The following is a 46,351-nucleotide window of genomic DNA, read 5'->3' as shown; positions in this document are numbered from 1 at the left end:
AGGCTGTCGAAGTAGACCTTCGCCTTTTTTAAAACGTCATTCTCCAACTGAGCATCTTCGAGTTGCTTCTCAAGCTTGCGAATTTGGCGTTCTAAATCTGCGTATGATTTGTCAGGGCCTTGGTTCTTTAGTGGCTTTGCCGTTTTCTTTTTCGAGGTCATGTGACTTCTCCAACTTGATAGCATGTCAGGATGAATACCGTACTTATTAGCGACCATCTTAACTGTATCTGTGGTGTCTAACGACTCTTGAACGACTTTTATTTTAAATTCGAGGGAATATCTACGCTGTGACTTTACTTTCATGATTACTGACTCCAAAAAGGTGTCTACTTTTATGGAGTCAGATCATGAGAGTCGATAGATTTAACTCGTTAGTGGTTAGATAGAACGAGTAACGAAATGCGAGGTAGGAGGTGCTTTAGCGCCGAACAACAGCTTTCTAATCACAGCTTAAGATTACCCTACGATTTTCTTGTAGGCATGAAATTTATTTCGCGCGACTTTTTGCGAGTTGTAGGTCGTGCTTTAGCGCGTTTTCAAAAAAGTTCGCTTTGCTTACCATGAAATCTATTGTTCTAGTTAGTGCTTGAAACAGATTCACAATTAACAGTCGATTTTTTTGATGTTTTATCTAACTTCCGAGTTACTAAAAACTCCTCGTTTTCAACGGTTAAACTTACATTCTTGTACCAATCATCAAAACTGGCTTTAGTTGCACTAGCTGGTAATTCAAATCCAAACGCGGAATCAATCTGCTCTAAGCTTGTTGGAATTTCTTTCTTCAAACACCAGTATAAGCCACTCAAGGCGCCAAAAAGATCGTCAGGTTCTTCTGCGTATACGGAATGCCAAACTAAGCAAGAGACAATGAGATACACTAATTTTTTCATAATTCTGCACATTTACTTTAAATGAATTGCTATCACTAGATGTGTATAAAACACCGAAGCTTGTCAATTTTGAGCATGCATACTTTACAAAGCTATAACAGTTCTACTCATAGCTACCTGAAAACCAGTCTAAATGAGCCATAATGTTCTAAGCTGGTGAAACTTACTCTTTATTATCTAAAACCTCGACTACATAAGCTAGGCCCTGTTTCCTAGAGCCTAGCGCCTGTTAACTTTACTCTTTCTAACTTTCCCCTTGCTAACTTTTTTTACCCATGCGTAAAACAAAACACATTAAGTTTATTACCGTCTAGGTCTCTAAAGTATCCCGCATAAAAGCCGGGCATTTCGCGTGGGCCGGGGGCGCCTTCGTCTGTGCCACCTAGTTCTATGGCTTTTTTATAAAAGGCATCTACTTGGGCTGGGGTTTCAACAGCTAGAGCAATCATAGTGCCGTTACCTACTGTGGCTTTTTCATCGTTATAAGGTTTGGTAACCGCAAAACCGGGCTTATCTTGGCCTGTGCTCCATGCCACAAAGCGGTCAGTTTCTAAAAAGCGCTCGGCGTTTAGAGTAGCGAACAATTCATCGTAATACTTTACTGCTTTAGCTAGGTTGTTAGTGCCTAACATGATGTAACCTATCATTGTGTGCTCCTTACGTTTAAAAGTGTCTGTACTCAACATAAAAGGGAAATGACCATCTGTCTATTGATTTCTCCATTCATCGCAATGGACTATATTTCTGATGGTTGTTACTTTATAACAGGTTAACACGCCCTAATTTCTGCTCACTAACAAGGAAATAAAATGAAGTTTAAAACGTCTTTAGCACTGCTTGCAGCAGCCAGCTTTTACAGCCATGCAGGAGCTAGCAATACCTTTCAACTTGAAAATGTTTTTGATCTTGAATACGCCAACCAAATAGAAATGACAAAAAATGGCGATACAATTTACTTCGTGCGTAATCGCATGGATATCAAAAGCGACCGTAAAGTCAGCAATATTTGGTCAGTAAACCCAGATGGTAAAACCATGCTACCGCTAACGTCTGGCGTGCATATGGATTACTCTCCGGTATTGTCACCAGATGAAACTCGTTTAGCGTTTATTTCTACCCGAGATGGTAGCAGCCAAATCTATGTAAAATGGTTAAAAACCGGTAACGTAGCAAAAATTAGTAACCTAACGCAAAGCCCTGGCGGATTAACTTGGACGCCAGATGGCAAACAATTGGTGTTTAGCCAGTTTGTGCCAGCAAAATCAGCAAGCCCAGTGTCTTTACCGGGCAAGCCTGAAGGCGCTAAGTGGGCAGAGCCAGCTAAATATATTGACGATACCTATTACCGTGCCGATGGCGGTGGCTACTCTGAAAAAGGTTATCGTCACTTTTTTATCATCAGTGCAACGGGCGGCAATGCACGTCAATTAAGTTCTGGTGGTTTTGATCATGGTGGTGCTATTAGCTTTAACGAACAAGGCGATGCGTTTTATTTTTCGGCTAATCGCTATGAAGACAATGAATTACACCCAACTGAATCTGAAATCTATAAACTTAGCTTAGCGGATCGTTCAATTACCCAAATAACAGACCGTAAAGGCCCAGATTCACGCCCTAAAGTCTCGCCAAATGGTCGTTATCTAGCATACACAGGCTACGACGACAAAAAAACTAACTATGAAAATAACGACATTTATTTACTTGATTTAAAATCAGGTAAAACCTCAGTACTCACTGCTGATTTAGACCGTAGTGTCGAAAGCATTAAATGGGATGATAGCGGCAGAGGTCTTTATTTTAGCTACGATAGTGAAGGTAAAACTCATCTAGCTTATCAGCCGCGTAGTGGTAAACATAAGGTGATTACCTCACAGATTGGGAGTGTCGCCTTTGGTCGCCCATATTCAGGTGGTGACTTTGATGTGAGCGAAGATGGTGAAGTTGCATTCACACTTGCAGATACCCAACGTCCAGCAGATGTAGCATTAATTAAGCGTGGTAAAACGGCGCGTTTAACACAATTAAACGAAGATGCGCTGGGCGACAAAGAGCTGGCTAAGGTTGAAGAAATTTGGGTTAAATCAAGCCACGATGGCTTGGCTATTCAAGGTTGGATTGCTTACCCGCCGGGCTTTGATAAAAACAAAAAGTATCCACTTGTTTTAGAGATCCACGGCGGTCCTGTTGCAAACTACGGCCCTCACTTTAGCCCTGAAGTACAATTATACGCAGCCAAAGGGAATGTTGTGCTGTATATGAACCCACGCGGCAGTGACTCATACGGTAAAGAATTCGCGCAAACAATTCATCATAACTACCCAAGTAATGACTTTGATGACTTAATGACAGGTGTTGATGCTGTCATCAATAAGGGCTTTATTGATGAGAGTAAGTTGTTTGTCACCGGCGGTTCAGGTGGCGGTGTTTTAACTGCATGGATTGTGGGTCATACAGACCGCTTTGCAGCCGCTGTTGTTGCTAAACCTGTTATCAATTGGATCAGCTTTGTACTAACTGCTGATTTCTACCCTTTCTTTGCTGACTATTGGTTCCCAGGTAAACCATGGGACAACATTGAGCATTATATGAAGCGATCTCCAATTAGCTATGTGGGCAATGTAAAAACACCCACTATGCTGTTAACTGGTGAATCAGACTATCGCACGCCGATTTCTGAAACCGAGCAATTTTACCAAGCGTTAAAGCTACAAGGTGTTGATACAGCGATGGTGCGTATTCCTAATGCCTCACATGGTATTACCGCGCGCCCATCAAACCTGATGACCAAAGTCGCCTATATTCAATGGTGGTTTGATAAACATAGTAAGTAGTTACGGGTTGCGAGCAATGGTTTAGGCGCGGCTTTATGCCGCGCCATATATAAACCATAACGCGGGATAAACCCGCTGCTTTTTTCTAACTTTTGAATTTCAATCTGATAGCTGACAGCTCTCTTTTCTGTAAACCCCCTTTACAGTCACAATGTGAGTAACTCCTTACATACACTTCTCAAATATCGGACATTAATCCAAAAGCAGTTAGTAAAAAATCGGTTTATAGCCAAAATCAGTAACTTGAGTTAGTAAAAAACCGGTTTGCGCCGCTAGAAACCTAGCTTCAGTTAGTAAAATTTTGGTTTGTAAGGGTGTTGAGTTGGTAAAAAATCGGTTTATAGCTTGGGTGAGTTGATAAAAAATCGGTTTGTAAATCGCAAGATTCTACAAAACAACATTAAATTGCCGTTTATATGAGCCAATTTTAACCATTCTATAGGCTGTAATAAGGCAATAGGCCCTAAATTAAGGCTTATACGGCGGAGGTAGTTAAATTCTGATCTAAAATTCTTAGGCTGGTAAATGCGTGATCTGTATTTTTATAAAGCTAGTAAATGGTTGATCCAAGACTTGGTTAAAGAGTGATCCAAACTACGAGATACGAGATACGAGATACGAGGTGCGAGGTTCGAGATGCGAGATACGGGTTGCGAGATGCGAGGTGCGAGATGCGAGTCTGATGGCTGACGGCTGAAAGCTGATAGCTAAAAAGCGAAAAAGGGCCCGAAGGCCCCTAACAACATTATTGAATAGCTATAAAGGAAACTACATTACAACTTGGTTAGAACTGGTTCATGGTATTTGCTTCACCACCGGCTTTAAGCGCATTATCACCAGAAAAGTACTCTTTATGAGTATCACCAATGTTTGAACCTGCTAGGTCTTGGTGTTTCACTGATGCTTGCTCACGGCGGATTTCTTGACGTTGTACGTCGCGAACATACGCCAGCATTCCTAGGTCGCCGAAATAGCCTTCTGATAGAATATCAGTGCTTAGCGCCGCTGTATGGTAAGTTGGTAGCGTGATTAGGTGATGGAAGATACCCGCTTCACGTGCACCATCTTTTTGGAAGTTTTGTACAAGTACGTCTGCTGCCGCAGCAAGCTCTGTGTCATCCATTTCTGGCGCCATTAATGCCTTATTGTCATCAATGCTTGGGTAAGCAGATAGGTCTTTACCTTGTTCTTGCCATTCAGCATAAACTTGCTCACGGAATTTAAGTGTCCAGTTGAACGATGGTGAGTTGTTGTATACCAGCTTAGCATTGGGTACTTGCTCTTTAACGCGGTTAACAAGCTCAGCGATTTGTTTAACGTTTGGCTTTTCTGTTTCAATCCACAGTAAGTCTGCGCCAGATTGTAAGCTAGTTACACAATCAAGAACTACGCGGTCTTTCTCTGTACCTTCACGGAACTGGTATAAACCATTATCTAAACGTGTTGGTTTGCAAAGCTGACCATTCAGCTTCATTGCAGTGTCGCCTTCGTTTAAGTCATCCACACTGTTTACTGGTGTTGTTTCAAGGAACGACGTGTATTGGCTAGCAAGGTCGCCAGGAGTTTTAGATACTGGCACTTTTTGAGTAAGGCTTGCACCTAATGAGTCTGTGCGAGCAACGATAATACCGTTATCAATACCAAGCTCTAAGAATGCGTAACGAACAGCATTAATTTTTGCTAGGAAATCTTCATGCGGTACAGTTACTTTACCCGCTTGGTGACCACATTGTTTTGCGTCAGATACTTGGTTCTCGATTTGGATAGCACATGCACCCGCTTCAATCATCTTTTTAGCAAGTAGGTAAGTTGCTTCTTCGTTACCGAAACCCGCATCGATATCAGCAATAATTGGCACAACATGGCTTTCGAAGTTATCGATTTTATTTAGTACTGCTTGAACGTCACCGCCGTTTGCTTTCGCTTCGTCTAGGTCTTTGTAAAGGTGGTCAAGTTCACGTGCATCAGCTTGCTTTAAGAAAGTGTAGATTTCTTCGATTAGCGCTGGAACAGACGTTTTTTCATGCATACTTTGGTCAGGTAATGGACCAAACTCAGAGCGAAGTGCCGCAACCATCCAGCCACTTAGGTATACATAGCTGCGTTTAGTTGTTTTGTTATGACGTTTAATTGCCATCATCATTTGCTGTGCAGTAAAACCATGCCAACAGCCTAATGATTGTGTGTATTGGCTGTGGTCAGCATCGTAAGCTACCATGTCTGCACGCATAATGTCTGCAGTGTATTGAGCAATGTCTAGACCCGTACGAAAACGGTTTTGTAAGCGCATACGGCTAGCGTATTCTGGGTTGATTGACTGCCACGTTTTGCCTTGTGTTTGACATAAAGTAGCTAAGTTATCGGTTTCGCGTTGATATGTTGTCATAATAAAAATCCTTCGAACGGGTTATCTATTTTTTGTTAGTGAGAGTGGCTACTTGGCGTTTGCTTCGTAGCGCTTAATTCAACATTAGGCGGATTTTTGGGATTTAGTAAATTTATAGTTGTTATTGCCACTATATTTTTAGTGAATGGCAAATAACCTGCTTATTAGCCTTTTTTACGATATGGTTGAGCCATGAATGATCAATTTAAGCTCGTTTAAAGGACATTATTATGACCACTCTCTCACTTAACGGTTTAAGCGTTGATCAACAACTTGCACAGTTTGTTGAACAGCAACTTTTACCAGGAACAGGCATTAGCACAGACACTTTTTGGCAAGGTTTTGCTGATATCGTCAATGAACTAACGCCAATCAATCGTGCGCTTTTAGAAAAACGCGAACAACTACAAGCAAAGATTGATGACTACCATAAGCAGCAGCCGGTATGGGATGCTGCTAACTATCAAGCATTCCTTGAAGACATTGGCTACCTTGTTCCTGAGCCAGCTAGTTTCAGCATAGAAACAGAGCAAGTAGAGCCTGAAATCGCAAACACAGCTGGGCCACAGCTTGTTGTGCCAGTGAGTAATGCACGCTTTGCCTTAAACGCCGCAAATGCGCGCTGGGGCTCACTGTATGATGCGCTATACGGCACAGATGTATTAAGTGAAAACGACGGCGCTGAGAAAGGCTCTACATACAACCCTGTGCGTGGCTTTAAAGTCATGGCTTATGCCCGCCAGTTCCTTGATAAAGCACTGCCTTTAGCAAACGGCTCACACATCGAAAGCACCAGCTATGCAGTGGTTAATAATGAGCTTTTAATCACATTACGTGATAGTAGTCAGGTTCGCCTAGCAAACCCTGAACAACTGATTGGTTACCAAGGTGAAGCGCAAAATCCAAGCACTATCTTATTGAAAAATAATGGCTTACATATTGAGCTGCAAATAGACCATCATCACCCAATAGGCCAAGCAGATAAAGCAGGCCTTAAAGATGTACTACTAGAAGCAGCCCTTACAACGATTATGGACTGTGAAGATTCCGTTGCTGCCGTTGATGCCGAAGACAAAGTAAACGTCTATCAAAACTGGCTTGGTTTAATGCAAGGAAACCTTGTAGAAGCATTTAACAAAGAAGGTAAAACCATAGAGCGTCGTTTAGCACAAGATCGCCAATATCAAGGTGTAAATGGCGAAACAATCACGCTAAAAGGTCGTAGCCTGATGTTTGTGCGTAATGTTGGCCACTTAATGACTAATCCAGCTATCCAAGATAGTGAAGGCAATGACGTGTTTGAAGGCATTATGGATGCCATTATCACTAGCACCGCTGCACTTCATGACTTAAAAGGTACAGGTAGCCTTAAAAATTCAACGGCTAATAGTATTAATATTGTTAAGCCAAAAATGCATGGTCCAGAAGAAGTTGCCTTCACTAATACCCTGTTTACCCGCGTTGAGCAGCTGTTAGGCTTGCCTGCAAACACCATTAAAATGGGTATTATGGATGAAGAGCGTCGTACTTCAGCTAACTTAAAAGCCTGTATTTTCGAAGCTAAAAAGCGTGTTGTATTCATCAATACCGGCTTCTTAGACCGTACTGGTGACGAAATTCATACTTCAATGCAAGCAGGTGTAGTACTGCCAAAAGGCGCTATTAAACTTGAGCCTTGGATCAGTGCATACGAAGACCGCAACGTAGATATTGGTCTTGCAACAGGCCTTAGTGGTAAAGCACAAATTGGTAAAGGTATGTGGCCAATGCCAGATAAAATGGCGTTAATGATGGAACAAAAAAGTGGTCATCCGAAAAGTGGTGCAAATACCGCGTGGGTGCCCTCTCCTACTGCTGCAACCCTACATGCAATGCATTATCACGATATTGATGTATTTGCCTGCCAAAAAGCGCTTATGGACCGCAAAGAAGCAAGCCTTACTAGCTTACTCACTCCACCGCTTATGAAAGATGCCAGCAGCTTAAGCAAAGAAGATATTCAAGCCGAACTTGATAACAATGCACAGGGTATTTTAGGTTATGTTGTGCGTTGGATTGACCAAGGTATTGGTTGCTCAAAAGTACCAGACATCAACCATGTCGGTTTAATGGAAGACCGTGCCACACTGCGAATTTCAAGCCAGCACATGGCCAACTGGCTGTATCATGGCGTTTGCTCTGAAGAGCAAATTAGAAAAACCATGGCACGCATGGCGAAAGTTGTTGATGGTCAAAATGAAGGGGATCCGGCTTACAAAAATATGGCTGATTCAGCCGAAACCTTAGCACAAAGTGTTGCTTATCAAGCTGCATTAGCCCTTGTATTAGAGGGAGTTAAACAACCTAGTGGCTATACTGAACCATTATTGCATGCGTTCCGTATAAAGTATAAGTCGTTAAATTAGCCACTACACAACTCCCCTTCGAGTTTCATGTGTCGTTCATAGCAGCCTAAGGGCTGCTTTTTTTTTGACTAATATCAACTGATACCAATCCGCAATAATACTTAATTATTTTGAGGGATTAAACCTGTCGCTACCTGCGTTAAAAATTTCTGATTTACGACTGCATGGATGCAGAAGGTAGAGCAATGCAGGAGCAATTGCCGAGCACAACTAAATAACGAAATTTTTGCCTTGTTATCAACGAGGTTTTATTGCCTCAAAATAGACCACTAAATTAAGCGTATTGGTATAAACTCATAACGACAGTGAATAGCCACCATTCATGGCATAATGAAAATCTATTAAAAAAGGGGCATTTGTTACCAAATGCCCCTTTTTACGTACTAATACGTACTAATTTTTTAAAAATTAGTTTTTAACAATCGCATTGTGATAAACGTTTTGCACGTCATCACAGTCATCAAGCATCGAAATAAACTTTTCAAAGTTTGCGATATCATCTGGATCAGTGATGTCAGTATGAACTTGTGGAACAAACGTGATTTCGTCTACTTCAAAGTTAATACCTTCAAATGCTTCTTCAAGAGCTGTTTTTGCTTTGTAGTACTCAGTATGTGGAGCGAATACAGATACTTTGCCGTCTTCTACTTCTACATCTGTTACGTCTACATCAGCCATCATTAGCGCTTCAAGTACAACTTCGTCGTCATCACCTTCAAAGCCTAAAACAGCTAAGTGGTCGAACATATGCGCTACACAGCCCGGTGTACCAATTTTTGAATCTGTTTTAGTGAACGGTAAACGTACATCTTTAATAGTACGGTTAGGGTTATCAGTTAAACAGTCCACAATAACCATACAGTTACCCGGGCCATAGCCTTCGTAACGTGCTGGAGAGTAGTCTTCCCCTGCTCCACCGGCTGCTTTTTTAATCGCATTGTCGATTACGTGTGCTGGAACTTGGTCTTTTTTTGCACGCTCAATAATACGTTTTAGCGCTTGGTTTACTTCTGGATCTGGTTCGCCATTTTTAGCAACAACGTAGATTTCTTTACCGTACTTAGAATTTACTTTAGTTTTTGCATTGGCTGTTTTAGCCATGGCGTTTTTGCGGACTTCAAATGCTCTGCCCATCTTATGCCTCTATGAATACATTTGATAATTGCCGATATTTTAGCAACTCATGACCGCTTGGGCTAGTACTAGGGCATTTTGAAAAATAAAAAACTAACAATAAATCTCAGGAAAAATAAAAAACAAAGCTATTTAACATAACACTTTATTTTCTTGGAATGAGTCAACCAAAGTAGGTAGTTCTGAAAAATGATGCATTACATAATCGGCCTGATTTGCATACTCAGGAATTTCATCTGGCGCGTACAAGCAAGCACGCATGTTGGCATTATGAGCTGCTTGTATATCAAATAAATAATCGCCGACATAAAGTAACTCAGACTGATCAAGCTCCCATAATGTCGCAATCGCATTTAAAGCACTTGGATCAGGCTTAGCAGGCGCATCAGAGCGAGTCAACACGGTTTCTATTGGTAAGGGGTTATTCTTTAATTTAATGGCAGCTGCACGGTCGTAGTTGCGAGTCACAATCGCCATCGGGATGTTATTTTCTTTCAGCCTCGTAATTGCCTCAGCAACGCCTGGCAATAAATGCGCATGCTGCGCATCAATAAGTTCATGCTGATGAACAATATTCATCGCTTCTTCACGCATGTAAGGCGAAGGTAACGAAGCAATGTAAGCAAGTAAGTCATTATCAAGCGGACAGCCTACCTGTGCTTTGATCAGTGAAAAATCCAACTCCGATGAAACCAAAGTACCATCTAAGTCAAAGATTACGCCACGGATATTGTTGTCATGGATAGTCATATAAATCCCTGTATATGAGAAGTGGGAAAATGTTGATGCCCATTAATAAGATAGTTTACGAAATGGGTTTATTAAAGGATCAAAGGATTAAAAAAGTAACTTTTTTAATCCTTTAGGACTGCTATTACTCTGGATTGACCGGCTCAAATCTAGCCTCAAGCCAAGTATCATCTTGGCTAAAGGTCAGCGTTTTTACCTTACCTTTACCCTCAATATTTACCATATTCACTTGTGTTGGCCATAGGTCGCGAAGTGCTCCGTTGCTCATTCGAATACCATGAATTCCCTCAGGGATCATGACTTCTTGGTAAACCCAAAAGAATTTACCATCAACTTGCGCACCCACATCTTTAAGCTCAAGCGGCTTGCCATCTAAAGTTTGTAGAGCAATATGTGACTCAACATAATCAGCAAAACGCTTCTGATCTTCTTTATTTGATAAAATATCAGCATTGCCGTCAAACAAATATTCAACGGCGTGCTCTGTATCATGTAAATAAAAACGATGCATCAGCTCAATATTGTTGGTGCGTTTGTTAAATAACACGGTAGTCACAGACGCTTTTAACTGGTGCGCCATGGTTGGCGCACTCAGTAATAAAGCAATAATAATGGCTATAAAGCGCATTATTGTTGCTCCTGGGCATCATTTTCGTCGTCTTTTTTCAGCTCAGTTTTAATATCTTGCATGATATCGCGGCTGACTTTCGCTTTACTCTTCTCACGTTTGTACACTTCAATACGTGATGGAATAATACGACGCGGGTAGTTATTGTTTTCTACATCAACATCCGCTGTTTCCCAGCGAGGGTCCACTGTAACAGACACTAGGTTTTTACCTTTTTCTGTAACAATTAGCTTTTGTACATGCTTGTGGTTACGACGCCAGATTTCAGCCGGAATGTACTGCTCTTCTTTCGTACCATCTTCGTATGTAAGCTCTAATAAGATAGGCATGACTAAACCACCTAAGTTTGAGAACTCAAGTACGTAGTAGTTTTTATCTTCTTTGATTGCACGCTCAAACGTTTTACTCTCCCAAGGCTCTAATCCTTTAAGGAATTTGTTATACGCGTTACGCTCTTTGTTAGTTACTGTGAAACGGTCGTTTTCGTCGTAGAAGTCAGTTACATCTGGGTTTTCTTCAACCCACAGTTTTTTACCTTCTTCTTTATTACGTTTTACGAATAACGGCATTGGCTTGTCAGCTTCGATATCACGTAAACGATTAAAGTCGATATCAGGATTTTTGGTATCTAAACGAAGTTGGTAAACCTTGTCTAGCGAGATATCAACGTGATCTGTGGTGTAGAACCAACCACGCCAGAACCAATCAAGGTCAACACCTGACGCTTCTTCCATAGTGCGGAAGAAATCAGCAGGAGTAGGGCGCTTGTATTTCCAACGCTGTGCATATTCTTTGAATGCAAAGTCGAATAGCTCACGGCCAAGGATCACTTCACGTAAAATGTTAAGTGCAGCAGCAGGCTTAGTATAAGCATTTGGCCCTAAACGTAATACGCTGTCTGACTGCGTCATAACCGGAACTTGGTTTTCTGACTTCATGTACTCAACGATGTCGCGAGGTTCAACACCCCAAGGAATAGTGTGGTCCCATTCGCGACCAGCAACACCATCTAAGAAGCTGTTAAGGCCTTCATCCATCCATGTCCATTGACGTTCATCAGAATTGACGATCATAGGGAAGTAAATGTGGCCAATTTCATGGATAACCACACCGATTAAGAAGCGTTTTTCTGCTTGTGAGTAGGTACGAGTTCCATCTTCTTGTAGGTCAGTACGAGGTCCGTTGAAGGTGATCATTGGGTATTCCATACCACCTACAGGGCCATTTACAGACTGAGCCACAGGATAAGGGTAGTCAAACGAGAAGCGTGAATACACTTCCATTGTATGAACTACTGACTCAGTAGAGTACTTCTTCCAAAGGTCACCACCTTCTTTAGGGTAAAAAGACATCGCCATTACTAACGGCTGATCTTTACCGCCTTGATGGTAGCCTTTTGCATCCCACATAAACTTACGTGAAGAAGCCCACGCAAAGTCACGTACATTTTCAGCTTTAAAGTGCCATGTTTTCGTTTTGTTTGTGCCTTCTTTTTCGTTTTCTAACGCTTCTTCTTCAGTCACGATGAAAACAGGGCGCTTAGCATCTTCCGCTTGTTCAAGACGCTTACGCTGTGTGCTAGTCAGAACGCTGCTTGGGTTATCAAGCTTACCCGTTGCCGATACGATATGGTCAGCAGGTACTGTAATTTCTACATCGTAATCACCAAACTCAAGTGTGAACTCACCGCTGCCTAAGAAAGCTTTGTTAGTCCACGCTTCATAATCAGTGTATGCAGCAAGCCGAGGGAACCACTGCGCTAATAAGAAGATATCGTTACCATCTTCTTCAAAGTGTTCATAACCTGAACGTGCACCAACGGCGTCTTCTTCAACAATGTTAAAGGCGAAGTCCATGCTGAACTCAACGTCTTTTCCTGGTTTAAGCGGCTCGTTTAAGTCGATACGCATTAAGGTATCTACTACAGTAACTTTAAGCTCTTTTCCGTCTTCGTCTTTAACATTGGCGATTTGATAACCCAGCTCGTTGTCGGCCATAAATTGCTGACGACGTAACTGACCTAAGCTCAATTTAGTTGATTTTGGCTGAGGATCACCTTGCAATGTTTTACCATTGAAAGTAGATGTCATTTCAGCAATTGAGTCAGATTTAAAGATATTTTGGTCTAGCTGTAACCAAAGATACTTTAAGGTGTGCGGCGAGTTATTTTTGTATTCGATAGTTTGGCTTGCTGTTAAGCGACGTTTCTTTTCATCTAGCTTTACATCGATGTCGTAGTTTACTTGCTGTTGCCAGTAATTTTCCGCAGGCTCACCGGCCGCACTACGGTATACGTTTGGAGTTGGAAGTGCTTCATCTAGCTGACGGAACTTGTCAACGAATGAGCCTTTAGTTTGCTCAACAGATGACGCCATAACAGCTGAAGATACTGCTAAAGGCAATACCAAAGCACTCAATTTGAGAACTGCTTTTTTCATTGTTTATCCTGTAATTAGTTTGCAACCGTAACATCGCAAACTAAAAACAAAGTTGCAACATTATCACGATAAATTGCGGTATTTTTCAGGTAGTATTCATCGGTTATTACTAATCAAGATTAATTGTTACTTTTTTTAATTAATATCTTGTAAAGGGGGTTTACAAAAACTGATTAATTTTAATTCAGCACTAATTCATTCCAAAGCATTACAGTTAAAGAGAAGGTAATCTACTTAAATTCTAGTTAATGATGAAAGGGTGATTAGATGAAGTTTTATATTGTAAAAAAAGACTCTCGTTTAGCAGCCATTCCTGCGCAAGAATCAATCTTAAACGAGTACCAAGAACGTGGTTTTAAGTTTGTTGAGGTCATCAATGCATGTGATGAATCAGACGCCCTATCACGAACAAAACCAGAGATTAAAAGAGCTAACAAATGGCTAATTTGGTCATCTTCATTGGTTATTTTGACCCTATCCATAATTATTTTTTGCAATTAAGTAATTTTTGTAGCATTTGCTATTGAAATTTACTGCCATTTATATTTAAAATCGCCCACTTTTTTGATTTTGGGGTCTACGAAGCATGCATTTTAACCCCCAAAATGTTTGGTAATCAGCATAGAATTCGGTGAGCGTATGGATTTCTATATCCTAAAAAAACAACAAGAACTAATTGCAATTCCAGCGGACGAACAAAATTGTAAACAGTACCTAGATTCAGGGTATTTTTATATCGACAAAGTAGCGGCATGTAATGAAACCAATGCCCTTAAGATTTTACAAGCTAAACAAACTAAAGCGCTTAAAGTACCTATGATCATGGCATTGTTAGCCTTGCCAATGGTGGTTTTTGCTTGGTATAGCTTAAGTTAACAAACCAGGCTGGGCATCTTGGCTCAGCTTAGGTATATTGACGCTCTTAATAAATAATAAGAGCGTTTAATGAAAGTCCTTCATACATCTGATTGGCATTTAGGCCAACAATTCTACGAGCATTCCCGATTCGATGAGCATCAAGCATTTCTAGCTTGGTTAACCGATACGCTTGTGTCAGAACAGATCGACTTACTACTGGTTGCGGGTGACATTTATCATACGGCAACACCTCCTGCCAGCGCAGAAAACCAACTCTACCAATTTATTAAAACCACTAAGCAACATTGCCCTGACTTACACATAGTGATTATTGCTGGTAACCATGATTCAGCAAATCGTATTATGGCGGCAAAACCTTTATTGGCTCAGTTTGATACCCATGTTGTTGGCCGCTTTGATAGCAATGCTCCTCATGAAGTAGTACTGCCAATCAGCACAAAAAATGGCGATGCGAATGTTGTTGCTATGCCGTTTTTACGAAGTAGTGATTTAAGCAGTTATAACCGTCAACAAGAGCAACCGCTAACATACAATCAAGGCGTTGCCCTTGCCTACAAAGATGCATTACAAACAGCAAGCGAATTACCAAGCGCGCCATTAATTGCTATGGGCCACCTGCATGCAAAAGGTGGAGACATCTCATCTGATTCTGAACGTAACTTAGTGATTGGTGGTGAAGATGCGATATCGGCAAGCATATTTACTGATCAACCTGATTATGTCGCGCTAGGGCATCTTCATAAAGCTCAAACCGTCGCGAAGAAAGAGACCATTCGCTACAGTGGCACGCCAATGCCGATGTCATTTTCTGAAAGACGCTATCAGCATCAAGTTGTGATAGTTGAGCTTAGTGACTCAGGTACTACTGTAAACCCCCTTTACATTCCTAGCTTTTGTAAAGTCATGTTGCTGCCAGAAAAAGACTGTGTGCCACTAAACGAACTCTGTGAGCTTATAAAACAGCTCGATTTAACAGATGAAGATTTAGCGCCATATCTGCGGGTTAAATTGAGTGCCCATGACACTGACACCACTTTTAGAGAACAAATAGAACAAGCCCTTGAAGGTAAGCAGGTTAAGTTTTGTGGTATTGAAAGGGTGCGTCAACAGAGCAGCCAGCAAGACGATGAACAAACCCTATTTGAAGATGTCTCGCAAATTGAAGCGCTAAACCCACATTCACTTTTAGAGCAAGCATTTGCAAACAATAAAGATATGGCAGGGCAGGCGGTGCCAAAAGAATTAGAAAGCTTACTAAGCCAAGTGATCGATGAATTGAATGCAGAGGACCTACTATGAAAATTTTAGCGATTCGTGTTCACCAACTAGCCTCTATCTTAGACGCCGAAGTCGACTTTAGCGCTTCGCCTTTAAAAGAAGCAGGGTTGTTTGCCATCACCGGTGATACCGGCGCCGGTAAAAGCACATTACTCGATGCCATTTGCTTAGCACTTTATAACAAAACAGCAAGGTTACGCGGCGATACAGGCAATAAAATTGACTTTAACGGCGACAATATCAAACTCAATGACTCGCGAAACTTATTACGCCGCGGGGCAGGGCTGGGCTATGCAGAAGTCGACTTTATTGGCCAAGATAAACAACAGTACCGAGCAAGGTTAAGCTTTAGCCGAGCGCGTAATAAAGCCGATGGCAAGTTACAACCTGCACAACATAGCCTGCACTCTTTACCTGATGAAACCCTAATCGCCGATCGAAGCGCGGCAGGTAAAGAAATCGAGCGTATTATTGGTTTGAGCTTTGAGCAATTCTCAAGAGCAGTACTTCTTGCGCAACATGAATTTGCGGCATTTTTAAAAGCAACCGGAGATGAGCGTGCGCAACTACTTGAATGCTTAACAGGCACCGATAAATTTAGCCGTATTGGTCAGCGAATTTTTGAACGCCATCGTGAGCAGCTGCAAGCATTAGAGCAGTTAAAGTTAAGTTTAAGTAACTATCAGGTTTTAAGCCCTGAACAGGTCGAAACGAAACAAGCAGAACAAAAAGCGCTTGAAGCTAAACTTGCTGAGTTGCAAAAGCAAATAAAACAATTTGAACAGTACCAAGGGTGGTACAAGCAAGCATCTCAGCAGCAACAACAGCTAAACCAGGCAGAGCAAGCAAAGCAAGAATTACAGCAACAAATGCACGCGCTTGCTGAAAAAGCCACTGAAGCGAAACAAGCCCAGCAATGCCTAGAAATAAAAGATAACCGCGAGCGCGTTACTTCGATTGCTGCTCAACATGGGCAACTTATTAAAAACCGTGAGCAGCTTTTAAATGTTGATCATAAAACACTGATCAAAGACGCTGAGCAAACGCTTGAGAAGCAAACCGCGCAACTAAACCAAGCAAAGCAAGCACAAAAAGACGCGCAGCCTATTATTAGCCAGGCCCGAGAGTTAGATAAGCAACTTGCTGTATTAAACCAGCAAACAGCCGCGCAAAAAGTACAAGCAGAGAAAGCTAAACACCATCATCAAGAGCTGACTAATACACTAAATAGCCATAAAGCAGAGCAGCAAAAACAGCTCGATCAACAAGCGCAAATAAATAGCTATTTAGAAATACATGCACAATGGCAACCATTAGCAAAAGACTGGTCATTCTTTAAAAGTGAGTTAAGCCGCTTTAGCCTGCAACAGCACACAATTAGCCAATCACAGCAAAACGTAAAAGCTCTTCAACCTAAAATTGATGAGCAGCAAACAGCTGCGCAGCAGTGTAAAACTCAATACCAAGCCCTTGAGCAAGAAATTAAGCGCCTAAATGAGCAAGATACCGCCTTTAAATCGAGTTTAAATACTCAATCAATGGCCGATATCGACGCTAGGCTTGATGCGATTAAGCACCTGATTGAAAAGCGCCAAGTATGGCAAACTAATCAGCAGCAGTTAAAAAATTGGCAAACCCAGCTAAACACATTAAGCCAAACTGAGCAGCAACTACAAACAGCATTAAAAGATGCGCAGCAAGGGGCAGAGCAAGCACAGCAGCAGGTTTCGTTTTGTGAGCAAAACTTACAGCAAGTGCAGTTAAGAGCCAGTGAAGGGGTCAGCCAGTTACGTGCCACCTTAAAAGCTGGGGAGCCGTGTGCAGTATGTGGCTCAAAAGAACACCCGTTTATGCATGAAGAAATGGTAAACGAGCAATTTAGTCAACTTATTAACGACTTTACCAACCAACTAACTAACGCCAAACAGCACTTAAAAGCTCAGCAAGCATTACAGCAAGCTAAAAGTAATGAGCTGGCGGCATGCAGCCAACAGATAAGCTCGTTAACTGGGCAAATCTCAGAACTGAGCGCTCAACAACAGAGCCTCAAAGAAACCATGGCGGCTAATCGTACTGAGCTAAATGATTTAACCGAAGATCAGTTAAACGAGCGTCAGCAACAGCTAAGCTTGCAAAAACAGCAGTACTACAAAACCCTTGAACAGCAACAGCAGCTGCAAAACACGCTTTCGGCTAAGCAAGCTGAGTATAATCAGCAAGGGCAAGCGCTACATAGCAAAGAGCAGCAGTTAAACGAATTACTGCAACAGCTGAATAATCAGCAAACTCGTTTAAACGAGCTCAATGATGAGCATCAGCAGCTTTATACGACACTGAATCAACAGTTCACTAGTGCACCTTGGTGGCAGGCACTCAATACACAAAGCATTTCTTTAGAGAACATTGCAGAGCACGTTGAGGCTTATCAAGCTTCGCTGCAAACGGCAGATGAGCTTAAAACTAGCTTAAAAGCCATTGAGCAGCACCTTGCACATGTAACTCCGCAGCTAAACGAAGCACATACCTCCTTAACTCAGTGCAACGAGCAACTAAGCCAAACTCAAACCGAACTCACGCAGATAAAATCAAAGCGCGAGGGCTTATTTAGTAACGCAGCGATATCGGTAGATGAGTTTATAGCAGAGCTTGAAAAGGCGATAGATTCAGCGCAGCAGGCACTGCAACTTGCCCAGAAAAACCATAGTAATGCGGTGAAGGCGCGTGACGAACAAGCCATTCAAATCGCCAATATTGACGAGCGTGAAAAAGAGCTCACCGCAGAGCAAGCGGCGCTTAATGAGCGATTTAGCCTTTGGTTTAATGATTTTAAAGCGCAGCACCCAAGTTTGGATGAGCAAGCAGTTAGTCAGCTATTAACGATAAGTCCCGCTGAAATTAAACAAACTCTGGCAGATTACCATACCGCCGAGAGCAGCTTAAAAGACGCTGAGGCGCTTTTAAAACAGCGACAACAGGCGCTGGCTCAGCACCAAAAAGAAAAGCCAGTTCTCGGTGAAGATGAGCTGCAATTACAGCTTAATCAAGCCACAGAGCAACAAGTACAAGCGAATAACGCATTATTGCAAGTTGCGACTGAGCTTAAAACCCATCAACAAAATAGCCAAGCACTTGAAGATAAACAAAAGCTATTAGTTGAGCAGCAAAAAAGCTATGAGCACTGGCATTTACTCAATAAGGTCTTAGGGGATGCCAGCGGCAAAACCATGCGTAATTTAGCGCAAACGCAAACCTTAAAAATACTGCTGCACTACACGAATAGTCACTTACAGACACTAAATAAACGCTACAAATTAACAGCCATAGGGCAAACGCTCGATATCGCAATTATCGATAAAGACATGGCCGATGAGCAACGCTCTGTTAATACATTATCGGGCGGCGAGTCATTTTTGGTGTCGTTAGCACTGGCCCTAGGGCTTGCCTCGTTGTCGTCGAATAAAGTGCAAATAAACTCTTTGTTTATCGATGAAGGGTTTGGTACGTTGGACAGTGAAACGTTAAGCATCGCGATGGATGCTCTTGATTCACTACAAGCACAAGGCCGCAAAGTAGGGGTTATTTCGCACGTATCAGAAATGACCGAACGCGTTGCCACGCAAGTGCATGTGGCGAAAAAACCAGGTGGTTATTCGACCATCTCAGTTATTTAAAGGATTAGCATGCCTACTTTTAACCACGAAGAAGCAAATCATTACGACGAACGCATTTTGCGCCTAGTTCCAGGTTATGAGCTATTACATCAAGCAACCGCAGCCCAATTAGCAACCACGCTGAGCGATGATGCGTGCATTTTAGTGGTTGGTGCCGGAACTGGTAAAGAAGTCATCGAATTAGCGTCGTTAAAACCAAGCTGGCAGTTTATTGCTCAAGATATTTCACAAGACATGCTCGATATTGCCGAGCAACAGTTTGGCCAGCATAACATCAGCAATCGCGTGACAGTACACTGCGGTGATATCAACGACATCGACACTCAATGTGACGCCGCACTGTGTTTACTAGTCATGCACTTTGTTGAAGATAACGGCGATAAAAAAGCGTTATTAAAAGCGATTCACAGCAAACTTAAAAAATCGAGCAACTTATATATTGCCGATTTAATGCGCCCAGAAACCGCTTTTGAGCGCGAATCTCAACTACAGCTGTGTACGCAGTTAGGTTTAACCGAAGTCGGCGTAGAACGCATGCGCCACAACCTAGAGCACGAGTTTTACCCATTAGACCGAATTCGTTTTGCAGAGTTAATGAATGAAACCCGCTTCAGCACCCCAAAACAGTATTTTAAAGTGCTTGGTTTTGCTGGGTATGTGGTTGGGAGTTAGCTACGTTCTAGAGCTGTCAACTCGTAGGTTGGGTAGAGCGCAGCGAAACCCAACAAACTTAGGTAAAGTTAGCAAGTTACAAGGGGAAAGAGTAAGGCGCTTTAAGCTGTAAGTCGTTGATGCCTACTCGCTGCTGAGATGGATTAGTTACCGTAGGCGTGAAATTTATTTCGCGCGATGGTTCTAATATTACTCTTTGAACTTGATAACTTTACTTAATAGTTGAGCTTAATCTTGCCTTGAATATCAGCTTTGTGCCTTGAGTCAACAAACTCACTCCTAGGGAAAAACGTTTTAGGTCGTCTGTATTAGGTGAATTTTCTATAAGGCAACGCCGTGCTAAACCACACAAAATGCTTAGCTAAAATCAGCGAAGAAGGAGCGCAAGCCAAGCGTTTTTCATCCTTTAGAGCTCGTTGGGTAAGCGAAGCGGTGTTTTGATGGCGCTTGTTAGGCTTGTGGCCGAAAATAAAATTCATAGTGAGTAATCTCTGATGGATCTTCATTGATAGTTTCAATAGCTTCCATAGACGTTATTTGTCTTTCCCTACTGAATGATGCGTTGAATTCCATATGTGGTTGTCTAGTACCATCTGGGAAAACTGTAAAGGCGTCATACCCCAAGAAGTAAAAACCTTTTTCGTATAACAACTCAATCACTCTTAAAGCCTGTTCACGAGCGATTAGTACACCTGATCCGATGATGATATAAGGTAAACCCCAATCTTCATATAACTCAGAACTTTTCATTTGATACCAACCCCCCAATAAGCGGCAAGTTACGAGCGTAAGCCAAGTTTAAGACCCCCGTTTAAACGGCTTGTTATATGGCTACTTACTCTTTCTCTTTATTAAATAAACGATATATCGATAACTGAAAAGCAGAGCAAATACTATTAAACCAAATTTAAATGGAAACCACTCCAAGCCTGTTTCTGCAAGACCGACTAAAATACATAGCCTATAAAGAGGCTCCCAAACGATACAAACTAGAGAATAAGCAAAAGCATCTGGCGCAAGTAAAATAACAAATTTGAGTTTCTCTTTTAGTAAATTAAACATCAACTCTCAATATACATACAGCCCTGTTACTTGCTTATTTTAGTTAACTAAAATAAGCAAGTAACGAGCAAAAGCAAACTATTATTAATCTCTCTTGAATAGCTTATAGCATGCAAATCACCTCAACAGTTCGAGTACTTCTTCACCGTTAAAGTCAACACTTAGTTGATTACAACCTTCAGATATTATTTGAACATCGACAAATGAATCTTGAGCTGCACTATACATTTTTGCATCCCAATTTGCTGAAGTTAAACCAGACTTAAGGCCTTTTAAAACTACTAACCCGACTGCTTTAGCATTGTTATCATGAGAATGAACAGAGATTTCGCCTTTGCTTAAGTCGACTAGCAATTTTGCTGGCTTAGTTGAATGTTTCCAAATACCAGAGATATCGCAGTCAGCTTGAACCTCTGTGGAATAAATTGAGGTTACTAAAAGAGAACTTAAAACTAAGAATCTGAGCATGAATATCCTTTGCATGTAATACCCGATTTGCGGGTGAAAATATGGGCTAAAATTAGTGACAAACGAGCGCAAGCCAAACGTTCGTACCTATTTCAAGCTTCTTGTTAGGCGCTACTTTGAAAACAGACCTTTTAATAACTTACCATCAGTTAGATCTATTGTGCATGTATAGCCTGCAAAATTATTTACGACAACCTGATTACCGTTTAGATCTATACTTGTAAAGTTAACATAAGCATCTGAACTCTGAGTTGTGGGGTTTTCTGCTACCCATAAAACAGAGCCATCTAGATTTATACATTGGAAATTTCGTGCTACGGAATTTTGGGAAAACTCCATGTAGTCGAAAATAACTAAAATACTCGGGTCTAATTCCTTGGCTTCCAAAATTGAGTATGGCAATTCAACAACATTTCCATTTATCTCGATTCTATTTCTATTAACCTGAATCATAGAGTATGTCTACTCCCCCATAAAAGGAGAAGGTGCTGCGCAATAATTGCGAGGCAGCGCCGTGTTTTTGTCCGAGTGGCCGAAGGTAACGAATTCATACGTTTGTTATAAGTTACTTAATCCTGATCAGATTTCCATCATCAAACCCGACAGTAACAACAGGAACATGATTAAGAATGTTATCAGCGTTGTCAGCAATAATTTCAGAAATAGACTTTGAAACTAAATCTAATAAAGTTTCCCAACCAAGTTCGCTTGTACCGGGTAGCTCAAGATACCTATATTCTGGTACATAATCTTCACTACATGCCCAATCATCATCTTCTGGATCGTATTCAAAAGAACCGATCAAATATGCTTGATAAACACTTCCAGCTTGAAACAATCCTATGTTTATTGCCTTAACCTCGGGACGATCACTTATCTGCTTAATCCATGCTTCAATTTCAGACTTCACTGCGATTCCTATGTGACTTTAATAGCGCGCGCGTCGCAAATCTTTCTTCCGATATCACGCTCACATATTTAATAAACTTATTTTTAACAAATAACGTAATGCATTGCTAACTATAAATTTTTTATCGGTACTAAAGATATTCAGAAAAACGGCTTAACGCTGATTTTGATCTTATTTGCAGGGTAGGTGGTTGGGAGTTAGCGAACCATGAACCATCGCGTGAAATAAATTTCACGCCTACGCGATGTGAAATCGCTACTACATCAAAGCTCGCTAACTTTACTCTTGAAACTCGCTAGCTTGTTGGGTTTCGCTCCGCTCTACCCAACCTACAATAGCCTAATATCCCGCGGCTTGGCCGTCTTTACGGGTTTCTGATGCGCCGTAATAAACGCCGGTTTTTGGGTCTTTCAATATTGCTTGATAACCACCGTATGGGCCAACCGCGTCTTGTAAGGTGTGGCCTTTTTTCATTAACTCACGGCGGGTTTCCATCGAAAAACCTGACTCTAAGCTAACAAAACCACCGTCTTCCATGATCTCGCCGGTTGGCTGCGATGAACCTGTGTGCAGAATACGTGGTGCATCACCGGCTTCTTGTAGGTTCATGCCAAAATCAATCATGTTGATAAGTATTTGAGCGTGCATTTGTGGCTGTGTGGCACCGCCCATTACGCCATAACTCATATATGGCTTGCCATCTTTGGTGACAAACGCAGGAATGATTGTATGAAATGGTCGTTTGCCTGGCTCATATTGATTCATGTGGCCTTTTTTAAGGGCAAACATTTCGCCACGGTTTTGCAATACAAAGCCTAATTTTGCAGGTGTCATACCTGAGCCCATGCCACGATAATTACTTTGAATAAGCGAAACCATGTTGCCGTCTTTGTCGGCGGTCGTCATATAAATGGTATCGCCTTCTACTGGGCCTGCGTGGTCACGTTTTGCAGCTTTGTTAGGGTCTATCAGTTTACGCCTTTCATCAGCATATTGCTGCGAAATAAGTGTTTGTACGGGAATAGTGTTAAACGCAGGATCGGCGTAGTACTTTGCACGATCTGCAAACGCGAGTTTTTTCGATTCAACAAAGGTGTGTACGTATTCTGGGCTATCAAAACCCATTGCTTTGATATCGTAACCTTCAAGAATATTCAGAATTTGCTGTGCGGCAATACCTTGGCCATTTGGTGGTAACTCCCAAAGCGTATACCCTCTATAATCGGCTCTCACAGGCTTAACCCATTCACTATGGTGGGCAGCTAAATCTTCATACGATAAATAGCCGCCGTTTTCTTTCATGTAGCGACCTATTTCTTTAGCAATATCGCCTTTGTAAAAAGCATCGCGGCCGCCTTTGGCAATTTTACGATAGGTGTTTGCAAGGGCAGGGTTCTTAAAGATCTCTCCTTTTTCTGGCATTGCCCCATCAGGCATATATACATCTTTAAAGCCTGGGTATTTACCACGCGCAGCCACACTTTTTTGCATGTAATAGGCAATCAGTTCAGACACAGGGAAGCCATTTTCAGCGTAGTCGATAGCAGGCTGCAGTAAGGCTTTCATTGGTGTTTTGCCAAACTTTTTATGTAACTCAAACCAACCATCTACAGCACCAGGTACCGAGACAGGCAATGGCCCATAAGCAGGAATGTAGTCACCTTGTGCTTTTAAAGTTTCAAAAGACAAGCTTTGTGGTGAACGACCAGAGGCATTTAAACCGTAAAGTTGCTTGCTTTTGTTATCCCAAATAATGGCAAATAAATCGCCACCAATTCCACATCCTGTTGGTTCAACTAGGCCTAGCACTGCATTTGCCGCAATAGCCGCATCAATAGCATTACCGCCGTCTTTTAAAACTTGTAAGCCTACTTGCGTAGCTAACGGCTGTGATGTAGCAACCATCCCTGATTGTGCGATGACTTCAGAACGACTAGCAAAGTTATGGCCTGTGATACGATCGTAAGCTTGAGCAGCACCTACTGTGCCTAAGCATACTGCTAGCACTAAGCTTTTGAAGAGTGGAGTTGGTTTCATAATTTTTTGCCCTTTTTATTTGTCACTATAAAAAGCAATTTAAGATCAGGCAATGGCTTTGCGTTCGAGCGCGAAAAATCGCGATTGACTTCAAAAATAAGAAAAATAGCGGCTAAATTACCTAAAACCACTCCAATTTAATAAATGGCAGAGCCATTTAAGCACTGCTCTGATACTTTGGATGCTTCGCCGTGAGAGTGCCTATCCTCTTCGACAAACTGATCAACAAAAGGGTCAATCAGGTTTTCTTGCTTCATGGTATCGAGGGCGTGTTGCAGCTTAGTAACTACCTCCGGCGATGTGTTTTTGTTAAGTGCTAAATAATTACCCACTAAAGCAGGGTGCTTTAACTCAAATACCGGTGTGACTTGGTCTGGGCTCATACCTACATTCATCAACTGTGATGAAAGAGTGAGAGAGGAGCCAATCAGTAAATCATGCTTACCTTGCTTAAACATTTTTAGCTCTTCAAACTTTTTTGAGTAAGTTAAAAATTGCTGGCCTTCAGCAAGGTTAAAATCAGCAAGAACTGTTTGATAAACATCACCACGAGATACGCCAATGGTGTAGTTTTGCAACGACTGTGTACTCGTTACTTTAATGTCGTTTCGATCATTTAAGCGATAGAAACATGAATGCCCAGATACCAAAGGGCCAACCCAGTAAAATTGAGTTTCTCGCTTTGCGGTACGTGAAGTAGAATAAATTCCTGCATTCGGTTGGGCAAGGGTTAGTGACATTGCGCGCTTCCAAGGCAATACACTAAACGTACAGCTCAACTTGGCTCTTTCGCACAAAGATTCCATGATTTTGGTGTTAATACCAGTGAGCTGATTGTGCTCCACAAAATTATAGGGTGGGAACACTTCAGTATATAAAGTCAATTGTTCAGCACTCGCCATAACAGAGCTAGCTGTAAACAAACTCACTATTGGTAAATGCTTAAACATCGGTTTAGCTCCATTTTTCACACTTTAACAATTCGATCAGAGTTTTCATCTAAACTCCTATTAAGCTCTACAGTATTTAAAGCTTAGTTTGCTAACTCAATAACGCAATAAACCAGAAACTAAGAAAAAATATCTGCAACTAGCTGGCTAAGTCGTGCAATTTTAATATTACTTAACTGGCGATAGTCAAAATACGGACAAACAATCACTTTATCTGATTTACTAATAGCAAATTCATCATCAAGCCAAGTTAATTGGCAATGCAAAAGTCCGTCATTTATAAGCTGCTTAGCATGGGTTCGCCCTGCAATTATATGCAATTGCTCTGGTTTGCCTAATATCGGCGGACTAAACAGTAATGTAGTTTGGCTGTGTGCTTGCAGCAGTTGTTCATCGCGATAGCTCTGCCAATCAGATGCCTTTTTAGCGAAATTATAATTCTCACTTGGTAGTGCAAACAGCACTTTGCCATACACGTTAAAAACTTTGCGCCAACCATTTCCACATGCTTGGTTTATTTCGTTTATTTGGCCGGGTTGCATTGCATGCAAATGATCAAGCTGTTGCCAAGCAGGCATCGGCGGGCGCTTTTCTATATAAACAGCGACTTTAAACGCATCATCACCAAAACCTTGCAGTGGCGCACTATTAACGACACTCATAACTGTTTAGCTAGGATTCGATCAAGATTATTTGCAAAGTTTTGGCGGTCTGCTTGGCTTAACGGCGGTGGGCCACCGGCCATTTCAACGCCACTTGAGCGCATTGTTTCCATAAAATCACGAACGTTTAAACGTGAGCGAATATTTTCGGTCGTATATAATTCACCGCGCGGATTAAGCGCTTGTGCGCCTTTTTCGATGACTTCTGCAGCCAAAGGAATATCACCAGTGATCACCAAATCATTCGGCTCAATACGTTTAACGATTTCGTTGTCGGCAATATCAAAACCCGAAGATACCTGCAAACGGCTAATAAACTTTGAGGGTGGTACTCGCATCGCATGGTTCGCCACTAATGTGGTAAAGGTTTGTGTGCGCTCTGCGGCACGAAACAATATTTCTTTAATAACGACGGGGCAGGCGTCTGCATCAACCCAAATCTTCATGCTGTTCTCAATCTTTAATTTTAGACATTAATAGTTTACCGTAATTGAACTAAATTAGTGCTATTAACGTATTAATTTGTTTAATTTTTAAAGGGAGTAAAAACGTGCAAACATCATTAAAATTAATCGGGGTTTTATGTATCACAGTCATTTTATCTGCGTGTACAGGCGTGCCAGACAACATCAAACCCGTCGATAATTTTGAGTTAAACAGATACACAGGAACATGGTACGAAATTGCACGTTTAGATCATTCATTTGAACGCGGCCTTGAGGGCATTACCGCCGAATACTCAATTAACCCAGATGGCAGTGTGAAGGTTATCAACAAGGGTTACAGCGCCGAAGATAAAGAATGGCAGCAAGCTGAAGGTAAAGCGAAGTTTGCAGAGCAACAAAACATAGGCCACTTAGAAGTCTCATTCTTTGGACCATTTTACAGCTCTTACGTGGTGTTTGAATTAGATAAGCAAAATTATCAATACGCTTATATCACAGGTTATAACAAAGAGTATTTATGGTTTTTGTCGCGCACACCGACCGTGACAAAACAGCAAATGCAGGACTTTATAAACACTGCAAAAGAATATGGCTTTAAAACAGATGAACTTATCTATGTTGACCATAATAGCTTGTAAAGGGGCTTTACAACTGTCTTTAAACTATCACGAATGTGCAACACAACTGTAATGGATGCTAGGCAAACTTAGCGTCGTTAAATTGAAGCAACATGTGATCCCCCAATTTAATCCCCTGCTAGGGTAGGCATTGCCTACCCATTTTTTTAAACAAATTTGATCAATTAAGCATTATTGCAAATTGCTATCAGATCAGTTTTTTACTAACTAAACTACAAAATCATCACCGAAAAGCCACTCAACAGTAAAATAGACATAGTATATACACTGACATGCTTTACCCATGAAACAGTAAAACTGTATAAAATCATGAGCATAAGCACACTTAAAGCCATATAGCCGCAAAACAGCAATGCGCCGTACCCAGCATCAGACAGCACACAAAGTACCAAACTTAGTAAAATACTGATCCAGCCACTGGCTAAAAAGCTATTTCGTTGTTTTTCGGTTAATTTCTTTTTAAATACATCACGAAAATGATTGAATTTTGCCAGCGCAAAACAATTAAACCCTAAAAAGCAGAGACTAAATTGCAGTAACTCCATCATCCTTGTTGCTCCTTTAACACCCTATTTTTACTTGGTTTTGCCTTATTAATAACAGCTTTGTGACTAGCTTTTTTTTTGCTTTGTAATAAAAACAACACGCCAGCACAAATAAACGCACTATCAACACCGAATAAGGCCCATTGATTAGTTAGTAAATACGTGATCCAATTACCATCTGTTGTCAGTGCATTTACCACGGGCACGAGAAAGCAAGCTATTGCATTGAGCCATGCATTATAGCGCCAGTGGCGTTTTTCTATACTGCTCACAGCCGAAAGCGCCACCGCAAGCCAAGTTAAGAAAAAAACGAGTATTTCTTTATCGGCACGCCCAGCTAACTCTAAAGGCAATAAACGATTAGCAATGAAGAACGCTGAAGTTGCTAGCGGCAAGCCCATTAAAGTTATTAAATTAAGACTTTCAACAAGCTTTAAACCAAAGCTTGGTTTTTGCTCTGCTTTGAGCCTCTCGCGTAAGCGTTTTGCCCACATAATGCAGCCTGTAGCGATCATGGCACAGCCAGCTACGCCACAGAAAAAATACAACCAACGCAGCAACGGCTCGGCTAAACGACCGCTATGCAATGCCGTCATTGAGTCATAAAACTGCGCCGAAGCGCTCCAATCTTCGCCAGAACTCGCTTCAAGCTCGCCCGTTACACCATTGAATAAGTAGCGTGGTCCGTTATCTACAACCTCTTTGCCGGTTGCCAAATAAACCACGATTTGTGAGGTCGCTGTATTGGCATTTCTAACAAACACGTAGCTAATGTCGGCATTCGGTGACTTAGTATAAATCTGATCTAACACATCTTTGATTGCCACCATAGGGCGCTGCTCTTCACTGGGCTTTGCACGTTTATTAATAGGCAATGCCTCATCAAACATTTGCCTTAAGCCATTTTCATATACGGTTTCGGCAGGGTAGGGGAACAGCATAAATATAAGCGTGATAATCCCCGTGTAGGTAATCATAATATGAAATGGCAGTGCCAGCACCGACGAAACATTGTGTGCATCAAGCCAACTTCGGCTGCCTTTGTTTGCTCTAAAGCTAAACATATCTTTAAAAATACGTTTGTGGATCACGATGCCTGTTATAAGCGCTACCAACATAAATAATGAGGCTAAACAAACAATTATCCGTGCAGTAAATACATCTATGTAATGTAAATCAAAGTGTAAGCGATAGAAAAAGTTACCCCCCTTAGTTTCCCGAGGTTCGGGTAATGGCTCTAAGGTATTAGGGTCTAGGTGTGTATAGTTGAAAGGTGCTCGGCGCTGGCCTGGCTGTTTAGGCTCAGCAAACCCATAGCTTAAAACAGGGTTACGTGGCTCAGGTAAGTTTATCCGCCAAGATAATGAATTAGGTGCCTGTTGCTGTAATTGCGCAAACACATAATTAATTTGCTCGGCTTGAGACTGAACCCGTTGTGCTTGATGCTGCACATGGTGCGTTTCAGGCTTGGCCCAAATTGTGATTTCATCTTTAAAAAAGCTGATGGTGCCAGCAAAAAAGATTAAGAACAGTAACCAGCATACCAGCAAGCCAACCCAGGTATGAAGCCAAGTCATTGAGCGGAAAAAGCTCTCTTTCATAACCAATCCTTAATCAATGAAAGGGCCAGCAATTGCCCACCAGTTGTTAGTAAAATAGTGATCCAAACAGTCTTTAAAGACTTAACTGCAAACACCCAAATAAACACACAACAGTAAAAAAATACCGATAGAGTCGTGGTTAACAGCACGCTGTCGAGTTTATTAAGTGGTAATAACACAGCTAGTAATGAAATAAGCACACTGGTAAAGGCGTAACCACCAATGATGGCTGCAACGAAACGCAAAAACACAGCAACACGATAAGATAGGCTCACAGAGCGCTTTTTAGCTGTATTTTTAGGGCGATTGGTAGTCACTGCATCTAATGATTGAGAATGCATGATAATCCCTTAAAAAATAACACGAGAAGAAAACCCCGTATTATATCGCCGACAAACAGAAAAGATAGTAGTTATCATTTGCATGCACGTATTAAATAGTGAAACTGAACCAACTAAGTCGATCTGTTAGTAAAATAATGATCTGCTAGCTTTGTTCTGTGCAATATCATATGGTGTTAAGTAAATAAAAGGGAGCTGCAATGAAAACAATAGGCTTAATCGGTGGCATGAGTTGGGAGTCTACACAAAGTTACTACCAGCTTTTAAATCAAGGCATTAAAAACAAACTTGGGGGGCTGCATAGTGCCAAGATAGCACTCGTTAGCCTCGATTTTGCCGAAATAGCTATGCTTCAACAGCAACAAGATTGGCCACAGATGGCCGAGATACTCATTAAGGCCGCTAAGCAAGTTGAAGCCGCGGGCGCGGATTATTTATTAATTTGTACCAACACGATGCATAAACTAGCTGAGCAAGTACAAGCTGCGGTTGCAATTCCTTTATTACACATTGCTGATGCAGTTGGTGAAAACCTGATCCAACATAACTTTAAAAAAGTGGCTTTGTTGGGTACCCAGTTCACTATGGAACAAGACTCTTACAAGCAGCGTTTAGCAGATAAATTCGCCATAGACGTGTTAATCCCTGATGCACAGGGGCGTGAAACAGTGCATCGTGTGATTTATGATGAACTATGTAAAGGCATCATCAGCCCACAATCTAAAGCCGAGTATTTAACCATTATTGATAATCTAACTCAGCAAGGTGCTGAAGCCATTATTCTTGGTTGCACCGAAATAGCCTTATTAGTTCAACAAGCAGATACATCGATTCCATTACTTGATAGTACAGCACTTCATTGCGCGATGGCGCTTGAGAATAGTTTAAATTAGGAGCTCACCATGTCGAACCACCATAGCCTAAATTATGTTGAATTTGCTGCTAAAGATTTAGCCGCAACAAAGGCATTTTTTCATCAGGTTTTTAAATGGCAATTTACCGACTATGGCCCTGAATACACGGCCTTTAGCGCTGAATCTGCGGGGCTTGATGGCGGGTTTTATCAAGCCCCATTAGCTAGCTTAACCAATAATGGCGGCGCGCTACTGGTGCTTTATTCAAATAATATTAAAGAGACGCAAGCGCAGGTAGAAAAACATGGTGGAACAATTATTAAGCCCTTGTTTGATTTTCCTGGAGGCTGTCGGTTTCACTTCACAGAGCCAAGTGGTAACGAGTTAGCAGTTTGGTCAAAACAAGCATAGATCATATTTTTACTAACTCATGAGTACTCAATCATTATTAAAACAAGTTAGTAAATGCGTGATCTGCGAACCTCATTTACCACTCGGAGCGCGGCCCGTTATTCAGTTTAATCCACAGGCTCGCATTTTAATTGCTGGTCAAGCACCGGGAATTAAAGTGCATGAAAGTGGCAAACCTTTTAATGATGCAAGCGGGCAAAGGCTTCGCTCTTGGCTTGGTGTTACGAGTGATGAGTTTTACGATGACCACAATTTTGCTATCTTGCCGATGGGCTTTTGTTACCCGGGCAAAGGTAAGTCAGGTGATTTACCGCCAAGAAAAGAGTGCGCGATTGCATGGCGTGAAAAGCTCTTAGCGCAACTAAATAATATTGAGCTCACCATTATCTTAGGTAAATACGCGCAGGCATATCATTTACCCCACACTAAGCAGCTACCCTTAACTGAGTTAGTAAAATCGTGGCGTGAATATTGGCCAAATTACTTGCCACTTCCTCACCCAAGCCCTCGCAATAATATCTGGCTAAAGAAAAATCCGTGGTTTGAGCAACAAGTATTGCCTGAGCTTAGTAGTAAAATACGTGCAATTTTAGCAAGGTAAAAAATGGAAAATAACTTTTTTGCTGAAAACGGCTACTACCATGTAAAGGGCCTTTACACAGAAAGTGAGCTTAGCAAGGTAAGGCCAATTCTCGATAAATTTCATCAACACTGGTTGCAAGAAAACCAATCTTTTTATCAATCTAGAGGTATTAATAGCTCAGGTTTGACTGGCGCTGCATGTTTAAGTGCTGAGGAAAAGTTTACTCTATTTAAGTTTATCTGTGCCGATACCCTATTAGATCGGGTTAAGGGACTTGTTGCTGATCCTCAGTTTATGAATACTCAACTATTCTTTAACCCTTACAACCCTAAACAAGCAAATTATTGGCATCGAGATATGCAGTATCACTTAGAGCTTGATGCGCAAAAAGTAGCTCTTAACGGCCCTGAAGTATTACATTGCCGCGTTGCTTTTGAAGATGAACCGGGAATAGAACTTATACCGGGTAGTCATAAAAACTGGGATTCAGATGAAGAGTTAACAGTTAGATTAGAACAGCAGGGCGCTCGAAATAGTGACTCACTCGTTCGTGGTAAAAGTGTGGCACTCAAAAAAGGTGACTTACTGATATTTTCGGCAAACATGATCCATCGGGGCTTGTACGGCATGAATCGTTTCGCCCTTGATATTTTATACTTTGAACGTCATCCAAGCCTTAGCGAGTTTGTACAAACTGGATTTTTACCAACTGCAGAACAAAAGCTGCATCTAAAAAACGCTGTGGTATTCGAGTAAGCGTAAAAAAGCGGCTACCTAGCCGCTTTCTTTTCGTTTTGCAGTTACTGCAACATTGCGAACAATTCTTTTAACTGCGGCATATACTGCTTAACTAAGTTAACGTTACTTTCGCTAACATCTGCTGTTGCAGTACTTGCTTTAATACCTTCTAAAGCACCAGCCATTGAGCGAGTACCCGCATCAGATGATGATGCTGTAAGGCTTTGTAAACCACTCATTGCTTGGTTTACACGCTGCTTGTTCTCTTCAGACATACCCGCTTTAAGGTTTTCTAAATACGCCATTGATACCTCTGTACCAACAGTAACTAACTGCTCAGGTGTGAAACCATATTGTTTGGTAAGGGCTGCAAACTCAGTGTAAAGCTCATGCTTTTTGATGTGACCTAATGCTGACATCACTGACGAACTATCAACACCATCAGAACTACCTAGCATACTACCTAGATTCAAACTATCCAGCTCAGGTTGGTTTTGCGACCAATTAACCACAGCGGGTAAGGCCTTTATATAGCGCTGTAGTTGGTTTTCAGTTATATCTTCTGCAAAGCTAGAAAAACTCATCGCAAGTAGACTCATAGAAATAAGTAGTGCTTTCATCGTGATCTCCTTTCTTTCAAAATGGTTAGTAACCGGCGCAAATAGTCGAGCTATTATGTTTGACCAATTACAAATGTTACAATACCTTTTTTACCACAGCTAAATGAACCTGATGTTAATTATTTCTAATACCGTTACAATTGATGAATGGGAACTCGACTTTAGTGCGATCCGCTCACAAGGCGCGGGCGGGCAGAATGTCAACAAAGTGGCCACAGCTATTCACCTTCGCTTTGATATTAAACGCTCAAAGTTACCTGACTTTTACAAGCAACGTTTACTTAATTTGAATGATTCTCGAATTACCAAAGAGGGCGTTATTGTTATTAAGTCGCAAAGTCATCGCACGCAAGAGATGAACAAAGAGGATGCGCTTAATCGTTTGAAAGAATTAACTCTTAATGCCACTCAAGTACAAAAGGCGCGAAGAGCGACAAAACCAAGCAAAAGCTCTCAGAGAAAACGCATGGACTCTAAAACGAAAAGAGGACAAACAAAAGCATTAAGAAAAAATGTAAAATTCTAACTTTAACATCAGAAGATCGTGTCAAAAATAAGCAGAACTGTAAAGAAGTGTAACTTGTTAACAAAGTTAATTGATGGTTAATCCTGCCGCGTCTATAATAGTCATACAATCTCACCATTAATGAAGGAGCCGCGTATGGGCCAGAAATCACGCATTGTTGCTGCAGCAATGATAACGCTGTCAGCTTTGCCTATGTCGAGTTTTGCTGTAGATTCATGGCAAGCCGGTAACGCGTATCCGCAAGGTAGTGAAACCTGTTACAACGAAATTCTTTATAAAGCCAGATGGTGGGCAACTCCAGGTGAAGAACCAGGTAGTTCACAATGGGGCGCTTGGGTTGCAGATGTCGCCTCAAAAACCTGCGTACAGAGTGTCGTAAAAAAACAAGATGATTTATTAAAGTCTTTACCGACCATTTTCGAATCAAATAACAATAAAAAAGGGAGTTCTGATTAACTCCCTTTTTAATCTTTACTCAAACGTGTGATGCCTTGTCATTTCAAAGCGATTTAAGATGTGATGCATTATATACACCGCACACAAGCTCAATAGTATTGCCACAGATACCGACGAAAAACGATACAGCGCACTGTAAACCAGATCTTGCCCCGGCCCTAATGACTGGCCAAACAAAATACCAAATGTGGTAATAATACCAAAACCAACACCCGGAATACCGCCACCAATTATGTGATAACGACTAAAGATAAAGGTCAAAATCCACAGAATTAACGCAGGAAATATTAAAATATCGGTATGGTTATACAAAAATAACTGTGCCACTAACGCTAAGTTACAACCAATTAAGGTGCCTATAGCACGTTGCCATGCCGCCATACCTGCCGCTTTCCAGCACAACGAAAACAATATCAGTACCGAGGCCGCTTGAGCAGAGATTGAATCTTGTAAATCAAAGACCTGAAAAACAACGAATGACAAGGTAGCTACAGTTGAGCAAAGTAATACTTCATGACGCACACTTTCTTTTGCTTTTTCTGGCATTACCCGACCTTGGCGTGGTGCTACATCAGGAAATAAACCATGCATTAGCATCGAGAACACCACTGTGACCACAACGGCAACAGCGTTACTAATGATCAACGGATAAATACTCACTCCACCGCCGGTGTAGGTCGAAAAGTGCAATTGAATAGACAAACTCACCACCGTTGTGGCGCCAAATAAAAAATTAGCGCCACGGCTCATTTGAAAAAACAAAAAAGCAAATGCGATAAAGCACATCATTGTCATAACAACAGGCAGGTGTGAAAACAAACCTTGTACAACCAATACGAAAAGCGCACTGAACACCGCGCCTGCATAAAACTGACGAATAATATGCATGTTAAGCACAGGCACTAAACCGAGCAATAGCATAGGGTAAACAGTAAAAAAGATGCCATTAGGCCAGTTCATCAATTTTGCCAGTGTAAACCCTAATGCTGAGCCCGTAGCAATGCGTAGCGCTTGGCGTAAGCCGTTACCATCGAGTTGCAATACTGACATAACTCACCCAGCCTTAGTAAATGAAGTGCAGAACACTAATGAAGCGAATTTGCATACTTGCAAACCAGCTACCGATGCTAGAGTCAGGCAGAAGTTGTACAGTTGCACGCGCACCACTTGGAAATTTAGCCAGCATCTGGTGCTCATCTAGTTGAATATGTATACGTTGACGCTGTGCATCTCGTACCCAACGGTTGCTGCTTTCAGTCGCACTGAGTAAACCGTTCGCGTTAAGCTGACCATCACTCACACCGGCTTCAAAACTCATAATTTTTCCTGTAAACACTTTGCCCGGTAGCGCATCAAAGCTGACTTTTGCAGTACTACCAATTTGCACGTGAACTAACGACTTTTCACGAAAATCAGCAACCAAATCAGCCTTATTAGCAACAATCGCCATTAGCGGTTGGCCTTTATTAGCATAGGTACCTGGTGTTACTTGTAAGTTTGCAGTTTTACCGTCGGTATCAGCTGTCACTGTGGTGTACGACAGGTTTAGCTTCGCTTGTTCAAGCTGGTTTTGAGCATGACGAAGCGCTAAATTGTCATCCCCCATTTTACCGCGCGCTAATTTTGCCTCGCTAAGCTGAGCTTCAATTGCAGCCACATTGGCTTTGCTTGATTGATAGTTCGCATTAATTGTTTCGTACTCTTGCTCTGAAATAGAGCGCTTTTTCAATAACGACTCACCGCGTTCGAACAGTAATGTTTGTTCATGCAGTTTAGCTTGAGCAGCTGCAAGCTGTGCTTCTATTGCCTTCACACTGCTATCTAAACGTTGGTTTTGTAGTTTTGCATCATCATATGCAAGTTCAGCTTGTTGCACGGCAAGCTCAAAAGGCTCGTCATTAATCTTAAACAAGGCTTGCTGTTTTTCGACGGCTTGATTATTGGTGACAAGTACGTCAGTCACGCGACCACTTACCTGCGGGGTCACTTGCACCACTGGGTGATACACACGGGCCTGCGGTGTAACAGGCATATACAAATCGGCAATCACAAAATATAAAAATAAAACAATAAAACCCGCTAAAGAGATTTTTACGTAACGGGCAAATTTTTGATCTGGTGTCATAACGTTACTTATCTCCTGAATAATGACGGATACACTGACGGGCGTTTTGCTCCATCTGAATTAAACCATGCGCCATGGTATCGAGTTGCTCAGTGGTTAAGTCGGCATAAAGATGCTGTTTCACATCGGCAATAATCACCTGCAATGTGTCTAACAATTGTAGACCTTGCTCAGTGAAGTACAGACGTTTACTGCGTTTATCTTCAGCGTCAGCTTTGCGAGCAATAATCTCTTGTTGCTCAAGCTGCTTAATCGTGCGAGTGAGTGAAGGCATTTCAATGCCTAAGCTATTTGCTAACTCTTGTTGCGTACAACCTTGGTTTAGATGAAACAGGTGCATCATCGCAGTCCAGCGAGATTGGGTAAGACCCAAAGGCTCAACCGCCAAAGTGACAGCATCGCGACATAAACGATGCACACGGCCCATACTGCCGCATAATGTTAAATCAAGAGTTTCGTGAAAAGGGGGAGTGGAAGACATGATGCGCTCCATTTACTTAGCATGCTAAGTATTTTAATGTAGTTAGCATGCTAAGTAAATATTAGTGCAATTAATAAAATAGATAGCTTTGTTCGATAAAAGCGAACAACTGCAAAAGTTATCTGATAGATAACACTATTTAGCGATTAACTCTTTGATATGACTTTCATAGAGGTCTAATTTATCAGCAACAAATCCTGTGTGTTGGAACCGTACTATGCCTTCTTTATCGATTAAAAAGCTGCTCGGCATCCCTTTGAGTTGATATTGCGTGCCAATAACAGCGTCTGGGTCGTAAATAATTTTAAAGTTCACTGCAAACTCAGTTAAAAAAGCATCGGCATCACTACGCTCAACATCAATGTTTACTGCAATCACTTTAAGTCCTTGCTGTTGATACTTGCTCTGCATGGCTATAAACCAAGGAAACGACCGTCGACACGGGCTGCACCAAGACGCCCAGAAATCGAGTAACACGACTTGCCCTTTGTATTGATTCAGTAGTTTAGACAATTGCTGCTGACTGGCAGCTAAAGGAGGGCTCGAAAGACGCTCTGCCTTAGCAGCAGAGCTCGTAATTAAAAGAAATGCAATTAAGGCGTATTTGATCATTGATAATTTAATAAATTCGCTGGTGAATATTGGTCAGTGAGCACCTTGGTATCCGCTGGCCAATCTTGATTACCCTTAGTATAAAACAAATGCTCGCTAAGTAACTGCAAATCAACATCGTAAGGGGTTAACTTATTTGCGAGTTTGTTGACGCGCTCAATTAAAAGCTTCTGGCTAGGCATAGTCTCGAAGCCCGCTAAAATAATGCGATTAGAATTTTCATCGGTCACAACATTCACAAAGTCACCAAACACATCGAAGTAAGTTGCCGACTCATGCTGGTACAACTTGCTTGATGAAAAGGTATTTGCAGCGACAATTCCACCATCAGCTAAAACACTTTTTACTTCTGCAAAAAATTCCTTAGTGAGTAGATGTTCAGGGATATAGTCGCCATTAAAGGCATCAAGAATAATCCAATCGTACTTTTGTTTTTTAAGTGCGGCGCGCTTAATGAAAATACGCCCATCTTGCACTTTTGACGTCACGTTATCGGTTTCTATAAAGTTAAAATAATCGCGGGCAACTTTTATCACCGCAGGATCAATTTCGACATTTTCGATATGAGCGCTAGGGTAAAGCTCATGAATGGTATTAGAGAGTGAACCTCCCCCTAAACCTATGATCAGTACATTTTGAGGATCATTAATAAATAGTAAGCTTGCGAACGTCATTTTGGTGTAATTAAACACCAGCTTTTTAGGCTTACTCTCATACATACAGCTTTGCGTACTTTTACGGGTTTTTTCGTTGAATTTTAAACACAGTAAATCGCCAGTCTTCTCCACTAAAATATTGCGATAAAGCGAGCGCTCTTTATGGATTACTTCTGCCAAACTGCTAAAGGGCAGGGTCATGAGTAAACAAAGCATTAAGATTCTAAACATACAGCACGCTCCTTTGTTTTAATTTGACTAACAACAATTGCAAGCAAACCAAGCGCGCCTAAAACCGCTGCAAAGGTTTTAATGATGTCGTTAACATCAAACGCTAGCACCATATAAAAAGAGGTAATAATCGTGCCAAGGCCGCTTCCTAGGGTGCTCACAAAATACAAACCACCGGCAACCTGGCCACTTTTTTCATGATCGGTAACCAATAATCGCACTGAGTAAGGTGAGATCATGCCGAGTATTGTTGTAGGAATAAAAAACAACGCCGTTGATGCCAATAACGAGCCGTAGCGACTGTCTTCAATATGGGTGAAAATAAAGGTCATAATTGGCTCAGCAAACAATACAATTGGCACCACCATAATGCTTGCTACAAAGAAAATGAGTCCATATTTAGTTAACGAAGGATTGCGAGTAGAGAGCTTGCCGCCAAGTAAATAGCCGATAGATAAGCTCAACATAAAGACGGTGATAATACTGCCCCATATATGCACACTACTACCAAAATATGGCGCTAAAATTCGCCCGCCTAACAGCTCAATTCCCATAATACAAAAGCCACTACTAAAGGCTAAAAAGTAGATAAGCGCATTGATTTTATTCATTAAACACCCGCTGATTTTGTTGTTATTTTACCCATCTTAACCTGATGCAGATAAGGATGCCATGACTGTTTTTTAAGCTGTAAAGGCCGTTGACAAAATATAGTCTTTTTTAAAATAAATAATTAAAAAGGCTAGGTTAAAGTACACATGCTCTGGTATTTTACTGGGAACAAACTAACAAGGATAAATGCAATGGATCAGCAAGTAACGAAAATCAATATAGACAACCCTACGATCTTATTTGGCCTCAAAGTTCGCACCTGTAATATGAATGAAATGAGTGGTGAAGGTGCCAAAATCGCTGGCTTATGGCAGCAGTTTTATACAGACATAGCGCCCAAATTAACCCCATCGAGCCAAGTTTATGGCGTGTACACTCATTATGAATCTGATGTCACAGGGGAGTTTGATGTATATGCGTGTACTGATCTGCAAGTCACGTCATCAGAGATAGAACAAACGACACTCGCCACAGGTAACTACCTTCGCTTTAGCGGCAAAGGGGCAATGCCACAAACCGTTATCGATGTTTGGGGTCAAGTTTGGCAGTACTTTAGTAATGAACAGTGCCCGCACATTCGAGCATATAAAACTGACTATGAGTTTTATAAAAACAGTGACGAAGTTGAGGTATTCATTTCGGTTGAATAACGCCAAATCCTATTTTTAGTGGTAAAGCCCCATTACAAAATAAAGCCGCTTATTGCGGCTTTGTTGTTTGCTTAATTGGCGTATCTCAGCGCTAATTGTTCTGCTTTAGCATAAGCGTTAGTCAAAGAGCGTTGGTGTCTTTGGTCGTTAAATTCTTGATACTCACAGGCTATTTCATCAATATGCTGAACACCTAAATACTTACTCAAGGTTTTAATGTGCGGCACTAAGTGGCTCATACTCTCGCGTATACCACCGGCCTCAAAGCCAAACTCACCCGTTGAGGTTATAACCAGCAAACGTTTACCAGTTAACAAGGGTTGCAAAGGGAAATCTCCCCGCTGCAAGTCAAAATCAAACGTTTTATTGATCCTAACGATTTGATCAAACCATGCTTTTAATTGTGCAGGCATGCCATAGTTATACATAGGCGTTGATATCACGATGGTATCAGCCTTAACCAACTCATTTATCAATTCATCAGATTCGGCCAGTACTTCTTTTTGCTCTAGCGTTAACTTGTTGGCTGGCGTAAACACAGCACCAATCCAAGATTGATTAATAAATGAAGGTGGATTCATCCCAACATCACGATAAATATACTCAGCTACAGCATTGTATTGCTGTAAATGATTTACAAATTGTTTAGCAATATTTTTAGAGATTGAGTCGTGGTTAGGGTTTGCATTTTTAGCTGAACGCACACTGGCATCAATGTGTAGCAGAGTAGTCATAGTAAATACCTCATTAGTTAATGAGTTGGTATCATCAATAAATAAGGGATATTTAACAAACGAGTTATTATTCACTATAAGTAAGTTATACTCACCTATAAATTTAGGTGGGTTTAACTATGCACATATCATTACAAGCTTTAAAAGCCTTTGAGTCAGCTGCGAGACTAGGTAGCTTTAAAGCAGCCGCCACTGAGCTTGCGATTACACCTACAGCGGTATCGCACCACATTGCGAACCTAGAAAGCCGCTTAAATATTGACTTATTTCATCGCGAAGTGAGAAAGATTACCTTAACTCCATCAGGCGAGTACCTGAGCCAAAACACAACTAGCGGCTTTAAACTTATTTTTACGGCAATTGAACAATTGAGCCAAGCAAATAATCAAGTACGCATCACCACAACATCGTCTCTAGCAGCCCTAAGGTTAATACCCGCTTTAGATGAGCTAAATAGCGAAAAACCACATTTACAGCTCGATATATCAACCAGTGAAACTTTAGATAAGCAACTGCATACCTTGCCTGTTCGGCTAGGAAATAGTGAGGAAGTAAACAAAGAAGATATCATCAAATATGAGCGCTTTGATATGTTTGCGGCAAACGCGCAACAAAGTGCCCCTTGGCTTGATAAACAGGTTACTTTATACACCAGCCAATGGAAAAATAATGCCCTACCAGCCCCACCATTAACGCAGTGGCTAAAAGTAAATAACCTAAGTGATTCATGTTTCAAGGTAAAAACATTCGATCAAGAGCTGTTTGGTATAAATCAGGTGCTCGCCAATAAAGGTGTAGTGTTTTGCTCAAAAACCTTAGTACAACCTTACCTAGATGCAGGGTTACTAACATCATTTAATAACCAAGAAGTTGAATCAAAACTGTGTTACTACATTCCCGAAAAGTCTCGCTTCGAAACATCAGCACATAACGCTGTGATTGAATGGCTTGAGCGGTTACTAACTTAAAAATGTAAACGTAAACATCATTTAAATTATAAAGTTTTTAATGAACCATAAAAAGCAGCTAGAAACAGAGTTAGTTAATTGGTTTAACGCCTATTTGTAGCTTTGTTTTTCGTCATTACTGAGCCATATCAAAATGATTAAAAACGAATAAATGCACTCTTATTACTCTTTTTAAAGTTCATTCCCCCTAATAAGTGCTACGTTTAAATAGTAATAAATACATAACCCCTTTAACTCGCGTTTTAGTGCATAGTTGTATACTGCTTATTGAGCTAAAACCTATTTTCAAAATGGAACGATAAGAGCCATATTATGTATGAATCACTCTTAAAATGGGGCTTAGATAGCCTTGCTAAATTTGCTGGGGCAAAAGGGCAATATGAGTTAACCATACTGGTAGAAGCTATAAAAACAAAGAATACAATGATTATCGAACGATATAAGCAGTCGTGGGTATTAAATGAGAAGTTGTCTGATTTAATTATTGACGTGGAAGTTGATTTAGACTCCTTCGTCCAAAACTCAAAAGAAACTGACGGCTCTTGGAAGTCTGCTCGTCAGTTTCTTGGTTCACTGAAGTCTGAGTTTCACCCTAAATATTACCGTAAGTTATTAAAATTAAGAGCAGGGTTTGAAGGAACAAATGACATTCTTTCTGCTTATACGTTTATATTTCTAGATATTTTTAATCTTGAGTACTTAGTTGCTTACAGTAAAGATAAGCAAAAATATTCTAGAGGTGAAATATGTCGGTGTTATCGAAGACTATGGACAATGTATGGGGAAATCATTTCTTCGATTATCAGAATCAGCTCTGGAGATTTAAGATTTTGGGTAACTGATATTCCTTATATTCGACATGCTGATAATTGGGCTAAATTTGATCTTGAACAGTTCAAGCATATCTATCCTCGAGTCAGTTGGTGCAATAAACGATTTTATATTTCCTTAGAATCAAAAAAAGGGCTAGATAAATTTTGGTATGAACTTGCAGAACATCATAACAATAATAGAGAGTTAGCTAAGAAGAAACAGAATTCTGATTAAAATGCTTATTTTCTGTAACGGGGGTTTACAGTTTGCATAAAAAAACCGCAGCTTAACCTCTAAGCTGCGGTATTTTTTATAGAGCATATTTACTTGTTAAGTAAATGCTTTTCGAAGAAGTTAGCCATCATAGTGTGATAGTGCAGGGTAGTGCCTTTACCTTCTCGTAGGCTGTGAGAACGGTTCGGGTAAGAGAAAAACTCGAACTGTTTATTGTGCTTAACTAATTCGTTAATTAAGCGCTCTGAACCTTGGTAGTGTACGTTATCATCTCCGGTACCGTGGATCAGTAGCAACTTACCTTGTAGGTCTTTTGCAAAGGTGATCGGAGACGTGTTGTCGTAACTTTCAGGATCGGTATTTGGGTTACCCGCATAGCGCTCTTGGTAGATAGTATCGTACAAGCGAATATCTGGCACTGGGGCTGAGGCAATACCCACTTTATATTTATCACCATGGCGGAATAACAAATTAAGCGTTGAACTACCACCACCTGAGTGACCCCATACACCAACACGGTCGGTATCAATGACATCCCAACGTTTTGCCATTGCATCAAGGGCGTCAACTTGGTCACGTACGGTAATAGAGCCTATTTTTTTGTAGATAGACTTACGCCAATCTCTGCCTTTTGGTGCGCGCGTGCCGCGGTTATCAACTGAGGCAACAATAAAGCCTTGCTGAGTTAGATACGACTTGTATAAGTAACTGTTACCTTCCCAGCGATCTTGTACTGTTGAGCCCCACGGCTCACCGTAAACATAGAAAACGATTGGGTATTTTTTACTTTTATCCATATTCGCTGGGAACATGATGTAACCATCAAGCTCAACACCATCGCGCGCATTAACCGTAAAGAACTCGTGAGTCGGTAACTGCTCAGTCGCTAATTTCTCTTTTAATGCTTTGTTCTCAACTAAGGTTTTCACATTGCTGTGATCGCTTACTTTAATGATCTCTTTCATTGGTGGGGTGCCAAATTTAGAGAAGGTATGCATCGCCCAAGAGGTGTCTTTAGACATGTAATAGCTGTTTGAGCCATCGAATGACGCAGGCGTTACGCGCACCGGTTTAGTGCTACCATCAAGCGAGGTACGGAATAAATAACGCTGGCCTGGATCATCCGGTGATGCAGTAAAGTACATAACGTTTTTATCTTCGTTGAGCGCTAACATATCTATGATGTCGTACTCGCCCGGTGTTAAATCAACAACCGTTTCGCCATCGCGAGATACACGGTACAAATGACGCCAGCCATCACGCTCACTATGCCAAATAAAGAACTTACCGTCTTTTGACCAGTTTGCTTTATAAAACCACTCAATAAAGGCATCGTCTTTATCTTTAAGAATTTTAGTCAGCTGCTGTTTTTGCCAGTCGAATAACCAAACCTTGTTGTGGCTTTGCGGACGGTTAAGATCTTGTATCATCAAAGATTCACCTGTGCCTGCCCAGCTAATACGTGGAATATAACGATCGCGATTATCGCCACCTAGTTCAGCCCAACGGGTTTTCTTGTCATTAAGACTGACCACACCCACTTTAACCGCAGAGTTCATCTCGCCGGCTTTTGGATACGGGAATTCTTTAAGGGTAGGGTAGAGATCATCGGTGTTATTGATCATGGTGAAGTATTTAACGCCACTGGTATCAAGCTGCCAATAGGCAATTGATTTATTGTCTGGACTCCAGCGGAAACCATCACGAATAGTAAATTCTTCTTCGTATACCCAATCAAAATTACCATTAACAATGGTGTCGTTACCGTCAGTGGTTAAAGCAGTCACAGCCTTGCTGCCGACTTTTTCCATGTAGATGTTGTTATCACGCACATAAGCGACTTTTGAGCTATCTGGTGAAAACTTAGCAAACATCAGCTTTTTCGCTTCGATGTTTTCACCACCTAACTGATATAGCGAATCAGTTTCGAGGTTTAAAAGCCAAAAATCACCACGGCTACGTGAACGCCATACTTGCTCGCCATTGCTAAAAACCATCAGCCATTTACCATCTTTAGACCATTGGTAGCTTTCAACGGTGAGTGGCTCTTTATCACCTTTGGGAATTAATTTTTCGTAGCTAACAAGTACCTTACGACCCGTCCCATCGGCGTTATAAAACACAATATCATTGCCTTTTACGCCGTGCTCATCGTCTTCAGCTTTGTCGTCTTGGTTGTTTTTATCGCTTTCGCGCTCTTCAAGTACCGTATAACCAGTACCATCATCGAGCCACGTAAAATAGGTACTACGCTCAGCTTTAAAGTCTTTTTCTTTATAAATTTGTTCAAGCGAGAGCGGATTAGCCGTTGCGTTCACTGTTGCTGATTGGGTGCTCGCTTGCTCTGTCGTTGAGCATGCCTGCAAACCTAAACCCGCAACCACAGCAAACGCAAGGGTTGATGTTTTTATTAAGTTCATTTTGTTGTTCCTAGGTTTTAACTTACCTAGCGTACCAAAATAAGCTTATAAAATCTGAGCCTTTATCGTGTTATCTGGGGGGTTGAACTTAAACTTAATCGTCCCACAAGAACATACTGGCTTGCTTATTGGCAATACGTAGTTCGTAGATATCACTACAAGGGCTCATCGCCGCACCATAGCAAACATGTAACGGCAATAAGTGCTCTTCACGAGGATGGCTAAAACGCGCCGCAGGGGCCATTTGCCATTCTAATAACTTAGCTTGTCGCTGCTGTTCACTCAGCTCAGTATTGCCACAGACATCGACTAACAATTGCTCAAAAGCCATATTTTGCGCTTTAATTTCAGCGGTTTCAGGGGTGAAAAATGCGCGCATATTATGAAAAGTAAAGCCAGAACCAATGACCAATAAATTATCGTAATCAAGCTGTTGTAAAGCCACACCTATCGCTAGGTGTAAGCTTGGCTCAAGGCTTGGATGTAACGACAATTGCACACAAGGGATATCTGCTTCTGGATACATAATCTTCAAAGGCACATACATACCATGATCATAGCCACGAGATGGGTTTAATGTGCTATCGATATTAGCCTTTGCCAATGCTTGATGTACTTTTTCGGCAAGGGCTGGTTCACCTGGGCTTGGGTACTCAATACTGTAAGCAGGCTCAGGAAAACCATAGTAATCATAAATTAGCTCAGGAGCAGCGCTCGAAGTGATGCTAATTGGGTTCGCTTCCCAGTGTGCACTCACCATCAAAATAGCTGACGGCTTTTGAATTTTTGCAGCAATAGACTGCAAACAAGTAACCATATCAGCATGACTTGGATCGCCAAGTAAAGGCATAGGACCGCCGCCATGTGAAACAAAGAATACGCGTGGCTTTTGCATAAATGTACTCCTTAAATGCAGTAATCACTATAGTGCACGCACAGAGGTAGAATAACTAGCCACAAAAACGCACAACTAGGGTGTGAATTTACACATCACTAGTTTGTAAGTACTAACTTAAATGCCAAGCTACGTTCATGGCGGGGACTTGCCCTTTTAAGCCACCTTCGAGAGGTTCTTTGCACAGTAATGTTAGTTGATAAAAAGCATCGTAGTGCTGATGTAGTTCATCGGCGACCACACTAAATGGCGGACCCGAAAACTCACTTTGCTGATACTCAAAGACCACCACTAATTGTTTAGCTCTATTGGTTAATTCAAGTAAATGCTGGGTATAGCGAATGCGCATTGGCTTTGGCAGCGCAACTAAGGCAGCACGGTCATAAACCGCGTTGATAGTGCCAAGTTCATTCGCGGTAAGTGCAAAAATATCACCTACCCAAACGGTTAGATTTACGCCTTGGTAACGTAATAGTTCGCCGTGTTGGCTAATTTCGGGTTCTAGCTTTAACTCATCAAATAACTGCTTAATGGCTATCTCACTAAGTTCTGCCCCAACAACACGCATACCTTGCGCGAGCAAATAATGAATGTCGTGAGTTTTTCCGCAAAGTGGTACAAAAACAGTATCGCCTTGCTGTAAATTTAAGTTAGTAAAAAACTGATCTAGATAACGGTTAACGTCTCCTTCATGAAAACCAATTTCGTTATTTTCCCAACGTTGATGCCAATGCTTTGCGTCCATTACTTACTCCTAAATAAATTGAATGAATTGAGCTGATAAATATATTCCGACACCAAAAAGTAGGTGAGTTACAGTACTTTTTAAGCGGGCTTGAAGTGGGTTTGCTGTTTTCGTAGCCATTATCCCCATCCCTAAAGCGGGCTGCATAACAAAAAATGGCATAGATACGCTAGCTAATCCAAATATACATGCAGCGATTAAGGTGGGCTGTTCAAGCCAAGCAAGACCGACCAGTAAAATAAATAGAAACGAAAATAAAACACCAATAAAGTAGTGTAAACACCAGCCAAACACACACTCAAACTGCTTAACTGGACTAATTGCTATATTCAGGTGCTTAAACTTTCCATCTAATAAACCCAA

At 41.3% G+C, this 46,351-nt stretch carries 48 protein-coding genes (1 of these 48 running past the window's edge); 17 read left to right on the top strand and 31 right to left on the bottom strand.

Features of this window, described 5'->3' with window-relative positions:
* The 3 genes from ISP07_RS12470 to ISP07_RS12460 form a co-directional block, all read right to left on the bottom strand.
* Positions 1-305, bottom strand: a 305-nt coding sequence (locus tag ISP07_RS12470; RefSeq protein WP_209327814.1) for a transposase, incomplete at its 3' end; no start/stop codon positions are given.
* 272 nt (positions 306-577) lie between these two features.
* Positions 578-892 (bottom strand): hypothetical protein, encoded by a 315-nt coding sequence (locus ISP07_RS12465; protein ID WP_209327813.1) that lies wholly within the window; start codon positions 890-892, stop codon positions 578-580.
* Positions 893-1,161: 269 nt separating this feature from the next.
* Positions 1,162-1,539: a VOC family protein gene (locus ISP07_RS12460; RefSeq protein WP_054563159.1), complete on the bottom strand. Its 378-nt coding sequence runs from the start codon at positions 1,537-1,539 to the stop codon at positions 1,162-1,164.
* 162 nt (positions 1,540-1,701) lie between these two features.
* Here ISP07_RS12460 and ISP07_RS12455 point away from each other — a divergent pair, with 162 nt between their 5' ends.
* The gene (locus ISP07_RS12455; protein ID WP_209327812.1) at positions 1,702-3,723 is read left to right on the top strand and encodes a prolyl oligopeptidase family serine peptidase; all 2,022 of its coding nucleotides are present in this window, start codon (positions 1,702-1,704) and stop codon (positions 3,721-3,723) included.
* A 784-nt stretch (positions 3,724-4,507) separates the two neighbouring features.
* On the opposite strand, the gene ISP07_RS12450 is transcribed toward ISP07_RS12455, so the two are convergent.
* Complete coding sequence (locus tag ISP07_RS12450) at positions 4,508-6,109, bottom strand: isocitrate lyase (protein ID WP_209327811.1); 1,602 nt, start codon at positions 6,107-6,109, stop codon at positions 4,508-4,510.
* A gap of 230 nt (positions 6,110-6,339) precedes the next feature.
* Here ISP07_RS12450 and ISP07_RS12445 point away from each other — a divergent pair, with 230 nt between their 5' ends.
* Positions 6,340-8,514: a malate synthase G gene (locus tag ISP07_RS12445; protein ID WP_228290604.1), complete on the top strand. Its 2,175-nt coding sequence runs from the start codon at positions 6,340-6,342 to the stop codon at positions 8,512-8,514.
* A gap of 408 nt (positions 8,515-8,922) precedes the next feature.
* Here ISP07_RS12445 and ISP07_RS12440 read toward each other — a convergent pair whose 3' ends face one another.
* The 4 genes from ISP07_RS12440 to ISP07_RS12425 all read right to left on the bottom strand — a co-directional run bounded on the left by ISP07_RS12440 (position 8,923) and on the right by ISP07_RS12425 (position 13,464).
* Positions 8,923-9,648, bottom strand: coding sequence for a YebC/PmpR family DNA-binding transcriptional regulator (locus ISP07_RS12440; protein WP_054553380.1), 726 nt, complete (start codon positions 9,646-9,648; stop codon positions 8,923-8,925).
* Positions 9,649-9,780: 132 nt separating this feature from the next.
* A complete protein-coding gene (locus ISP07_RS12435) occupies positions 9,781-10,398 on the bottom strand; it encodes an HAD family hydrolase (protein WP_054553379.1) in 618 nt (205 codons plus the stop codon).
* 124 nt (positions 10,399-10,522) lie between these two features.
* Entirely contained in the window at positions 10,523-11,026 is a 504-nt protein-coding gene (locus ISP07_RS12430; protein WP_209327810.1) for a DUF6702 family protein, read from the bottom strand.
* On the bottom strand, positions 11,026-13,464 hold the full coding sequence (locus tag ISP07_RS12425; RefSeq protein ID WP_209327809.1) for a M1 family metallopeptidase: 2,439 nt from the start codon (positions 13,462-13,464) through the stop codon (positions 11,026-11,028). The genes ISP07_RS12430 and ISP07_RS12425 overlap by 1 nt, the downstream gene beginning before the upstream one ends.
* 267 nt (positions 13,465-13,731) lie before the next feature.
* Here ISP07_RS12425 and ISP07_RS12420 point away from each other — a divergent pair, with 267 nt between their 5' ends.
* The 5 genes from ISP07_RS12420 (at position 13,732) to ISP07_RS12400 (ending at position 19,964) form a co-directional block, all read left to right on the top strand.
* Positions 13,732-13,965, top strand: coding sequence for a hypothetical protein (locus ISP07_RS12420; protein ID WP_054553376.1), 234 nt, complete (start codon positions 13,732-13,734; stop codon positions 13,963-13,965).
* A gap of 138 nt (positions 13,966-14,103) precedes the next feature.
* On the top strand, positions 14,104-14,340 hold the full coding sequence (locus ISP07_RS12415) for a hypothetical protein (RefSeq protein WP_054553375.1): 237 nt from the start codon (positions 14,104-14,106) through the stop codon (positions 14,338-14,340).
* Between the two features lie 69 nt (positions 14,341-14,409).
* Positions 14,410-15,642 carry an exonuclease SbcCD subunit D gene (locus tag ISP07_RS12410; RefSeq protein ID WP_209327808.1) on the top strand — a complete coding sequence of 411 codons (1,233 nt, stop codon included), beginning with the start codon at positions 14,410-14,412 and terminating at the stop codon, positions 15,640-15,642.
* Positions 15,639-19,292 (top strand): SbcC/MukB-like Walker B domain-containing protein, encoded by a 3,654-nt coding sequence (locus ISP07_RS12405; protein ID WP_209327807.1) that lies wholly within the window; start codon positions 15,639-15,641, stop codon positions 19,290-19,292. Before ISP07_RS12410 ends, ISP07_RS12405 begins: the two co-directional genes overlap by 4 nt.
* Before the next feature lie 9 nt (positions 19,293-19,301).
* On the top strand, positions 19,302-19,964 hold the full coding sequence (locus ISP07_RS12400) for a class I SAM-dependent methyltransferase (RefSeq protein WP_209327806.1): 663 nt from the start codon (positions 19,302-19,304) through the stop codon (positions 19,962-19,964).
* Between the two features lie 450 nt (positions 19,965-20,414).
* Here ISP07_RS12400 and ISP07_RS12395 read toward each other — a convergent pair whose 3' ends face one another.
* The 8 genes from ISP07_RS12395 to ISP07_RS12360 all read right to left on the bottom strand — a co-directional run bounded on the left by ISP07_RS12395 (position 20,415) and on the right by ISP07_RS12360 (position 26,499).
* Positions 20,415-20,714: a hypothetical protein gene (locus tag ISP07_RS12395; protein ID WP_209327805.1), complete on the bottom strand. Its 300-nt coding sequence runs from the start codon at positions 20,712-20,714 to the stop codon at positions 20,415-20,417.
* 429 nt (positions 20,715-21,143) lie between these two features.
* A complete protein-coding gene (locus ISP07_RS12390) occupies positions 21,144-21,494 on the bottom strand; it encodes a hypothetical protein (RefSeq protein ID WP_209327804.1) in 351 nt (116 codons plus the stop codon).
* 111 nt (positions 21,495-21,605) lie between these two features.
* The gene (locus ISP07_RS12385) at positions 21,606-21,947 is read right to left on the bottom strand and encodes a hypothetical protein (protein ID WP_209327803.1); all 342 of its coding nucleotides are present in this window, start codon (positions 21,945-21,947) and stop codon (positions 21,606-21,608) included.
* Positions 21,948-22,059: 112 nt separating this feature from the next.
* Positions 22,060-22,404, bottom strand: coding sequence for a hypothetical protein (locus ISP07_RS12380; protein WP_105173343.1), 345 nt, complete (start codon positions 22,402-22,404; stop codon positions 22,060-22,062).
* 339 nt (positions 22,405-22,743) lie between these two features.
* Complete coding sequence (gene ggt, locus ISP07_RS12375; protein ID WP_209327802.1) at positions 22,744-24,441, bottom strand: gamma-glutamyltransferase; 1,698 nt, start codon at positions 24,439-24,441, stop codon at positions 22,744-22,746.
* A gap of 137 nt (positions 24,442-24,578) precedes the next feature.
* On the bottom strand, positions 24,579-25,391 hold the full coding sequence (locus ISP07_RS12370) for a substrate-binding periplasmic protein (RefSeq protein ID WP_209327801.1): 813 nt from the start codon (positions 25,389-25,391) through the stop codon (positions 24,579-24,581).
* Positions 25,392-25,510: 119 nt separating this feature from the next.
* Positions 25,511-26,053, bottom strand: coding sequence for a DUF6942 family protein (locus ISP07_RS12365; RefSeq protein WP_209327800.1), 543 nt, complete (start codon positions 26,051-26,053; stop codon positions 25,511-25,513).
* A complete protein-coding gene (locus tag ISP07_RS12360) occupies positions 26,050-26,499 on the bottom strand; it encodes a YaiI/YqxD family protein (RefSeq protein WP_138599750.1) in 450 nt (149 codons plus the stop codon). The genes ISP07_RS12365 and ISP07_RS12360 overlap by 4 nt, the downstream gene beginning before the upstream one ends.
* Before the next feature lie 104 nt (positions 26,500-26,603).
* Between ISP07_RS12360 and ISP07_RS12355 the strand changes: the two genes are divergently transcribed.
* The gene (locus ISP07_RS12355; RefSeq protein WP_166338198.1) at positions 26,604-27,137 is read left to right on the top strand and encodes a lipocalin family protein; all 534 of its coding nucleotides are present in this window, start codon (positions 26,604-26,606) and stop codon (positions 27,135-27,137) included.
* A gap of 212 nt (positions 27,138-27,349) precedes the next feature.
* Here the strand turns inward: ISP07_RS12355 and ISP07_RS12350 are convergent, their stop codons facing one another.
* The 3 genes from ISP07_RS12350 to ISP07_RS12340 are packed head-to-tail and all read right to left on the bottom strand — an operon-like array spanning position 27,350 to position 29,624.
* Positions 27,350-27,685 carry a DUF3325 domain-containing protein gene (locus tag ISP07_RS12350; RefSeq protein WP_209327799.1) on the bottom strand — a complete coding sequence of 112 codons (336 nt, stop codon included), beginning with the start codon at positions 27,683-27,685 and terminating at the stop codon, positions 27,350-27,352.
* Entirely contained in the window at positions 27,682-29,283 is a 1,602-nt protein-coding gene (locus ISP07_RS12345; protein ID WP_209327798.1) for a PepSY-associated TM helix domain-containing protein, read from the bottom strand. The genes ISP07_RS12350 and ISP07_RS12345 overlap by 4 nt, the downstream gene beginning before the upstream one ends.
* The gene (locus ISP07_RS12340) at positions 29,280-29,624 is read right to left on the bottom strand and encodes a hypothetical protein (RefSeq protein WP_206004023.1); all 345 of its coding nucleotides are present in this window, start codon (positions 29,622-29,624) and stop codon (positions 29,280-29,282) included. The genes ISP07_RS12345 and ISP07_RS12340 overlap by 4 nt, the downstream gene beginning before the upstream one ends.
* Before the next feature lie 200 nt (positions 29,625-29,824).
* On the opposite strand from ISP07_RS12340, the gene ISP07_RS12335 reads away from it, so the two are divergent.
* The 4 genes from ISP07_RS12335 to ISP07_RS12320 are packed head-to-tail and all read left to right on the top strand — an operon-like array spanning position 29,825 to position 32,228.
* Positions 29,825-30,517, top strand: a complete 693-nt coding sequence (locus ISP07_RS12335) for an aspartate/glutamate racemase family protein (protein WP_209327797.1) — start codon at positions 29,825-29,827, stop codon at positions 30,515-30,517.
* A 9-nt stretch (positions 30,518-30,526) separates the two neighbouring features.
* A complete protein-coding gene (locus tag ISP07_RS12330; RefSeq protein WP_054553363.1) occupies positions 30,527-30,889 on the top strand; it encodes a VOC family protein in 363 nt (120 codons plus the stop codon).
* Between the two features lie 19 nt (positions 30,890-30,908).
* Positions 30,909-31,490, top strand: coding sequence for a uracil-DNA glycosylase family protein (locus ISP07_RS12325; protein ID WP_209327796.1), 582 nt, complete (start codon positions 30,909-30,911; stop codon positions 31,488-31,490).
* Positions 31,491-31,493: 3 nt separating this feature from the next.
* Positions 31,494-32,228 carry a phytanoyl-CoA dioxygenase family protein gene (locus ISP07_RS12320; protein WP_209327795.1) on the top strand — a complete coding sequence of 245 codons (735 nt, stop codon included), beginning with the start codon at positions 31,494-31,496 and terminating at the stop codon, positions 32,226-32,228.
* Between the two features lie 44 nt (positions 32,229-32,272).
* On the opposite strand, the gene ISP07_RS12315 is transcribed toward ISP07_RS12320, so the two are convergent.
* On the bottom strand, positions 32,273-32,830 hold the full coding sequence (locus tag ISP07_RS12315; RefSeq protein ID WP_209327794.1) for a short-chain dehydrogenase: 558 nt from the start codon (positions 32,828-32,830) through the stop codon (positions 32,273-32,275).
* 112 nt (positions 32,831-32,942) lie between these two features.
* Between ISP07_RS12315 and arfB the strand changes: the two genes are divergently transcribed.
* Complete coding sequence (arfB, locus tag ISP07_RS12310; RefSeq protein WP_209327793.1) at positions 32,943-33,356, top strand: alternative ribosome rescue aminoacyl-tRNA hydrolase ArfB; 414 nt, start codon at positions 32,943-32,945, stop codon at positions 33,354-33,356.
* Between the two features lie 135 nt (positions 33,357-33,491).
* On the top strand, positions 33,492-33,812 hold the full coding sequence (locus ISP07_RS12305; RefSeq protein WP_138617196.1) for a hypothetical protein: 321 nt from the start codon (positions 33,492-33,494) through the stop codon (positions 33,810-33,812).
* Between the two features lie 15 nt (positions 33,813-33,827).
* On the opposite strand, the gene ISP07_RS12300 is transcribed toward ISP07_RS12305, so the two are convergent.
* The 6 genes from ISP07_RS12300 to ISP07_RS12275 form a co-directional block, all read right to left on the bottom strand.
* The gene (locus ISP07_RS12300) at positions 33,828-34,862 is read right to left on the bottom strand and encodes a DUF2955 domain-containing protein (RefSeq protein ID WP_209327792.1); all 1,035 of its coding nucleotides are present in this window, start codon (positions 34,860-34,862) and stop codon (positions 33,828-33,830) included.
* A gap of 13 nt (positions 34,863-34,875) precedes the next feature.
* Positions 34,876-35,937: an HlyD family secretion protein gene (locus ISP07_RS12295; protein ID WP_209327791.1), complete on the bottom strand. Its 1,062-nt coding sequence runs from the start codon at positions 35,935-35,937 to the stop codon at positions 34,876-34,878.
* Between the two features lie 4 nt (positions 35,938-35,941).
* Positions 35,942-36,418, bottom strand: coding sequence for a MarR family winged helix-turn-helix transcriptional regulator (locus ISP07_RS12290; protein WP_054553355.1), 477 nt, complete (start codon positions 36,416-36,418; stop codon positions 35,942-35,944).
* 135 nt (positions 36,419-36,553) lie between these two features.
* Entirely contained in the window at positions 36,554-37,030 is a 477-nt protein-coding gene (locus ISP07_RS12285) for a TlpA disulfide reductase family protein (RefSeq protein WP_209327790.1), read from the bottom strand.
* On the bottom strand, positions 37,027-37,917 hold the full coding sequence (locus ISP07_RS12280; protein ID WP_194441146.1) for a spermidine synthase: 891 nt from the start codon (positions 37,915-37,917) through the stop codon (positions 37,027-37,029). The genes ISP07_RS12285 and ISP07_RS12280 overlap by 4 nt, the downstream gene beginning before the upstream one ends.
* On the bottom strand, positions 37,902-38,528 hold the full coding sequence (locus tag ISP07_RS12275) for a fused MFS/spermidine synthase (RefSeq protein WP_209327789.1): 627 nt from the start codon (positions 38,526-38,528) through the stop codon (positions 37,902-37,904). The genes ISP07_RS12280 and ISP07_RS12275 overlap by 16 nt, the downstream gene beginning before the upstream one ends.
* 192 nt (positions 38,529-38,720) lie before the next feature.
* Here ISP07_RS12275 and ISP07_RS12270 point away from each other — a divergent pair, with 192 nt between their 5' ends.
* Positions 38,721-39,179 carry a GyrI-like domain-containing protein gene (locus ISP07_RS12270; protein WP_054553352.1) on the top strand — a complete coding sequence of 153 codons (459 nt, stop codon included), beginning with the start codon at positions 38,721-38,723 and terminating at the stop codon, positions 39,177-39,179.
* A 71-nt stretch (positions 39,180-39,250) separates the two neighbouring features.
* Here the strand turns inward: ISP07_RS12270 and ISP07_RS12265 are convergent, their stop codons facing one another.
* The gene (locus tag ISP07_RS12265) at positions 39,251-39,913 is read right to left on the bottom strand and encodes an FMN-dependent NADH-azoreductase (protein ID WP_209327788.1); all 663 of its coding nucleotides are present in this window, start codon (positions 39,911-39,913) and stop codon (positions 39,251-39,253) included.
* 119 nt (positions 39,914-40,032) lie between these two features.
* On the opposite strand from ISP07_RS12265, the gene ISP07_RS12260 reads away from it, so the two are divergent.
* Both ISP07_RS12260 and ISP07_RS12255 read left to right on the top strand, forming a co-directional pair.
* On the top strand, positions 40,033-40,881 hold the full coding sequence (locus tag ISP07_RS12260; RefSeq protein ID WP_209327787.1) for a LysR family transcriptional regulator: 849 nt from the start codon (positions 40,033-40,035) through the stop codon (positions 40,879-40,881).
* A gap of 312 nt (positions 40,882-41,193) precedes the next feature.
* Positions 41,194-41,928 carry a hypothetical protein gene (locus ISP07_RS12255; RefSeq protein WP_138617213.1) on the top strand — a complete coding sequence of 245 codons (735 nt, stop codon included), beginning with the start codon at positions 41,194-41,196 and terminating at the stop codon, positions 41,926-41,928.
* A gap of 89 nt (positions 41,929-42,017) precedes the next feature.
* On the opposite strand, the gene ISP07_RS12250 is transcribed toward ISP07_RS12255, so the two are convergent.
* From ISP07_RS12250 to ISP07_RS12235, 4 genes are all read right to left on the bottom strand, one after another.
* Complete coding sequence (locus ISP07_RS12250; RefSeq protein ID WP_209327786.1) at positions 42,018-44,348, bottom strand: S9 family peptidase; 2,331 nt, start codon at positions 44,346-44,348, stop codon at positions 42,018-42,020.
* A 94-nt stretch (positions 44,349-44,442) separates the two neighbouring features.
* Positions 44,443-45,243 carry a DODA-type extradiol aromatic ring-opening family dioxygenase gene (locus tag ISP07_RS12245; RefSeq protein WP_209327785.1) on the bottom strand — a complete coding sequence of 267 codons (801 nt, stop codon included), beginning with the start codon at positions 45,241-45,243 and terminating at the stop codon, positions 44,443-44,445.
* Between the two features lie 112 nt (positions 45,244-45,355).
* Entirely contained in the window at positions 45,356-45,988 is a 633-nt protein-coding gene (gene tmpT, locus ISP07_RS12240) for a thiopurine S-methyltransferase (RefSeq protein ID WP_138617217.1), read from the bottom strand.
* A 9-nt stretch (positions 45,989-45,997) separates the two neighbouring features.
* On the bottom strand, positions 45,998-46,351 hold the 3' portion of the coding sequence (locus ISP07_RS12235; protein ID WP_209327784.1) for a DUF2938 domain-containing protein. It continues 135 nt past the right edge of the window; 354 of the gene's 489 nt are visible here — the last part of the coding sequence; its start codon lies beyond the right edge, outside the window; it ends in the stop codon at positions 45,998-46,000.

Origin of the sequence: Pseudoalteromonas sp. PA2MD11, from assembly GCF_017808125.1 — a bacterium.
Classification (GTDB): Bacteria; Pseudomonadota; Gammaproteobacteria; order Enterobacterales; family Alteromonadaceae; genus Pseudoalteromonas; species Pseudoalteromonas simplex.
This window is presented reverse-complemented; position numbering and strand designations above follow the sequence as displayed.

Coding starts and splice junctions, on each gene's coding strand:
- ISP07_RS12385 (WP_209327803.1), bottom strand. CDS start 21,947: ATGATTCAGGTTAATAGAAATAGAATCGAGATAAATGGAAATGTTGTT.
- ISP07_RS12420 (WP_054553376.1), top strand. CDS start 13,732: ATGAAGTTTTATATTGTAAAAAAAGACTCTCGTTTAGCAGCCATTCCT.
- ISP07_RS12305 (WP_138617196.1), top strand. CDS start 33,492: ATGGGCCAGAAATCACGCATTGTTGCTGCAGCAATGATAACGCTGTCA.
- ISP07_RS12260 (WP_209327787.1), top strand. CDS start 40,033: ATGCACATATCATTACAAGCTTTAAAAGCCTTTGAGTCAGCTGCGAGA.
- ISP07_RS12430 (WP_209327810.1), bottom strand. CDS start 11,026: ATGCGCTTTATAGCCATTATTATTGCTTTATTACTGAGTGCGCCAACC.
- ISP07_RS12390 (WP_209327804.1), bottom strand. CDS start 21,494: ATGCTCAGATTCTTAGTTTTAAGTTCTCTTTTAGTAACCTCAATTTAT.
- ISP07_RS12250 (WP_209327786.1), bottom strand. CDS start 44,348: ATGAACTTAATAAAAACATCAACCCTTGCGTTTGCTGTGGTTGCGGGT.
- ISP07_RS12395 (WP_209327805.1), bottom strand. CDS start 20,714: ATGAAAAGTTCTGAGTTATATGAAGATTGGGGTTTACCTTATATCATC.
- ISP07_RS12255 (WP_138617213.1), top strand. CDS start 41,194: ATGTATGAATCACTCTTAAAATGGGGCTTAGATAGCCTTGCTAAATTT.
- ISP07_RS12295 (WP_209327791.1), bottom strand. CDS start 35,937: ATGACACCAGATCAAAAATTTGCCCGTTACGTAAAAATCTCTTTAGCG.
- ISP07_RS12445 (WP_228290604.1), top strand. CDS start 6,340: ATGACCACTCTCTCACTTAACGGTTTAAGCGTTGATCAACAACTTGCA.
- ISP07_RS12435 (WP_054553379.1), bottom strand. CDS start 10,398: ATGACTATCCATGACAACAATATCCGTGGCGTAATCTTTGACTTAGAT.
- ISP07_RS12275 (WP_209327789.1), bottom strand. CDS start 38,528: ATGAATAAAATCAATGCGCTTATCTACTTTTTAGCCTTTAGTAGTGGC.
- ISP07_RS12300 (WP_209327792.1), bottom strand. CDS start 34,862: ATGTCAGTATTGCAACTCGATGGTAACGGCTTACGCCAAGCGCTACGC.
- tmpT (WP_138617217.1), bottom strand. CDS start 45,988: ATGGACGCAAAGCATTGGCATCAACGTTGGGAAAATAACGAAATTGGT.
- ISP07_RS12460 (WP_054563159.1), bottom strand. CDS start 1,539: ATGATAGGTTACATCATGTTAGGCACTAACAACCTAGCTAAAGCAGTA.
- ISP07_RS12440 (WP_054553380.1), bottom strand. CDS start 9,648: ATGGGCAGAGCATTTGAAGTCCGCAAAAACGCCATGGCTAAAACAGCC.
- ISP07_RS12340 (WP_206004023.1), bottom strand. CDS start 29,624: ATGCATTCTCAATCATTAGATGCAGTGACTACCAATCGCCCTAAAAAT.
- ISP07_RS12315 (WP_209327794.1), bottom strand. CDS start 32,830: ATGAAAGCACTACTTATTTCTATGAGTCTACTTGCGATGAGTTTTTCT.
- ISP07_RS12280 (WP_194441146.1), bottom strand. CDS start 37,917: ATGTTTAGAATCTTAATGCTTTGTTTACTCATGACCCTGCCCTTTAGC.
- ISP07_RS12370 (WP_209327801.1), bottom strand. CDS start 25,391: ATGTTTAAGCATTTACCAATAGTGAGTTTGTTTACAGCTAGCTCTGTT.
- ISP07_RS12265 (WP_209327788.1), bottom strand. CDS start 39,913: ATGACTACTCTGCTACACATTGATGCCAGTGTGCGTTCAGCTAAAAAT.
- ISP07_RS12455 (WP_209327812.1), top strand. CDS start 1,702: ATGAAGTTTAAAACGTCTTTAGCACTGCTTGCAGCAGCCAGCTTTTAC.
- ISP07_RS12350 (WP_209327799.1), bottom strand. CDS start 27,685: ATGATGGAGTTACTGCAATTTAGTCTCTGCTTTTTAGGGTTTAATTGT.
- ISP07_RS12330 (WP_054553363.1), top strand. CDS start 30,527: ATGTCGAACCACCATAGCCTAAATTATGTTGAATTTGCTGCTAAAGAT.
- ISP07_RS12345 (WP_209327798.1), bottom strand. CDS start 29,283: ATGAAAGAGAGCTTTTTCCGCTCAATGACTTGGCTTCATACCTGGGTT.
- ISP07_RS12465 (WP_209327813.1), bottom strand. CDS start 892: ATGAAAAAATTAGTGTATCTCATTGTCTCTTGCTTAGTTTGGCATTCC.
- arfB (WP_209327793.1), top strand. CDS start 32,943: ATGTTAATTATTTCTAATACCGTTACAATTGATGAATGGGAACTCGAC.
- ISP07_RS12400 (WP_209327806.1), top strand. CDS start 19,302: ATGCCTACTTTTAACCACGAAGAAGCAAATCATTACGACGAACGCATT.
- ISP07_RS12405 (WP_209327807.1), top strand. CDS start 15,639: ATGAAAATTTTAGCGATTCGTGTTCACCAACTAGCCTCTATCTTAGAC.
- ISP07_RS12245 (WP_209327785.1), bottom strand. CDS start 45,243: ATGCAAAAGCCACGCGTATTCTTTGTTTCACATGGCGGCGGTCCTATG.
- ISP07_RS12360 (WP_138599750.1), bottom strand. CDS start 26,499: ATGAAGATTTGGGTTGATGCAGACGCCTGCCCCGTCGTTATTAAAGAA.
- ISP07_RS12325 (WP_209327796.1), top strand. CDS start 30,909: ATGAGTACTCAATCATTATTAAAACAAGTTAGTAAATGCGTGATCTGC.
- ISP07_RS12335 (WP_209327797.1), top strand. CDS start 29,825: ATGAAAACAATAGGCTTAATCGGTGGCATGAGTTGGGAGTCTACACAA.
- ggt (WP_209327802.1), bottom strand. CDS start 24,441: ATGAAACCAACTCCACTCTTCAAAAGCTTAGTGCTAGCAGTATGCTTA.
- ISP07_RS12415 (WP_054553375.1), top strand. CDS start 14,104: ATGGATTTCTATATCCTAAAAAAACAACAAGAACTAATTGCAATTCCA.
- ISP07_RS12425 (WP_209327809.1), bottom strand. CDS start 13,464: ATGAAAAAAGCAGTTCTCAAATTGAGTGCTTTGGTATTGCCTTTAGCA.
- ISP07_RS12320 (WP_209327795.1), top strand. CDS start 31,494: ATGGAAAATAACTTTTTTGCTGAAAACGGCTACTACCATGTAAAGGGC.
- ISP07_RS12285 (WP_209327790.1), bottom strand. CDS start 37,030: ATGATCAAATACGCCTTAATTGCATTTCTTTTAATTACGAGCTCTGCT.
- ISP07_RS12270 (WP_054553352.1), top strand. CDS start 38,721: ATGGATCAGCAAGTAACGAAAATCAATATAGACAACCCTACGATCTTA.
- ISP07_RS12410 (WP_209327808.1), top strand. CDS start 14,410: ATGAAAGTCCTTCATACATCTGATTGGCATTTAGGCCAACAATTCTAC.
- ISP07_RS12365 (WP_209327800.1), bottom strand. CDS start 26,053: ATGAGTGTCGTTAATAGTGCGCCACTGCAAGGTTTTGGTGATGATGCG.
- ISP07_RS12290 (WP_054553355.1), bottom strand. CDS start 36,418: ATGTCTTCCACTCCCCCTTTTCACGAAACTCTTGATTTAACATTATGC.
- ISP07_RS12450 (WP_209327811.1), bottom strand. CDS start 6,109: ATGACAACATATCAACGCGAAACCGATAACTTAGCTACTTTATGTCAA.